Genomic DNA, 57,671 nt, shown 5'->3' on the forward strand with positions numbered 1-57,671 from the left:
AACCTGCGACCAATTGATTAAAAGTCAACTGCTCTACCAACTGAGCTAACGACCCACTATTTTCGCGGCTTTCAGGATGTTTGATATCCCTTGGCAACGGCGGCATATATTACTGGTTTCAGATTTGAGCGCAACTAAAATTTCGAACAACATTGCTTAACTGCTTATGATTCATGCGGCATGACCAGAAATACTTCAATTTCAGGTCATGCCATAGGCATCAGAGCCCACTCAGGCGTTTTTGCGCCTGTTTTGCGCCTTCTGTGCCCGGGTATTTAGTGACAACCTGCTGATAAACCGCTTTGGCTTTCGCAGTATCACCTTTGTCCTGCATGATAACGCCGACTTTAAACATCGCGTCAGCCGCTTTCGGTGATTTCGGGTAATTTTTCACCACTGAGGCGAAATAATACGCCGCATCATCTTTTTTACCCTTGTTGTAATTCAACTGTCCGAGCCAATAATTGGCATTCGGCTGATAGGTTGAATCTGGGTATTTTTTGACGAAGTTCTGAAACGCCGCAATCGCGTCATCCTGGCGAGATGCATCTTTCACCAGCGCAATTGCCGCATTGTAATCCGTATTGGCATCACCGCTCTGAACGGGCACACCGGACGCAGCTGCGCCTGTTGCCGGTGCTGGAGTGGCGGTTGCCGCTGCTGACCCGCTCTGGTCGCCCGCAGCAGGCTGTGCCTGTGCCGCATTCCCGCCGCTGCTTATACCATCAAGCTGCGTCTGGATTTGCTTCTGGCGTTCGACCGCCTGATTGAGCTGGTACTGGCTCTCCTGGATTTGACCACGCAGAGAATCAATATCGGCCTGGTTATCCTGGAGTTGCTGTTGGAGTTGGGTCAAAAGTTGACTGTGAGCGTTCGAAATACGCTCGAGTTGGGTGACACGGTCTTCGACCGAGCCTGAGCCGACACTACTGATTGGCGCCTGAGCATTAGCGGCCCAAGGGGCCGCTATGCCAACCAGTAACGACAGACTCAACAGGTGATGTCTGAAGTTACTGCTCATGCAATTCTCTTAGTAAACCAGTACGGCACGACGGTTTTTGGAGTAAGCCGCTTCGTCGTGACCCAGTACTGCAGGTTTTTCTTTACCGTAAGAAACGATGGAGATCTGGTCAGCAGAAACGCCTTTACCCTGCAGGTACATTTTAACAGCGTTTGCACGACGTTCGCCCAGCGCGATGTTGTACTCAGGAGTACCACGTTCGTCAGCATGACCTTCTACGGTGACTTTGTAAGACGGGTTGCTACGCAGGAAGTTAGCGTGCGCATCCAGCATTGCAGCGAAGTCAGAACGGATATCGTACTTGTCGAGATCGAAGTAAACGATGTTGTTCTGCTGCAGCTGCTGCATCTGCAGACGAGCCTGCTCTTCGGAAGACATGTTGCCTTGACCGTTAGCATCCATACCAGTGCCGGCACCCATCATGCCTTCACCGCTCTGATCGTTGCTGGCATTCTTGTTGGAAGAACACGCCGCGATAGCCATAACTGGCAGAGCGATCATCAGTCCTTTCAGCACTTTGTTCAGTTGCATTTCTTTGATTCCTATAATATTCAATTAATTATTATTACAGATACGGCGACCAAGCAGGGAATTTGACCTGTCCATCAGTCGCCGGAAGACGCGCTTTGAAACGCCCATCTGTAGAAACCAGATTCAGCACAGATCCCATCCCCTGAGAAGAGCTGTAGATAACCATTGTGCCGTTAGGTGCCAGACTTGGCGTTTCATCCAGGAACGTTGACGACAGAACCTGCACGCCACCCGCTACCAGATCTTGTTTGGCAATGTGCTGCTGGCCATTCGCCGAGCTCACCATTACCATGAACTTACCGTCAGTGCTCACATCAGCATCCTGGTTCTGAGCGCCTTCCCAGGAAATACGCTGCGGAGTCCCGCCGTTAACATTAACTTTATATACTTGTGGACGACCGGCCTGGTCAGAGGTAAAGGCCAAATTCTGGCTGTCCGGGAACCAGCTTGGTTCCGTGTTGTTGCTGCGACCGTTGGTCACCTGGCTGATTTGACCCGAGCCGATATCCATCACGTACAGGTTCAGGCTACCGGTTTTCGACAGGGCGAAGGCCAGTTTAGAACCATCCGGAGAGAAGGTTGGCGCACCGTTGTGCTGCGGGAACGAAGCAACCTGACGAATCGCACCGTTTGCCAGGGTCTGGATAACCAGCGCGGAACGACCGCTTTCGAAGGTAACGTAAGCCAGTTTAGAACCGTCAGGTGACCAGGCAGGCGACATCAGCGGCTGCGGTGAACGGTGAACCACAAACTGGTTGTAACCATCGTAGTCAGATACGCGCAGCTCATACGGGAACTGACCGCCGTTGGTCTGAACCACATACGCGATACGGGTACGGAACGCACCTTTAATACCGGTCAGCTTCTCGAACACTTCATCACTCGCAGTGTGTCCAGCATAACGCAGCCACTGCTTGTTCACTTTGTACGAGTTCTGTGCCAGAACGGTACCCGGCGCACCACCGGTATCAACCAGCTGATAAGCCACGGTGTAGGAACCGTCTGGGTTAGGCGTTACCTGACCGACAACCACGGCGTCAATACCGAGCGCAGACCATGCCGCCGGTTGAACTTCCTGTGCGCTACCCGGCTGCTGAGGCAGACGAGAACGATCCAGCGGGTTGAATTTACCGCTATTGCGCAGGTCAGCCGCGACAATGCCACCGACATCTTCAGGTGCCGCACCCGGACCCGCCCATTTGAACGGCGCAACGCCGATTGGGCGCGCCGAGTCGACCCCTTGGGTGATCTCGATACGTACTTCTGCGTGCAGCACAGCTGCCCACAGCATCAGAAAACCAAATGCTACTCGTAATGCCTGCTTCATCATATCTCCCTTATCCAGGCGAAAAGCCCACGATAATTTAGCAGAATGTTAACAAACTCAAATACACAAAACTACCAAAACCCTGTGACTTGCCTGGTTCATTTCCCCCTGTAGAGACAGGGGAAAATGCGTTACGGTTTGAAGTCCAGCGGCGCGTTCTTGAACACTTCATACACGGCTTCTGATGGCGGTTTCGGGAACCTCGCTTGTCTTGCTGCAGCCAGAGCCGCAGTACACAGCGCCGGATCCCCACCTTCAGAGGTGATATTTGCCAGCGTGCCATCCGTATTCAGTTTGATGCGCAGCGTACACACTTTACCCGTGTACGAAGAAGCATCATAAAAACGACTTTCAATTGCCGCTTTTATCTGTCCGGCATAGTTACTGATATCCGCGCCTGAAGCGCCATTGTTCTTAGTGTTACCGCTTCCGGCGGCGGTGGCATTATTTCCTTTCGCCCCACCCCCGGTTTTCGGTGCATTCTTACCTGAACTGAGGTCACCCAGCAGGTCATCAACACCGGAAGCATCTTTTGCTTCAGCCGCTTTCTTCGCGGCGGCCGCTTTTGCTGCTTTCGCCGCAGCGGCTTTCTCAGCGGCGGCCTTCTCGGCAGCGGCGGCTTTGGCGGCAGCGGCGGCTTTGGCGGCAGCGGCTTTTTCAGCGGCAGCGGCTTTCTTCGCGGCTTCCGCGGCGGCTTTCTTCTCTGCGTCCTGCTGAGCTTTCTTCGCTGCTTCGGCTTCGGCTTTCTTCTGTGCGTCAGCAGCGGCTTTTGCAGCTTCTGCTTCTGCTTTTTTCTGTGCATCCGCAGCTGCTTTCTTCGCCGCTTCAGCCGCGACTTTAGCCTGGCTATCCGCTTTGGCTTTCGCCAGCGCGGCAGCTTTTACTGCGGCTTCTTCTGCCTGTTTCTGCTGTTCCTGCGCTTGTTTGGCAGCCTGTTCCGCTTGTTTCTGCGCATCAGCCTGCTTGCTGGCTTCTTCCTGTGCCTTCAAACGTTCTTTTTCGAGCTGTTTCAAACGCTCCTGCTCGGCGGCCTGCTTTTCACGCATCTCCTCCGCCTGCTGCTGCGCCTGTTTCTCGCGCTGCGCTTCGGCACGACGTGCGCTGGCCTGCTGATTCTGTTGACGATTATAGTTCTGTACGACCGCACCTGGATCGACCATCACCGCGTCAATAGACGAGCCACCGCCACCGCCTGCCGAAGCATCTATGTGCTCATCGAACGAACTCCAAATCAGCAGTGCAATCAAAATGATATGCAGAATGACTGAGATGATAATCGCGCGTTTAAGCTTTTCGTTTTGTTGCTCGGTTGCCTTTGACACTCTCGGTTCCCAAAAACTGTTAGCCTGTTAGCCGGGTCAGATTGGCTGGGTCATTAAGCCCACTGATTTCACACCCGCGCTGTGCAACAGGTTCAGCGCTTTAATGATTTCATCGTACGGCACATCTTTCGCACCACCGATTAAGAAGACCGTCTTCGGATTCTGCTGCAAATGACGCTGGGCTTCAGCAACCACCTGCTCCGGCGGCAATTGTGGCAGTTTTTCCTGACCCACATTGACGCTGTACTGTCCGACACCGGAAACTTCCACAATCACTGGCGGATCGTCATTAGTACTGACGGCCTGCGATTCCGTCGCATCAGGAAGATCGACCTCGACGCTCTGGGTAATGATCGGCGCTGTCGCCATGAAGATCAGCAGCAGCACCAGCAACACATCCAGCAGCGGAACGATGTTGATTTCGGACTTCAGCTCGCGACGCGCGCGTCTACGTGCTCTGGCCATGGCTTACCCCTTGTTGCTTTCGCTGCTGGTAAACGCCTGACGGTGCAGAATCGCGGTGAACTCTTCCATAAAGTTGTCGTAGTTCTGCTCCAGTTTATTCACACGCTGGTTCAGGCGGTTATACGCCATGACCGCGGGAATGGCTGCGAACAGACCAATCGCAGTGGCGATCAGCGCTTCTGCGATACCCGGTGCAACCATTTGCAGCGTCGCCTGCTTAACCGCGCCCAGCGCGATAAAGGCGTGCATGATCCCCCACACCGTACCGAACAGACCGATGTATGGGCTGATAGAACCGACAGTGCCAAGGAAGGGAATGTGGTTTTCAAGATTTTCCAGTTCGCGGTTCATGGAAATGCGCATCGCACGCGAGGCACCTTCCACAATCGCTTCCGGCGCGTGGCTGTTCGCCCGATGCAACCGTGCGAACTCTTTAAAGCCGCTATAGAAAATCTGTTCGGAACCGGCCAGGTTGTCGCGACGACTCTGGCTTTCCTGGTACAGACGAGACAGTTCGATCCCAGACCAGAACTTGTCTTCGAAGGCTTCCGCTTCGCGGCCAGCCGTATTGAGGATGCGCGTTCTCTGGATGATGATAGCCCAGGAAGCGATTGAAAAACCAATTAAGATGAACATGATAAGTTTAACCAGAAGGCTAGCCTTCAGGAACAAATCAAGGATATTCATTTCAGTCACTGCTTAAACTCCGCGACAATAGACTTGGGAAGCGCACGAGGCTTCATTAAGAGTGGATCAACGCAGACAATCAGCACCTCAGCTTCGTTAAGTACCTTGTTTTCTGCATTGACTATCCGCTGCGTGAACACCAGAGAGGTACCCCGCATCGCTGTAATTTCCGTTTGGACTTCGAGCATGTCATCGAGTCTGGCGGCGGCGAAATACTCCAGCGTCATCTTGCGCACCACGAAGGCTACGCGTTCAGCTAACAGAACCTGCTGACTGAAGTGATGGTGGCGCAGCATCTCAGTGCGTGCTCTTTCATAGAAAGCGACGTAACTGGCGTGGTAGACCACACCCCCGGCGTCTGTGTCTTCATAATAGACACGAACCGGCCATCGAAATATATACTTACTCATTCAGGCTGCCTCTTTGTTGGCTACGACGCATCATGAACGGTTTTGTATACAGCGTTGTATTCACTTTACATCCCGGTAATGCAAAAGATATGTGGGGCTTTCAAACTTCGCTACTATACGCGCGGGAATGCTGGTTTGGAATGGGGGAAAGTAAACGGAGAGTAAATTTTTATGGGCTCGAACAAGCCCATAGCGATTAACGGATGTTTCTGAATCAGGCGTAAAAGAAAAACAGTCCGGCGAGGAGTACAAGGTCGGCAATCAGCGGGCAGAAAATCCCCTGCCAGTGAATCGCCTTCGGGCGGAAACCCACGCCATGAATGACGCCAGCACAAACGGCCCACATGATGAGAAAGCCGTGCCAGATTTCCAGCGAACTGGTTTTCGCCGCAAAGCGCGACGGGTCCCAGAAGATACAGCCTGCCAACACTAATGCCATCAGCAACGAAAGGGCCCTTAACGGGCCCTTATCCATTACCGCATATAACATCGCGATAATTTTAGTCATTAATGATCTTCTTGTTTTCCAGACTCAATGTGCTCGAGCGCCAGGGCGGTGATCACGCCAAATGCACAAGCCAGAAGCGTCCCCAGAATCCATGCGAAGTACCACATATGTTGCTCCTTACTTAGTACAGAGAATGGGTGTTGCGTTCAATGTCGTCTTTGGTGATACGACCGAACATTTTCCAGTAACACCATGCGGTGTAGAGCAGGATAATCGGTACGAACACCATCGCCGCGTAGGTCATCACGTTCAGCGTAAGCTGGCTGGACGTCGCATCCCACATGGTCAGACTGGCTTTCAACATCGTGCTGGACGGCATAATGAACGGGAACATCGCCACGCCAGCGGTCAGGATGATGCAGGCCAGCGTCAGCGAGGAGAAGATAAACGCCCACGCGCCTTTGTCCATACGAGACATCACGATAGTCAGCAGCGGCAATACCACGCCGAGTGCCGGAATCGCCCACAGGATTGGCATGTTGTTAAAGTTCACCAGCCAGGCCCCTGCTTCACGCGCGACTTCTTTGGTCAGCGGGTTAGACGCAGCGGTATGATCAAGGGTAGACGTCACCACATAACCATCAATACCGTACATCACCCAAACACCAGCCAACGCGAAGCATACCAGCGTCACCAGTGCCGCAATCTGCGAGGTGGTACGGGTGCGCAGATGCAGCTCGCCCACGGTACGCATTTGCAGGTAGGTCGCGCCCTGAGTCAGGATCATCGCCACGCTGACAATACCGGCCAGCAGACCAAACGGGTTCAGCAGCTGGAAGAAGTTACCGGTGTAGTACAGACGCATGTATTCATCGAGGTGGAACGGCACGCCCTGCAACAGGTTGCCGAAGGCCACGCCAATCACCAGCGGCGGCACGAAGCTACCGATGAAGATGCCCCAGTCCCACAGGTTACGCCAGCGGGTGTCTTCAATCTTGGAACGGTAATCAAAACCGACCGGACGGAAGAACAAGGATGCCAGCACGAGGATCATCGCCACATAGAAGCCGGAGAACGCAGCGGCGTAGACCATCGGCCAGGCCGCGAACAGCGCGCCGCCTGCGGTGATCAGCCACACCTGGTTACCGTCCCAGTGCGGGGCGATCGAGTTGATCATGATTCGACGCTCGGTGTCAGTACGACCGAGGATACGGGTGAGCATGCCCACCCCCATGTCGAAGCCATCGGCGACTGCAAAACCGATCAGCAGAATGCCAACCAGCAGCCACCAGATAAAACGCAATACTTCATAATCGAACATTTGACGACTCCTGTCTTAGCGTGCCGGCTGAGTAGACGCTGGGGTCTGCTCATAGTGGTAACGACCGGTTTTCAGGCTGCTGGGTCCCAGACGGGCAAACTTGAACATCAGGAACAGTTCAGCAATCAGGAACAGGGTGTACAGACCGCAGATCAGGAACATGGAGAACAGCAGATCACCTGTTGTCAGGGATGAGTTCGCCACTGCCGTCGGCAGCACCTCACCAATCGCCCATGGCTGACGACCGTACTCTGCAACAAACCAGCCGGACTCGATAGCAATCCACGGTAATGGGATCCCGTACAGCGCGGTACGCAGCAGCCATTTTTTCTCACCGATACGGTTACGAAGCACCGTCCAGAAGGACGCAGCGATAATCAGCAGCATGATGATGCCGCAGCCAACCATGATACGGAACGCGAAGTACAGCGGCGCGACGCGAGGAATCGAGTCTTTGGTCGCCTGCTGAATCTGTGCTTCCGTCGCATCGGACACGTTCGGGGTATAGCGTTTCAACAACAGACCGTAACCGAGGTCTTTTTTCACGTGGTTGAATTGATCGCGAACAGTCTGATCGGCAGAGCCAGAACGCAACTGCTCCAGCAGAGAGTAGGCTTTCATCCCGTTACGGATACGCTCTTCATGCTGCACCATCAGGTCTTTCAGGCCAGTGACCTGCTTATCGACCGAACGGGTGGCAATGATGCCGAGCGCGTAAGGAATTTGAATAGCGAAGTGGTTTTCTTGCTTATCCTGGTCAGGAATACCAAACAGGGTAAACGACGCCGGTGCCGGCTGGGTTTCCCACTCGGCTTCAATCGCCGCCAGTTTGGTTTTCTGCACGTCACCCATTTCGTAACCGGATTCATCACCCAGCACGATAACGGAGAGGATAGCCGCCATACCAAAGCTTGCTGCAATGGCGAAGGAGCGTTTCGCAAACGCGAAGTCACGGCCGCGCAGCATATAGTAAGAGCTGATACCCAGAATGAACATCGCGCCACACACGTAGCCAGACGCCACGGTATGCACGAATTTCACCTGAGCAACAGGGTTCAGGACGAGCTCAGAGAAGCTCACCATCTCCATGCGCATGGTTTCGAAGTTGAAGTCAGACGCGACCGGGTTTTGCATCCAGCCGTTCGCCACCAGGATCCACAGCGCGGACATGTTGGAACCCAACGCCACGAGCCAGGTTACGGCCATATGCTGGACTTTGCCCAAGCGGTCCCAACCGAAGAAGAACAGACCTACAAAGGTGGATTCGAGGAAGAAGGCCATCAGACCTTCAATGGCCAGTGGCGCACCGAAGATATCGCCCACGTAGTGGGAATAGTAAGACCAGTTAGTCCCGAACTGGAACTCCATGGTCAGGCCGGTTGCGACCCCCAGAGCGAAGTTGATACCAAACAACTTGCCCCAGAACTTGGTCATATCTTTATAAATCTGTTTGCCGGAAAGGACGTAAACCGTTTCCATGATGGCCAGCAGGAACGCCATACCGAGCGTCAGTGGCACAAAAAGGAAGTGGTACATCGCGGTCAAGGCAAACTGTAAGCGCGACAGTTCGACTATATCTAACATCATGACTCCTTGCTCATCGCATGAAGACTCCGAGAGTGGATCCCGTTAGAAAGGATTCACACGCATGCCCCAATACAAATTTATTTGCTTCCCGCTACGTTATCGTTGCCACTAAGTAGAAACGATGATGAGCAAAGGTTACAAATACGTTAATAAAAAACCCAAATTGATCCCTTGAATATATTACGCCGTAAAACCCTTACAATAAACAGGTTTTTCTTGAACCCGTTTTACGTTTTCCGACGCTGATCAATATATAGCTAAGATGCCACATTTCGACCACTTTGATCCGCGACAATTTACCGCTTTCTGGCGCTTTTTTCCAAGGATTACATATTGATTTAAATCAATTTTACAAAGACGTGTTAATTGTGTATGCATTTAATAACGCATAGTGAAATCAATGTTAAAAACATGTTTTCATCATGACATTGATAGTTATCAAATAAGGCGATATTAGAATGCTTCTGCATTCATTTTTAGCCCTTAAGCGGGCCGGAAGGAAAAAATGAGGCCACAGGTGCGCCACGGCGGGAGTTGCTCATCTTTTTGCACTGCAAGTATAGCCTCTTTTTATTACATTTCATTCACCCCAATGGATTTAAAAATTAACACCGCAGATTGATTACCTGTAGAAACAAAAAAGCCACGCATTGCATGGCCATGAATCGTTTGCTGCGTTGTTAATCAATCTGGACGACCCAGCTCCGCGATTGTCCCGCTCTGAAGCTGACCGCTTTATCAAGAATGTCACTCCCCTGCCCCGTCGGTTGCTCGTCCATCCCGACCTCGTGGCTGCGGGATGCAGGGCGACAGAACATCACCCTGGATTCACAAGGTTCACTGTCAGACGGGTTAAACAGGCGGATAACCAACGCCTCGCTGTCCTCGGCTTTCTTCAATACGCTCAGCTGGCATCCGGTGGCGGGCATCGTAAACAGGCTGTAGCGTTGCGGGACGTCGATCGCAGTGCGATTAAGCTTCATCGCATCCCATGGAATTTTGTTGTAGCACAGCACCGGTGTCAGCCAGCTGCGCGCCTGCTGAGCCACCCCCGCATCCAGTGCAGAACCCCTGAATGGCATCAGGCTAAAGCGGGCCCGCAGTTCGCCGCGAACCTGAGAATCCGGAACCGGCATTTTTATCCCTGAAGGACGGCCAGGGCGCAGCAGCAGATCCTCTTTCCCGAGCAGCCCCACCCCGCGCAGTAAAGTCAGCGCAAACACACTCTGTGTCTCACCGATGATCTCCACCTCGCGTAGACCTTCCGTAAACAGCGCCAGCCCGCGCTGCTCCTGCTGAAATGCGGCCCCCTCTTTTAACACGGCATAGTTGAGGAAATTCCAGACCGGCACCGGGGCCTCTTTCCAGCCTTCGGCCTGCCAGACCTGCATCGCCTCGTCCTGAACCGGGCGAGTGAGCGACCCAAACTGAGTGTCCGTTAGCACATTATCGGTTTTGAACGGCACCGGGATACGAATCCGGACGCGGTGATCGTCCGCCTGGTTAACCACGCAGACCTCAAACTCGACCCGACGACTGTCGTGATTCAGCGTCACCGTCGTTTCCATCGCCAGCGTTCCGCCGGTTATACGGGCTGAACGTTCCGCCAGATTGCGCGGCACGGCCAGGGTGGAACGTATCACCGCCCTGCTCTGCCACGCGTCGTGCGCCACCGTATGACAATGCTGGCCTTCCCGGCTGGTGAGTAACCACTCTTCTCGCGAGGGCGAATAGTCATACTCATCCCCATCGTCGGAGCCGTCTTCAAATTCCAGCACCCGGTCATAAACCAGACCGCTCTCTTTATCTTCCATCTTTAGCGTGCCATCCCGGTTCAGGCTGATACGCCAGCAGCTGTTTTCCAGCAGCGCATCGCTCTGCTTCGGCACGCTAACCTGCTGACCTTCCTCGCCCGGCAGCACGTGCAACGTGAGCCACCCCATCGCCGGGAGCACCTGGCGCAACTGAATGTCGTACTCCATAAACGGCTCGTAGTTGCCGTAATGGACAATCTGACGATCCACCAGGCCCGGATCAATTTCACGGCTGGCGCGAATGAAATACGCCACTTCCTGCCCGTCGCTATCGACCAGACGGAAACGGCTGGCACGCAGGCGGAGTGTGGTGTTGACCACTTCATCGCGCGGCCACGGCATCAGGTTAAACAGGGTCAGTTTGTCGCCTTCGCTCAGCGCCATGTTGTCGACGATTTTGCGCATGTAGAACGTAATGAGGCTGTCGGCCATGTCTTCCGCCAGCCAGAAGCGGCTCATGATTTCCCGATGCACCTTGTCGCTACAGCAGCAGCCGATGCTGTCATGGGCGTGATTTTTGAGGATCTCCTTCCACATTTTCTCCAGCAGGCCGTGGTGATACTCAAACCCGAGCGTCCACGCCAGGGTTGCCAGCGGCTCGAGCAAATTGACGATTTTGTTTTCGATACGTGCGTGGGCGATTTTGATGTCCATCCGCGTCGAACCAATGGTGCGATGCACACGCATATACTTCCCGTCGTTGAACTCGCCGGTCAGCGTGGCAAGCACGTCGCGCTGCTGCTCAATACGCTCAAAGACCTCTTCAAAGCGGCTCATCACAAATTCACGCTGTGGATAGATCTCCCGCAGCTTATCCATCACCGCAAAAATGTTCTGCTGGAGCGGCATCTGGTCGTGGCCGTTCGGCAATAAAATCTCTTTGGTCTGCGAGGCGTTTTCCAGCACCTCGAAATAGCTGTCGAGACGTTTTCGCAGGCCCGCTTCGTCCTCCGGTAAGTACTTACCAATCGCGTAGCCCAGCGGCAGCACCTGCGCCGCGACTTCGCTGCCGTCCTGACTCTGCCACAGGAATTCCGTTTTATCGGTGCCGTGACGCTCCGAACAGCCACGCCAGAACATTGCCCGCTTAATACCAAAGCCGTTATAGATGTGCGGCAGCTGGCCCGACATGCCAAACGAATCCGGCAAATAACCAATTTTCATCGGCTCGCCGAACGCCAGGCAATCGCGCATCCCGTACATCAAATTACGTACGATGGATTCCCCGGCGACGATGGTGGTGTCAGTCTGCGTGTACCACGGGCCGATAATCAGCTTTCCGGCCTGTACCAGAGCTTTCACCCGCTCACGGCTGTCGGGTTTCACCGCGAAGTAATCTTCCAGAATCGCGGTCTGCCCATCGAGCACGTAGTATTTGTATTCGGCGTCCTGCTCCAGACGGGTCAGGATCTCTTCCATATTATTGACCAGCAAAATGCGTGATGCTTCGGTGGTGAAATACCACTCGCGGTCCCAGTGCATATGCGGCGTGATGTGTACGCGAGATACAGCTTTCATCTTCATATCCTGTTCAGTTAAGGCAATACGCTGTCGGGAAGGTATTTACCGGCTTTCACCGCCTGGCGACGCCAGAGGACCAGCACGCTGGTCGAGATAGCCGCGCCGATCAGCGCAGACGCAAACCAGCCGCTGGCGGCGAGCACCCCGCCGAGCCCACCGTCATGCAGCAGGAATAGCGAGAAAATGCCTGCTCCCGGGGTAGAAAGACCGATATTCATCGAGCCCACCAGCGCCCCGGTGACCATCGAACCGATGACGAACGACCCAATAACCCGGAGCGGATCTTCAATCGCCATTGGGATAGCCCCTTCGGTGATCCCCGCCAGGCCCAAAAGCCAGGTGGATTTGCCGGTTTCGATTTCGAAGGTTTTAAACAGTCGCGGTGCAATCATCGTGGAGGCCGTCACCGTAAAGGCCGATACCATTTTGACCGAGGCGAAAATCGCATACGGACCGTACACGCCGTTGGCCATCGCCCCGAGGCAAAATGCATAGGAGGCTTTGTTCACCGGGCCGCCGAGATCGAACGAGCACATAAACCCGAGGATCGCCCCCAGCAGCAGTGCGTTGGTGCCTGACAGGCCGTTGAGCCACAGGGTCAGGCCGTTGTTGATCCACGCTACCGGTTCGCCGACCACAAACAGCATCAGGCTCCCCGCGCCGAGGGTGCCGATCACCGGGTAGAGGTAAAAGGTCAGAAAACCGTTATAGCGGCTGTTGAGCCGAAGATGATTTTTCACCCAGCGCATCAGATAGCCCGCGATAAGCCCCCCCGCTATCGCACCGAGGAAACCGGAGCCAATCATGTTAGCCGCCAGCCCTGCGGCAAAGCCCGGAGCCAGCGCAGGCTTATCGGCCAGCGAATAGGCGGTGTAGGCCGCCAAGACTGGCACCATTAACACGCCGAGCATTCCGCCACCCAGTTTGCGGTACATCCACAGCCATGAGTTTTCCTGATCGAATAAATGCTGTAAGCCGAGCATCTGTGCGAGCAAAACCGCCACCGCCAGCACGGTTCCGCCTGCCACAATCAGCGGCACGGCAAAAGAAATCCCGCTTAACAGCGCCTGTTTCAGTTCGGTTTTGACGCTTTTCTTCTCCATGCTGTCGCATTGCGGCTGGCGGTTCTCGCCTGACGTTTTAAGGGTCAGCGCCTGCTCAATCAGTTTTTCTGCATGCCGGATAGGCTCAGCCACCGGCACCGACAGGGACGGAATACCGGAAAAACGGTCCGCCTCTTTGATAGCCACTTCGGCGGCAAAAATGCAGGCCTGAGCAGAGTTAAGCTGTTCAGCCGTCAGGCGGTTTTCGATCCCGTTGGCACCCTGGCGTTCAACGTAAACATTGACCCCAAGTTTCTGCCCGGCCTTTTCCAGATATTCCGCCGCCATATAAGTGTGGGCGATGCCCGCCGGACACGCGGTGACGCAGACCACCACCGGCGCATCCTGCTTCTGCGCGGGCTGCGCATTGATAAGCGGTGTATCCAGGGCCTGCAACAATTGCTCCGCCGTGGTGGCTGAACACACTGCCGCCCGCACGTCGTCATCCACCAACCGGGAGGTTAACGCCGTGAGCAGCTGCATGTGGGTGGACCCCGCCTGCGCGGGTGGGATCGCCAGTAACACGATCAGATTGACCTCTTCTTCACCGTCAACGCCTTCCCACAAAATCGGCTGCGATAACGTGGCGACGGCGAAAGCGGCTTCTGTTACCGCCTCACTTTTCCCGTGCGGCACCGCCAGCCCTTCCCCGAGTGCGGTCGGCCCTTCGCTCTCGCGGGCAAACACATCGTGAAGAAAATCGTCAAGACAGGAAATTTTACCCAGCCGCGCCAGCCGTTCGGCCAGCGCCCGGATAGCCTCGTCACGGGCAGTGAACGTCGCCTGCAGGCAGAGCGCGTCCGGGTGCGTTAATGTCGTCAGGTTCATCACGATCCTCACTGTGAAGGTGAAAGTACGGTCAAAGTGCCGTGCAGTACTGAAGATCCTGCCAGATAAAACAATACATTTATGTGATCACTTTCTCCTTATGTGACAATTTGTATTTAACTTGTATTGTTTACAAGTGAGGTAAGACAGGCATAATCGTTGCATTCGTATTAAAGAGGTATGAGGAAAGTGACGAATAAACCCCGATATCGCCAGATTGCCGATACCCTGCGCGAGCGGGTGCAGCGCGGCGAGCTGAAACCCGGCGATGCCCTGCCCACGGAATCCGCGTTGCAGGAAGAGTTTGCCGTCAGCCGCGTCACGGTGCGACAAGCGCTGAAACAGCTGACCCAGGAAGCAATCATTGAGAGCATTCAGGGCAGCGGTTCATACGTGAAAGAAGAACGGGTCAATTACGACATTTATCAACTCACCAGTTTTTATGAAAAGCTGGCCGATCGAAACGTTGACACCCACAGCGACGTGCGGGTGTTTGAAGCGATTGATGCCAGCCTTGAACTGGCGGCAACGCTTGAGGTCGCAGAAGGCGCGAAAATCTGGCACGTCAAACGGGTGCGTTTTATCAAGCAGAAACCGGTGACGCTGGAAGAAACCTGGATGCCGTTGGCCCTATTTCCGGATCTCACCTGGGAAGTGATGGAAAACTCCAAATATCACTTTATCGAGCAGGTGAAGAAGCTGGTTATCGATCGCAGCGAACAAGAGATCGTACCGATTATGCCGAACGCTGAAATGGCGAGTTTGCTGAGCCTGGATGCCAGCCAGCCGATCCTCGAAAAAATTTCGCGCGGGTTCCTCAGCGATGGACGGGTGTTTGAATACAGCCGTAACGCATTCAAAAGCGACGACTATAAATTCACCCTCGTCGCCAAACGACGCCAATAAAAAAGGCCACCGCAAAGGTGGCCAACCATGTCGAAAACGGACATATAAAGCTCCCCACGCGGGGAGCAGAGAGGATTATCAGTTAATGATGGTCTTCAGCGCTTCGCCGATATCCGCCAGGCTGCGAACGGTTTTCACACCGGCCGCTTCCAGAGCTGCAAATTTCTCATCCGCAGTCCCTTTACCACCGGCGATGATCGCGCCCGCGTGACCCATACGTTTACCTTTCGGCGCAGTCACACCCGCGATGTAACCCACAACCGGTTTGGTCACGTGTTCTTTGATGTAGGCTGCCGCTTCTTCTTCAGCGCTGCCGCCGATCTCACCGATCATGACGATCGCTTCGGTCTGCGGGTCTTCCTGGAACATTTTCAGGATGTCGATGAAGTTAGAACCAGGGATCGGGTCACCACCGATGCCCACACAGGTGGACTGGCCGAAACCGTAGTCGGTAGTCTGCTTAACCGCTTCATAAGTCAGCGTACCGGAACGGGAAACGATGCCCACTTTGCCTGGCTTATGAATGTGACCAGGCATGATGCCGATTTTGCTCTGACCCGGGGTGATAACACCTGGGCAGTTCGGGCCAATCATGCGCACGCCTGCTTCATCCAGTTTCACCTTCACGGTCAGCATATCCAGCGTCGGGATGCCTTCGGTGATGGTGATGATCAGTTTGATGCCTGCATCGATCGCTTCCAAAATGGAGTCTTTGCAGAACGGAGCCGGTACATAGATTACGCTTGCAGTCGCGCCAGTGGCTTCAACGGCTTCACGCACGGTGTTGAACACCGGCAGATCCAGATGTGTGGTGCCGCCTTTGCCCGGCGTGACGCCGCCAACCATGTTGGTGCCGTAAGCAATCGCTTGTTCAGAGTGGAAAGTCCCCTGGCTACCGGTAAAGCCCTGGCAGATAACCTTGGTGTTTTTATCAATTAAAATGGACATTATTTCCCCTCCACTGCGGCAACGACCTGCTGAGCGGCATCCGTCAGACTTTTCGCTGCAATAATATTCAGACCGCTGTCAGCCAGTTTCTTGGCACCAAGTTCAGCGTTGTTACCTTCCAGACGTACAACCACCGGGACGTTAACGCCCACTTCAGCGACAGCACCGATAATGCCGTCGGCAATCAGGTCACAACGTACGATCCCGCCGAAGATGTTAACCAGAACCGCTTTCACATTGTCATCAGAGAGGATGATTTTGAACGCTTCGGTTACGCGCTCTTTGGTGGCACCGCCGCCCACGTCGAGGAAGTTAGCCGGTTCGCCGCCGTGCAGCTTAACGATGTCCATGGTGCCCATCGCCAGGCCTGCGCCGTTAACCATACAGCCGATGTTGCCATCCAGTGCAACGTAGTTCAGTTCCCACTGTGCAGCCTGAGCTTCACGCGGATCTTCCTGAGACTGGTCACGCATTTCGCGCAGGTCTGGTTGACGGAACAGGGCATTGCCATCGGCACCCAGTTTGCCATCAAGGCAGATAAGGTCGCCCTGCTTGGTGATAACCAGCGGGTTAATTTCGATCAGCGCCAGGTCGCGCTCAAGGAAGATGTTTGCCAGACCCATGAAGATCTTGGTGAACTGCTGAACCAGTTTACCTTCCAGACCCAGTTTGAACGCCAGTTCACGGCCCTGATAAGGCATTGGACCCGCCAGCGGATCGATAGCAACTTTGTGGATCAGGTGCGGGGTTTCTTCCGCCACTTTTTCGATTTCCACGCCGCCTTCGGTGGAAGCCATGAATACCACACGACGAGAGCTACGATCGACGACCGCACCCAGATACAGTTCTTTGGCGATGTCGGTCGCGGCTTCAACCAGAATCTGATTAACCGGCTGACCGTTGGCGTCTGTCTGATAGGTTACCAGGCGTTTGCCCAGCCAGTGCTCGGCAAAGGCGCGAATGTCTTCTTTGCTGTTAACGACTTTTACGCCGCCCGCTTTACCGCGGCCGCCAGCGTGTACCTGGCATTTCACGACCCAAGGACCCGCACCAATTTTAGACGCGGCTTCTTCAGCTTCACGCGGAGTTGAGCAGGCATAGCCTACTGGCGCAGGTAAACCGTAGCGGGCAAACAGCTGTTTGGCCTGGTATTCATGTAAGTTCATGCGTTCTATCCACTATTTTGAGTATTATCATGATCATTTACCTCCAGGCCGCATCCGGCCCGGAGGACAGGTGATACAGGGCTTACTACACGTCCAGCAGCAGACGAGTCGGATCTTCCAGCAGCTCTTTGATGGCTACGAGGAAGCCCACTGACTCACGACCATCGATCAGGCGATGATCGTAGGAAAGTGCCAGGTACATCATTGGCAAAATTTCGACTTTGCCATCAACGGCCATTGGACGGTCCTTAATGGCATGCATGCCGAGGATCGCACTCTGTGGCGGGTTGATGATCGGCGTAGACATCAGGGAACCGAACACACCGCCGTTGGTGATGGTGAAGTTACCGCCGGTCAGGTCCTCAACGGTCAGCTTGCCGTCACGGCCTTTCAGCGCCAGCTCTTTAATGCGTTTCTCGATGTCGGCCATACCCAGCGCGTCAACGTCACGCAGGACTGGCGTCACCAGACCACGTGGCGTAGAGACCGCCATGCTGACGTCGAAGTAGTTGTGGTACACCACGTCTTCGCCGTCGATTGAGGCATTCACTTCCGGGTAGCGTTTCAGCGCTTCAACCACAGCTTTCACGTAGAAGGACATGAAGCCCAGACGGATGCCGTGACGTTTTTCAAACGCATCACCGTACTGCTTACGCAAGTCCATGATTGGCTTCATGTTGACTTCGTTGAAGGTGGTCAGCATCGCGGTAGAGTTTTTCGCTTCCAGCAGACGCTCAGCCACGCGTTTGCGCAGGCGGGTCATCGGGACGCGTTTCTCAGAGCGACCTGCCAGCGGCGCAGGGGCTGCTGCCGGGGCGGCGGCTGGCGCTTTGGCTTCGGTTTTCGCCGGGGCTTTCGCCAGGTGCTTCTCAACATCTTCGCGGGTCAGACGCCCACCCACACCGGTGCCTTTGATGGCTGCGGCGTCAAGGTTGTGCTCAGCCAGCAGGCGACGGATAGCCGGGCTCAGCGCGTCGTTGCTCTGTTCTTCCAGAGACGCTTGCTGGCGCTGGGCTGGGGTGCTGTCTTTGGCTTCGGATTTCGCGCTGGACTCTTTGCCCGCGCTGTTGCCTTCACGCAGGCGGCCGAGGATCTGGCGAGAGGTCACAGTGGTGCCTTCGTCTTCCAGAACCGCATCCAGAATGCCGTCAGCCGACGCCGGTACTTCCAGTACCACTTTGTCAGTTTCGATTTCTACCAGCACTTCATCGCGGACTACCGCATCGCCTGGCTTCTTGTGCCAGGTCGCAACCGTTGCATCGGCTACGGATTCAGGCAGGTCGGGAACAAGAATATCTACGCTACTCATTTTGTATCCTTTAATTAATCGACGTTCAGCGCGTCATTGACCAGATCTTGTTGCTGCTTCTGGTGAACAGACATATACCCTACCGCCGGAGAGGCGGAGGCCGGGCGACCTGCGTAACGCAGGGCAGACCCAAATGGAATCACTTCACGTAAGTGATGCTGGCTGCAGTACCACGCGCCCTGGTTGAGCGGCTCTTCCTGGCACCAGACAAAATCATGCACGTGAGCGTATGGTTTCAGTGCGTCCTGCATCGCCTGATGCGGGAACGGATAAAGCTGTTCGATACGCACAATGGCGACATCTTTCTGATTGTTCTTGCGACGCTGTTCCAGCAGGTCGTAGTACACCTTACCGGAGCACATCACCACGCGTTTCACCGCTTTAGGATCCAGCTCGTCAATCTCGCCAATCGCAGGCATAAAGGTGCCGTTGGCCAGCTCTTCGAGGCTCGATACCGCCAGCGGGTGACGCAGCAGAGATTTCGGCGACATCACCACCAGCGGACGGCGCATCCCGCGCAGCGCCTGACGACGCAGCATGTGATAAACCTGAGCCGGGGTCGACGGGACGCACACCTGCATGTTCTGTTCAGCACACAGCTGCAGATAACGCTCCAGACGCGCGGAGGAGTGCTCCGGACCCTGGCCTTCGTAGCCGTGTGGCAGCAGCATGGTCAGGCCACACATACGGCCCCACTTCTGCTCGCCGGAACTGATGAACTGATCGATAACCACCTGCGCACCGTTGGCGAAGTCACCGAACTGCGCTTCCCAGATAGTCAGGATGCGCGGCTCTGCGGTGGCATAGCCGTATTCGAATGCCAGCACCGCCTCTTCAGACAGCACGGAGTCCCAGACCTTGAACTGGCCCTGACCGTTATGCACGTGCTGCAGTGGGGTGTAGGTAGAACCGTTGGTCTGGTTATGGATAACCGCATGGCGATGGAAGAAGGTGCCGCGCCCGGAGTCTTCACCGGACAGACGCACCGGAATGCCTTCATCAACCAGCGTGGCGTACGCCAGGTTTTCCGCACCGCCCCAGTCGAACATTTTCTCACCGGCAGCCATAGACTGGCGATCGGCGTAGATTTTAGCGACACGGGACTGCATTTCGACCGCTTCCGGCACGGTGCTGATACGCTTAGCCAGCTCCTGCAAGCGCTTCATGTCGACCTTGTTCGGGTAGCTCTCATCCCACTCGTGGTTGAGGTACGGCGACCAGGTAAAGGAGTGCATGTTCATCGGACGCCACTCTTTCACCACGCATTCGCCTTCATCCAGCGCGTCGCGGTACAGATTGACCAGTTCGGTCGCATCTTCGAGGGTCGCGACTTTCTCGCCTTCCAGCTTGTCGGCGTAGATTTTGCGCGGGGTCGGATGTTTTTTGATTTTCTGATACATCAGCGGCTGGGTTGCGCTTGGCTCGTCGGCTTCGTTATGGCCGTGACGGCGGTAGCACACCAGGTCGATGAACACATCACGTTTGAAGGTGTTACGGAAATCAAGCGCCAGGCGAGTCACGAAAGCAACCGCTTCAGGGTCATCCGCATTCACGTGGAAAATCGGGGCCATCACCATCTTACCGATATCGGTACAATATGGCGTGGAGCGCGCATCCAGCGGGTTAGACGTGGTGAAACCCACCTGATTGTTGATAACGATACGTACCGTACCGCCCACTTCGTAACCCCGCGCTTTGGACATGTTCAGGGTTTCCTGAACCACGCCCTGACCGGCCACCGCGGCATCACCGTGAATGGTGATAGGCAGAACCTTGTTGCTGCTCGGCTCTTCCAGTCTGTCCAGACGCGCACGCACTGAACCGATAACCACCGGGCTTACGATTTCGAGGTGTGACGGGTTGAACGCCAGCGCCAGGTGAACCAGGCCGCCTTCGGTTTCGATATCAGATGAGAAGCCCATGTGGTACTTCACATCCCCGGTGCCGAGGTGTTCTTTATGCTTCCCGGCAAATTCGTCGAACAGGTCCTGCGGTTTTTTACCGAGCACGTTGATCAACACGTTCAGACGACCGCGGTGCGCCATACCCAGCACCACTTCACGCGTGCCGCTCTTACCGGCATGGCGAATCAGCTCTTTCAGCATCGGCACCAGCGCATCACCGCCTTCCAGCGAGAAGCGTTTTGCGCCTGGGAATTTCGCACCCAGATAACGTTCCAGGCCTTCCGCAGCGGTCAGCTCAGTGAGGAAGCGTTTTTTCTCGTCAGCGCTAAAGCTCGCGTGACCGACCACCGATTCAATACGCTGTTGGATCCAGCGTTTCTCTTCCGTGGACGTAATATGCATATATTCCGCGCCGATGGAGCCGCCATAGGTTTGCTTCAGCGCAGCAATCAAATCGGCAAGTTTCATCGTTTCTTTGCCGATAGCAAAGGAACCCACGTTAAAACTTTCCTGGAGATCGGCCTCGGTCAAATCGTGGAACGCAGGTTCCAGATCGGTCACGGGCTCCTGCTTCCAAAGCCCAAGCGGATCGAGATTCGCCGCCTGATGACCACGGAAACGCCAGGCGTTGATCAACTGCAGGACTTTAACCTGCTTCACGTTGGCATCAGGATCGGAAATGGAGGTCGCGTAACGCGAGGCATCCTTCGCCAGACGACGGAAATAATCACGCGTAGTGGAGTGGAATTGATCCGGTTTGACTCCGGTACCAGGTAACTGCTGGAACATTGAACGCCAGTTGGCGTCGACAGAGTCAGGATCGGTTAAGAAGTCTTCATAGAGCTGTTCTATCCAGCTCTGGTTCGAGCCAGAGAGGTAAGAAGAGTCCAGCCAGGCTTTCATTGCGCCGTTCTGCATCGTGATCCCTTAAGCATTTTTATGCTTACTTTCGCCGTAGAAACTACCACGCACACCAGGTGTACGTGCCGGGGTTCACTTGCGAGCTCTTCTATGCGGGCCCGCGAAGGAACCTTTAAAAACCGCCCTCTAACCGTCGCTGTTCAGGCTGCAACTGCGTTGCGCCTTTCACTCACCCCAGTCACATAGTTATCTATGCTCCTGGGATTCATTCAGTCGCGCCTTGCTTCGCGCTGAACATCTCGGTTATAGATGCCAAATACGGCAGTTTTTAGAGGTTTCCTGCAATTCCGTTTTCCCGATGGCGCTGCGCTGACCAAGCCTACTGTCACGTAGGCCTGATTAGCGTAGCGCCATCAGGCGTTGTTACTTATGCGCTGCGCTGCAACAGCATCGACTTAATATGGCCGATGGCGCGCGTCGGGTTAAGCCCCTTCGGACACACACTGACGCAGTTCATGATGCTATGGCAGCGGAATACGCTGAAAGCGTCACTTAATCCTTCCAGGCGGCTGTCGGTTTCGGTATCACGGCTGTCGATCAGGAAGCGGTACGCCGCCAGCAGACCGGCCGGGCCGATGAACTTATCCGGATTCCACCAGAACGATGGGCAAGAAGTGGAACAGCATGCGCAGAGAATACACTCGTACAGGCCATCCAGTTTTTCACGCTGCTCGGGCGACTGCAAATGCTCGCGAGCGGGTGGATTTTGCCCATTATTCAACAAGTAAGGCTTAATCTTCTCATATTGGGCATAGAACTGCCCCATGTCTACCACCAAATCACGCACCACCGGTAAACCCGGCAGCGGACGAATCACAATCTTCTGCCCGGCACGCTGCAGGGCGGAAATTGGGGTGATACACGCCAGACCGTTTTTGCCGTTCATGTTCACGCCGTCGGAACCGCACACGCCTTCACGGCAGGAGCGACGGAACGATAGGGTCGGGTCTTGTTCTTTCAGCTGGACGAGCGCATCCAGCAGCATCATGTCGCGCCCTTCTTCCGCTTCGAGGGTGTAATCCTGCATGCGCGGAGCGTCATCGACATCCGGGTTATAACGATAAACTGAAAACTCGAGTCTCATTTTCCTGTCTCCGCAATTAGTAGGTACGCACTTTCGGCGGGAATGCCGGACGCAGCTTCGGTTCCATGTTCACTTCACGACGGGTCATGGATTCGGACTGCGGCTGGTACAGGGAGTGGCAGAGCCAGTTTTCATCATCGCGATCCGGGAAGTCGAAGCGGCTGTGTGCGCCACGGCTTTCGGTACGGAAGTTTGCCGACACTGCGGTAGCGAAGGCGGTTTCCATCAGGTTATCCAGCTCCAGACACTCGACGCGCTGGGTGTTGAATTCGCTGGAGGTGTCATCCAGACGGGCATTTTTCAGACGCTCACGGATCACTTTCAGCTGCTCAAGCCCTTTGGCCATCGCGTCCCCTTCACGGAACACCGAGAAGTTATGCTGCATACATTCCTGCAACGCTTTACGGATTTCCACCGGATCTTCACCGCTGCGGGTGTTGTTCCAACGGTTGAGGCGATCCAGAGAAGCGTCAATGTCAGACTCGCTGGCATCGCGCATCGCACCCTGCTCGGCGATAGACTCTTGCAGGTGCAGACCTGCCGCACGACCAAATACCACCAGGTCCAGCAGCGAGTTGCCGCCCAGACGGTTGGCACCGTGAACGGACACACAGGCGATTTCGCCGACGGCGAACAGGCCTGGGATCACCACGTCTTCGCCCTTCTCGTTGACGGTCAGCGCCTGGCCGGTCACTTTGGTCGGAATACCGCCCATCATGTAGTGGCAGGTTGGGATAACCGGAATAGGCTCTTTAACCGGATCAACGTGCGCAAAGGTGCGGGACAGTTCGAGGATGCCCGGCAGACGGGATTCGAGCACGTCTTTACCGAGGTGATCGAGTTTCAGTTTCGCATGCGGACCCCACGGGCCATCGCAGCCACGACCTTCACGGATTTCGATCATGATGGAACGCGCCACCACGTCACGACCCGCCAGGTCTTTCGCATTCGGGGCATAACGCTCCATGAAGCGCTCGCCGTGTTTGTTCAGCAGGTATCCACCTTCACCGCGACAGCCTTCGGTGACCAGTACCCCAGCCCCGGCAATACCGGTTGGGTGGAACTGCCACATTTCCATATCCTGTACCGGCACGCCAGCACGGATTGCCATCCCAACGCCGTCACCGGTGTTGATATGGGCGTTAGTCGTCGACTGATAAATACGGCCCGCGCCGCCGGTCGCCAGCACGGTGGCATTGGCCTTGAAGTACACCACTTCACCGGTTTCGATACACAGGGCGGTACAACCGACCACTGCGCCATCCTGGTTTTTCACCAGATCCAGCGCATACCATTCGGAGAAGATGGTGGTTTTGTTTTTCAGGTTCTGCTGATACAGCGTGTGCAGCAACGCATGTCCGGTACGGTCAGCTGCCGCTGCGGTACGTGCCGCCTGCTCGCCGCCGAAGTTTTTCGACTGGCCGCCAAACGGACGCTGATAAATAGAGCCATCGTCCAGACGCGAGAACGGCAGACCCATATGTTCCAGCTCAAGAATCGCTTCCGGGCCGGTCTTACACATATATTCGATAGCGTCCTGGTCACCGATGTAGTCAGACCCCTTCACGGTGTCATACATGTGCCATTCCCAGTTATCTTCATGGGTGTTACCGAGTGCGACGGTGATACCACCCTGCGCAGACACGGTATGGGAACGGGTAGGGAAGACTTTAGAGAGCAGCGCACAGGTCTGGCCGCTCTGGGAAATTTGCAGCGCGGCACGCATACCTGCGCCACCTGCGCCTATCACAACAGCATCAAATTCTCTGACTGGCAGTTTCATTACACACCCCACACCACAACAAATCCATAAATCACGTAAACCACCAGTGCAACGACGATAGCCAGTTGCAGAGGCAGGCGAATCGCCAGCGGTTTAACGTAGTCGGTCAACACCTGCCACATGCCAATCCAGGCATGGATCAAGATAGAAAACAGAGCCAGCAGGGTGAAGACTTTGGTGAAAGCGGAAGAGAAGAAACCCGTCCAGACTTCCCAGGTGAGCGAGCCATGAGTCGCGAAGAAGCCAACCATGTAGATAATGTACAGAGTCAGGACGATCGCGGTGGCACGTACGAGGATGAAGTCATGTACGCCGTTGCGTCCTAGTGCTGAGGCGTTGCTTACCATACGAGGACTCCTGCGAGAATTGAAAGCACGACAGTAATAACAAACGAAATATTGGCAGACCGTTTCCCGGCTTCGAAGGTTTCTTCCAGGTAGCCAAAGTCCATCATCAGGTGACGAATGCCCAACACGGCGTGATAGGCCAGTGCGGTCAGGATGCCCCAGAAAATGAATTTGACGAAGAAGCTGCTCATGATTGAGCTGGCGTGCTGGAAGCCTTCAGGAGAGGAGAGACTGGTGCCCAGTAACCACAACAGAATGCCAACCGCCACAAAGGTAATCACGCCAGAAACGCGGTGGAGGATGGACGCTATCGCCGTTACGGGGAATCGGATCGTTTTGAGATCCAGATTGACAGGTCTTTGTTTTTTCACATTTTTTATCATGAATAACGCCCACATGCTGTTCTTATTGTTTCCCTTCCTCCGGTCTGCGTGCGGGTCAGACAGCGTCCTTTCTATAACTGCGCGTCATGTAAAAACTCCCTATCAAGAGCTAAAACGGCACATTACAACGCTGGGTGGCTCGGGATTGCAGGGGGTTCCGGAGACCTGGCGGCAGTATAGGACGTTCACAAAATCATTACAATTAACCTACATATAGTTTGTCGGGTTTTATGCGGAACAGTGATCAGGGTCACGATAACAACATTATTTTAAATTTTACTCACCTGATTTGACAAATATTAAACATTATTGTTACAACCATCACTTAGAAAGGCATATAATGCGTAAAAGTTATGGGGTCACTCTTTCTCCTGAGAATAAGTTATGTAATGGTGAGAAAGTATTGACCTATGCATTGCCGACAGTTAATAGTGATAGACAGGTTTGAATAAACGGACTGCTAAGACCCTGATTTGCTTTAGTTTCACGGTGGAATGAACGTATGCCCCATGGCGCCCTTTGCTCTGTACCCTGGTTTACCCTCGCGAGCTGAGCGGTGAGCCGAATAACAAACTGGTAACGTCGAACTTCACCCTGAAAGCGAATCCGGCATCCGGCAGTCTTATGCAATAAGGCGCTAAGGAGACCGTAAATGGCTGATACAAAGGCAAAGCTCACTCTCAATGGTGACACTGCTATTGAACTGGACGTGCTAAAAGGTACGCTCGGCGAAGACGTTATTGATATCCGTACACTCGGCTCAAAAGGGATGTTCACTTTTGACCCCGGTTTTACCTCCACCGCATCCTGCGAATCGAAAATCACCTTCATTGACGGTGACGAAGGCATCCTGCTGCATCGCGGTTTTCCTATCGATCAGTTGGCAACCGAATCTAACTATCTCGAAGTCTGCTATATCCTGCTGAACGGCGAAAAGCCGACCCAGGAACAGTACGACGAATTCCGTACCATCGTGACCCGTCACACCATGATCCATGAGCAGATCACCCGTCTGTTCCACGGTTTCCGTCGTGACTCGCATCCGATGGCGGTGATGTGTGGCGTGACCGGCGCGCTGGCCGCGTTCTATCACGACGCTATGGACGTGAATAACCCACGTCACCGCGAAATCGCGGCCTTCCGTCTGCTGTCGAAAATGCCAACTATGGCCGCGATGAGCTACAAATATTCCATCGGTCAGCCGTTCGTGTATCCACGTAACGATCTGTCCTATGCTGGCAACTTCCTCAACATGATGTTCTCCACGCCGTGTGAAGAGTACGTGGTGAACCCGGTGCTGGAACGCGCCATGGACCGCATCCTGATCCTGCATGCGGATCACGAGCAAAACGCATCGACCTCGACCGTGCGTACCGCGGGCTCTTCTGGTGCTAACCCATTCGCCTGTATCGCGGCGGGCATCGCGTCCCTGTGGGGACCGGCGCACGGCGGTGCCAACGAAGCGGCGCTGAAGATGCTGGAAGAAATCAGCACCGTTGAGCACATTCCGGAATTTGTTCGTCGCGCGAAAGACAAGAACGATTCGTTCCGTCTGATGGGCTTCGGTCATCGTGTCTATAAAAACTATGACCCGCGCGCCACCGTGATGCGTGAAACCTGCCACGAAGTGCTGAAAGAATTGGGCACCAAAGACGATCTGTTGCAGGTCGCGATGGAGCTGGAACACATCGCCCTGAACGACCCGTACTTCATCGAGAAGAAACTGTACCCGAACGTCGACTTCTACTCCGGTATCATCCTGAAAGCGATGGGCATTCCGTCTTCGATGTTCACCGTTATTTTTGCGATGGCCCGTACCGTCGGCTGGATTGCACACTGGAGCGAAATGCACAACGAGGGCATGAAAATTGCCCGTCCGCGCCAGCTGTACACCGGTTACGAAAAACGCGACTTCAGCACAGACGTGAAAAAACGCTAACTACGTTGTTGTGATGTGAAAAACGCGCCTGATGGCGCGTTTTTTTATGTCTGGCATTGGGGGCACCAATAAAACGGTCGTGACGACATCATCGTTTTTTCGATAACGCCCCCGCACCGCTCGCAGGCTTTCCCCGCACGATGAAACACTTTAAAGCGAAACAGCGCCCCGTGATGCTTATTCTCATCCCCCTGCCCGCGTGTCTGCCAGGACAGCCGCGGGATAGCCAATAGCTCATGCGCCAGATTACCCAGCTGTTCATCCGTCAGCTGGCTGGCTTTATGCGTCGCTGCCAGTCCACACGCCCAGAGAATTTCCACCCGCAGGTAATTTCCCAACCCCGCCAGAAATGCCTGGTCGAGCAGCAGGCCAGAGAACTGGCGTTGCCGGAATCGTTTCGACAACAACCGCTCTCTGACATCGGCTTCGGTGAGCGTCGGGTCGAGCACGTCCGGCCCAACGCGCTGCAAAAACGGCTGGGTGGCTAACTGCTCGGGCGTCAGCATGTCGATGTCCGATGCACTGTACAGCAGAATCGCTTTGGTTGCGGTTTGCAGCCGTACCCGCAGCACACGCGTGGTTTGCGGTTCTTCTCCGGCATTCACCACCCGCCACACACCGTACAGCTGGTTATGGCTGTAGAGCGTCAATCCACCGGAAAAATGGGTCAGCATCGCTTTGCCGCGCGTTTCAATGTGAGTCACGCGCTGCCCGACTAACGCTGTTTCAAACGCTTTCAACCGCTCAAAGGCAAACCAGGCATCGGTCAGCGGCTGACCTTTTATCGCCGCTTCTAGGGTATCCGCTGCTCGGCGGATCTCTGGTCCTTCGGGCATGATGGTTCCTTACTTTTCGCCGTTGAGACGCCAGGCCAGTTGTTCAAAATATCGCTGCTGATCGGCACGTGCTTTCAATGCATCCTCCAGCGAACACGGCACAAAATGAATCGGCTGCCCGAGCGGAATTTGCGCCAGTTGGTACATATCGGCTTCGATAATGCAGGCAATGCGCGGATAACCTCCGGTGGTTTGGGCGTCATTCATCAGCACGATCGGTTGGCCGTTACGCGGCACCTGTACCACGCCCGGTAACAGGCCGTGTGACATCAGTTCGCGATCGGTGGTTCGTACCAGCGGCTGCCCTTGTAGCCGATACCCCATCCGGTTACTTTGCGGACTGAGCTGCCAGGGCGCGCGCCAGAAATTCTCCTGCGATGGGGCATCAAACTCGTGATACTCCGGCCCTGGCAAGGCCCGAATGCGGTTCCCATGCTGGAGCTGTTTAACCCCCTGCGCGCCGCCAAATTGGCGGTTGGAAGGAAACACGTTCAGCCTGTCACCGTCCTGTAAGCGCCGCCCTTCCAGACCGCCGACGCCGACTTTCAGATCAGTACTGTACGAGCCCATCACTTTCGGCACATCGATCCCACCCGCGACCGCCAGATAGCTGCGAATGCCGTATAAAGGCCGTTTCAACACCAGCGTTTGCCCTGCTTTGACCGGCAGCCGCCAGCCGCCCCAGACGGTTTGGTCATCGAGCGTCGCTTCGCAGCCTGCCCCGGTCAGGGCAAACCAGCCATCGCGTTCAAACTGGACGGTAAACTGCCCGAGGGTAATTTCGATCGCGGCGTCACCAGGGTCGTTCCCCACCAGCAAATTGGCGGTAAACAACGCCGGTTTATCCAGTGCCCCGCAGCGGCTGACGCCAGACTGACGCAGGCCATAGCGCCCACCGTCCTGCACGGAGGTATAAAGCCCGGAACGAATAATGTTCAGCATACGCCCTCCTTCTGCGGCACAAAGCGCACCGTGTCGCCAGGCCGGAGTAACACCGGCTCCGCTTTACGGGCATCGAACATGGCGAGGGACGTATGCCCAATCAGCTGCCAGCCGCCGGGCGTATCCAGCGGATAAATACCGGTATGCTGACCGCCAATGCCCACGCTGCCCGCCGGGACCTGCACCCGCGGTTCAGCATGGCGAGGCATCGCCAACGTCGGCGACAGGCCGCCGAGATACGCAAAACCCGGCTGAAAACCTAAAAACCACACCACGTAGTCCTGTGAAGCATGCAGTTCCACTACCTGCTTTGGCGTAAGACCGCTGTATTCTGCCACCAGCGGCAAGTCTGGCCCCAGCGCGCCGCCATAGACGACGGGAATATCAATCTGCCGTGAATCGGGTTCCAGCACTTCGCTCTCTTCCCACCAGCGCTGCAAACGCTCAATCGCGTCCAGCGCCCGCGACTGCGGATTACGCAGTACCACGGTAATGTTATTCATCCCCGGAATGGCTTCCAGCACTTCGGGGTAATCAGGCAAACGCTGGGTCAGTCGCCAGATACGCTTCTGACTCTCCAGCGTCACGGGCGGTTCAAGTTCCAGAACGACTGCCGTTTCTCCCAACAGGTAACAACGCGCTCGCTGCACTTTTGCTCTCTCTTATCAGGCCGGGTTAGGGATGTCGATAAAGGTGACATCCAAATCGGTATTTTCTGTCAGCCATTCGCTCAGCGCACGAATGCCGCCGCGCTCGGTGGCATGGTGACCCGCCGCATAAAAATGCAGGCCCTGTTCACGGGCGGAATGGATTGTCTGCTCCGACACTTCGCCCGTAATAAAGGCATCCACGCCAAAACGCGCGGCGCTATCGATAAAGCCCTGTCCACCCCCGGTACACCACGCCACGCGGGTCACTTTTTCCGGCCCGGTATCGCCGCACCACAGTGGTTTACGCCCTAGTCGCGCTTCAATCCACGAGGCCAGTTCCAGCCCGGAAACCGGCATCGATAGCTCGCCCCACGGCACCAGCGGCTCAATTTCACCCGCCACGTTGATACCGAGCAGCGCCGCCAGCTGAACGTTATTGCCCAGCTCCGGGTGCGCGTCCAGCGGCAGATGCCAGCCGTACAGATTGATATCGTTCGCCAGCAGGGTTTTCAGACGGTTACGCTTCATGCCGCGTATCACCGATGATTCCCCTTTCCAGAAATAACCGTGATGCACGATGACGGCATCGGCTTCCAGACGCACCGCTTCATCGAGCAGCGCCTGACTGGCCGTCACGCCAGTGACGATTTTGCGGATCTCTTCTCGCCCCTCAACCTGTAGCCCGTTCGGCCCGTAATCGCTGAACGATCCGCTGTTGAGTTTCTCGTTAATCAGTTGTTCCAGTTCACAGTTTTTCATCGTCACTCCAGACTTTCCTTCGGTACTGCTGGATACCATAGCCGTCCCGTGACCTTACGTCGATAGGCACCCCACTTTAGCGCTCGCGCTTAGGCGCAAAAATCGCTTAACGCACGCCAGCACAATCATGTATATTTATGCATTAGGACAGCATATAAATTGAACTTTCATGCTTAATACCCATGGATAGCATATAAGAAACGAATAATGCGGAATGATTATCTTCTGCACTTTTGGCAAGAACTGAGAGCGCCATGAAAACACTGACATCGTCACAACCCCGCGCGATTTATTACGTCGTCGCCCTGCAAATTTGGGAATACTTCAGTTTCTACGGGATGCGCGCCCTGCTGATCCTGTACCTCACCAATCAGCTGAAATATAACGACAATCATGCTTATGCGCTGTTCAGCGCCTACTGCTCGCTGGTCTATGTCACGCCCATTCTTGGCGGCTGGCTGGCGGATAAGGTCCTCGGGAACCGCATGGCGGTGATGATCGGTGCCTTCTTAATGGCCGTCGGCCACCTGGTGCTGGGCGCAAGCGAAATGTCCTCGATGTTCCTTTATCTGTCGCTCGCTATCATTGTTTGCGGTTATGGGTTGTTTAAATCGAACGTGAGTTGCCTGCTCGGCGAACTGTATGAACCGACCGATCCGCGTCGCGACGGCGGTTTCTCCCTGCTGTATGCCGCCGGTAACGTCGGTTCGATTATTGCGCCGATCGCCTGCGGCTATGTGCAGGAAGAGTACAGTTGGGCGATGGGCTTCGCGCTTGCCGCCATCGGTATGCTGGCAGGCCTGGTGATTTTCCTCTGCGGCAATCGCCACTTCAGCCACACGGTGGGCGTCAATAAAGCCGTTCTGCACAGTAAGAAACTGGCGGTGCCGGTCTGGGGCTGGCTGCTGGCGCTGATGGTCGTTTCCCCGCTGGTGATTGCCGTTCTGTTCTGGAAAGAGTGGTCACTGTATGCCCTGATCGTCGCCACCGTCATTGGCCTGGCGATGCTCGGCAACATCTACAAAAAGGCCGAGAATCAGAAACAGCGCAAAGAGCTGGGGCTTATCGTAGTGCTGACCCTATTCAGCCTGCTGTTCTGGGCCTTCGCCCAGCAGGGCGGCAGCTCGATTAGCCTGTATATCGACCGCTTTGTGAATCGCGATATTCTCGGGTATGACGTGCCAACGGCAATGTTCCAGTCGGTGAACGGTTTCGCGGTGATGCTGTGCGGGGTTTTCCTCGCCTGGGTAGTGAAAGAGTCGGTCACCGGCAACCGCGCGGTGCGAATCTGGGGAAAATACGCCCTCGGTCTTGGGCTGATGAGCGCCGGGTTCTGCATTCTGACCCTGAGCGCCCGCTGGTCTGCAACCTACGGCCATTCGTCTATGCCATTGATGATTCTGGGCATGGCGGTAATGGGTTTTGCCGAGCTGTTTATCGACCCGGTGGCAATGGCGCAAATCACCCGCATCGAAATTCCGGGCGTCACCGGCGTGCTGACCGGCATCTACATGCTGCTGTCCGGGGCGATTGCCAACTATGCGGCCGGCGTTATCGCCGATCAGACCTCGCAGAGCGCGTTTGATGCGGCGGGAGCGGTCAACTATTCTATCAACGCCTACATCGACGTGTTCAGCCAGATTACCTGGGGTTCACTGGCCTGTGTCGCGGTGGTGCTGGTTATCTGGCTGGGTCACGCGATGAAAGTCAGATCCCGCCGTCTGGCGCTGGAGTCCTAAGCTTTTCTGGCGGCTTCATAGGCCGCCAGCGTTTCCAGCCTCGCCTGTTTGTGGTCAACCACCGGGCGCGGATACGCCAGTTCGATGCCTTCTTTATCGGCCCACGACCACGGGCTATGAATCGCTTTCCCCGGCACCGCCTTCAACTCCGGTAACCAGTGGCGAATAAATGCCCCCTCTTTATCGAACTTCTCCCCCTGGGTCGTCGGGTTAAAAATCCGAAAGTAAGGTGCCGCGTCGGTGCCGGTCGAGGCCGCCCACTGCCAGCCGCCATTGTTCGCCGCTAAATCACCGTCGATCAGCTGAGACATGAAATAACGCTCGCCCTCACGCCAGTCGATAAGCAAATCCTTCACTAAAAAACTGGCGACGATCATCCGCAGGCGGTTGTGCATCCAGCCAGTTTCATTGAGCTGGCGCATCGCCGCATCCACAATCGGATAGCCCGTTTTGCCCTGCTGCCACGCCGATAACGCCCCGTTATCGCTGCGCCACGCCACGTTATCCGTCCAGGTAATGAACGGTTTATAGCGGCAAAGCTCCGGGTGGTAGGTCATTAAATGGCGATAAAACTCACGCCAGATAAGCTCGTTGAGCCATACCGAGCCCGGGCCGCCGTCGAGCGCCTGCGGGCATTCGGTGAGTAAACGGTGTAGACACTGGCGCGGAGAAAGTACGCCCAGCGCCAGGCACGCGGAAAGGCGGCTGGTGCCCTCGATAGCCGGAAAGTCTCGTTTCTCTTCATATTGTGCAGCCTGCTGCTGACAGAAATGGCGTAATCGGGCGATGGCGCTTTTTTCATCCGCCGGGAAAAGGCCTTCATCGAAAGAATCCTGCGGATAATTCAGCGTGATATCAGGCAGTTTATTCAGTTCATCCTCACGCGCAGCAGGGGCCGACACGCACTCAGGTAGCCCCTCTTTCAGACGACGAAGGTACGCATTCTTGAACGGCGTAAACACCTTATACATTTGATGATTACCGGTCATCACGCTGCCGGGTGCTAGCATTACACTGTCGTCAAACCCCTGACAGGTGATGTGATCCAGCGTTTTTTCAACGCGCGCATCACGCTGACGCTCGTTGATTTCATACTGATAGTTATAGAAAAGCTGGCTAACCTGATGCGCATCACAAACTTTTTTAACTTCATCGACCGACGCACTGAAATCAGCTACCTCGCGATAGATAAGAGGAATGCCTTTTAACGCCAATTGACTCTGCAACGCGTTTAAATGCGTCTGTATAAATGCTGCCTGACGCGGGGCCATATGATGCTGCTGCCACTGTTGCGGCGTGGCGATAAACAGGGCGATGACCTTTGCCTGGCGATCGCGGCAGGCGGCGGCCAGCGCCAAATTGTCATGCAGGCGTAAATCGGTGCGGAACCAAACCAGATGGGTGGCCATAACTCTCCGGTGAATGTCTGTATCGTAGGGCTCACGGCCAGGGGCCAGATAAGCATCAGGAAGTTTAGCGCTTATAGTGTTTTAACTGAGGGATGGGCGCAAGTGACGGTTGCATGCCGCCTCGACGAACCGGTCAAAGGAGCAGAAATTCGCGACTGCTGTTAGGAACTGACGTTTCCCAACGGAACGCGGGTCCTGAGGGCATAAAAAAACCGCCATGTTTTACGATGGCGGTTTTTTATATCTGTTTTTTATGCCCGGTAGCGGCTGTCTGGCTTAGTAGAAATCGCAGGTCGCTTTTTCGGCCTGATCCATCCATACCGGTTTTTCGCTGGTTTTAGACCATACACGGTGCAGATAGCTGTAAAAACGTCCGCGATCTTTCCAGAACAGCATCACCGGCAGCGCCACAACCCCCGCCACAACGGCGAAAGTACGACGCATAAATACAACATATGCAGGAAACTCTTTATACATGATATCTCTCCCCTTTCATGGCCGGCAAAGCGCGCCGGTAAACGTTATCTGTGCAAAATAGTAACGCTTTGCGTGTAATTTTACTACTCATCCGACCACTTTTTTTGGGTTATTTTGTGCTTTTAACCCATCCTGGCGTAATTAAGTTACACAAAAGTTAAATTAATACTAACCATTAGTTAATTAATGGCTTTTGCCATTTTTATACTTTTTTTACACCCCGCCCTGCGTTTTTTGCGAAATCTTTGCACCGAAAAACCTACCTTTGCTGCAGACAATCAAACACCTGGAGGTGGACTGTGAGTGCAGGCGTGCTAACCGGCATCGTGCTGGTTTTCCTGTTATTGGGCTATCTGGTTTACGCCCTGATTAATGCGGAGGCCTTCTGATGGCAGCGCAAGGGTTTTTACTGATCGCCATTTTTTTACTGGTCCTGCTGGTGCTGGCCCGGCCTTTGGGCTCCGTGCTGGCACGGCTTATCGCCAATACCCCACTTCCGGGAACCGTCAGGCTGGAGAAAGGACTCTGGCGCGTCCTGGGCGTTTCTACCCAGGAGATGAACTGGCGGCAATATCTGCTGGCTATCCTGTCGCTCAATTTTTTCGGCGGCGTACTGCTGTTTGCGATGCTGATGATGCAGGGCTTCCTGCCGCTCAACCCGCAGCAGCTTCCAGGGCTGTCCTGGGATCTGGCCATGAATACCGCGGTGAGTTTCGTCACTAACACCAACTGGCAGGCCTACAGCGGTGAAAGCACGCTGAGCTATTTCAACCAGATGGCCGGACTGGCGGTGCAAAACTTCCTCTCAGCGGCAACCGGTATTGCCGTGGTATTCGCGTTGATCCGCGGTTTCAGCCGCCGCAGCTCGGATACTCTGGGCAACGCGTGGATGGATATCGTGCGCGTTACCTTATGGGTTCTGCTGCCGCTGTCGCTGCTGATTGCCCTGTTTCTCATCCAGCAAGGCACGCTACAAAACTTTCTGCCTTACCAGCACTTCACCTCGCTTGAAGGCGCGAAGGGCCTGCTACCGATGGGACCAGTGGCGTCACAGGAAGCCATCAAAATGCTCGGCACTAATGGCGGCGGCTTCTTTAATGCCAACTCCAGCCATCCGTTTGAAAACCCGACCGCACTGACCAACGCAGTGCAAATGCTGGCGATTTTCCTGATCCCTGCCGCACTGTGTTTTGCCTTCGGTGAGGCAGTCAACGATCGTCGTCAGGGCCGCGCCATTCTTTGGGCGATGTCGGTGATTTTCGTGGTTTGCGTCGCAGTAGTGATGTGGGCCGAACTTAACGGCAACCCGCACTTCCTGAAACTTGGGGCTGACAGCGCCATCAACATGGAAGGTAAAGAGAGCCGTTTTGGCATTCTGCAAAGCAGCCTGTTCGCGGTGATAACCACGGCCGCTTCCTGCGGAGCGGTGAACGCCATGCACGACTCCTTTACCGCGCTCGGCGGCATGGTGCCAATGTGGCTGATGCAGATTGGCGAGGTAGTGTTCGGTGGCGTGGGTTCCGGCCTGTACGGGATGCTGCTGTTTGTGCTGCTGGCGGTGTTTATCGCCGGGCTGATGATTGGCCGTACCCCGGAATACCTCGGTAAAAAAATCGACGTGCGTGAAATGAAATTGACCGCGCTGGCGATTCTGGTCACTCCGGCACTGGTGCTGCTCGGCACTGCGCTGGCGATGATGACCGAAGCCGGTCGCGCCGGGATGTCTAACCCGGGCATCCACGGCTTCAGCGAAGTGTTGTACGCCGTGTCGTCTGCCGCCAACAACAACGGTAGTGCCTTTGCGGGCCTCAGTGCCAATAGTCCGTTCTGGAACTGTCTGCTGGCGTTCTGCATGTTCGTCGGTCGCTTCGGGGTGATCGTTCCGGTGCTGGCGATTGCGGGCTCACTGGTCAGCAAAAAAATCCAGCCCGCCAGCCCCGGGACGCTGCCTACCTTCGGCCCGCTGTTTGTTGGTTTGTTGATTGGCACCGTGATTTTAGTTGGCGCACTGACCTTTATCCCCGCCCTGGCGTTAGGCCCGGTGGCTGAACATCTCTCTTCGTTATAAGACCGCTGGAGACACGTTTTATGAGTCGTAAGCAAACGGCAATTTTCGAACCCGCTCTGGTTCGACAAGCTCTCATCGATGCCGTCAAAAAACTGAGTCCAGCCGTGCAATGGCATAACCCGGTGATGTTTATCGTCTGGCTGGGGAGCGTGCTCACCACCCTGCTCGCCGTGGCGATGGCGACCGGACATCTGTCGGGCAGTGCCGGTTTCACCGCCGCCATCAGCGTATGGCTGTGGTTTACCGTGCTGTTCGCGAACGTCGCCGAAGCACTGGCCGAGGGCCGCAGCAAGGCCCAGGCCAACAGCCTGAAAGGGATCCAGAAAACCTCTTTTGCCCGCAAACTTCGTGCGCCGCAGCATGAGGCACAACTCGATCACGTTCCGGCGGATGAACTCCGCAAGGGCGATTTCGTGCTGGTGGAAGCCGGAGATATTATCCCGTGCGACGGAGAGGTTATCGAAGGCGGTGCATCGGTTGATGAAAGCGCCATCACCGGCGAATCCGCGCCGGTCATCCGCGAGTCCGGCGGCGATTTCGCGTCAGTCACCGGCGGGACGCGTATTCTCTCTGACTGGCTGGTTATTCGTTGCAGCGTCAACCCAGGGGAAACGTTCCTCGACCGAATGATCGCCATGGTGGAAGGTGCGCAGCGTCGTAAAACACCGAACGAAATCGCCCTGACCATTCTGCTGGTGGCGCTGACTATCGTCTTCCTGTTGGCGACTGCCACCCTGTGGCCTTTCTCAGTCTATGGCGGCACGGCGGTCAGCGTCACGGTGCTGGTGGCACTGCTGGTGTGCCTGATCCCGACTACCATCGGCGGTCTGCTGTCTGCCATTGGCGTGGCCGGGATGAGCCGGATGTTGAGTGCTAACGTGATTGCCACCAGCGGCCGGGCGGTTGAAGCGGCGGGTGACGTAGACGTTCTGCTGCTGGATAAAACCGGCACCATCACTCTCGGTAACCGTCAGGCCTCTGAGTTCCTGCCCGCCCCGGGCGTTGATGAAAAAACGCTGGCCGACGCCGCGCAGCTGGCCTCGCTGGCAGATGAAACACCGGAAGGCCGCAGTATCGTGATTCTGGCGAAACAGCGCTTCAACCTGCGGGTGCGCGACGTGCAAGAGCTGCACGCCACCTTCGTGCCGTTTACCGCGCAGACGCGCATGAGTGGGATCAATATTCAGGACCGATTGATTCGCAAAGGTTCGGTGGATGCGATTCGCCGTCACGTGGAAGCCAACAACGGTCACTTCCCGCCACAGGTCGATACGCTGGTCGAAGGCGTAGCCCGTCAGGGTGGTACCCCGCTGGTGGTGGTTGAAGGTGCAACGGTGCTGGGGGTAATCGCGCTAAAAGATATCGTCAAAGGCGGGATCAAAGAGCGCTTCGCCCAGCTGCGTAAAATGGGGATCAAAACGGTGATGATCACCGGCGATAACCGCCTGACGGCTGCGGCGATTGCCGCCGAAGCGGGCGTCGATGATTTCCTTGCCGAAGCCACGCCGGAAGCCAAACTGGCACTGATTCGTCAGTACCAGGCGGAAGGCCGACTGGTGGCGATGACCGGTGACGGCACCAACGATGCGCCCGCCCTGGCGCAGGCTGACGTTGCGGTGGCGATGAACTCCGGGACCCAGGCGGCGAAGGAAGCGGGCAACATGGTTGACCTCGATTCCAACCCGACCAAGCTGATTGAAGTGGTCCACATCGGCAAACAAATGCTGATGACCCGAGGTTCGCTGACCACCTTCAGTATTGCCAACGATGTGGCGAAGTACTTCGCCATTATTCCGGCCGCATTTGCCGCCACTTACCCACAGCTCAACGCGCTGAACGTGATGCACCTGCACTCCCCCGCCTCCGCCATTTTGAGCGCGGTCATCTTTAACGCGCTGATCATCGTGTTCCTGATCCCGCTGGCGCTGCGAGGCGTGAGCTACAAGCCGCTGTCGGCGGCGGCAATGCTGCGCCGTAATCTGTGGGTGTACGGCCTGGGTGGCCTGCTGGTGCCGTTCGTCGGCATTAAAATTATCGACCTGTTGTTGACCCTGTTTGGTCTGGTGTAAGAGGAAATCAAAATGGCGACGTTACGCCCTGCTTTTGTGGTGCTTATTTTTTTAACGCTGGTGACCGGGGGCGCGTATCCGCTGCTGACCACCGCCCTGGGGCAATGGTGGTTTACCGACCAGGCCAACGGCTCGTTGATAACCGTCGATAACCAACTGCGTGGTTCCCAGCTGATTGGTCAGCAGTTTTCGACGCCGGGATATTTTCATGGCCGCCCTTCCGCCACCGCCAATAGCCCCTATAATCCAGAGGCATCGGGCGGCAGCAATCTGGCAGGCAGTAATCCTGAGCTGGATAAAGAAGTGGCCGCCCGGGTGGCGCAACTGCGTGCGGATAATCCGCAGGCTGACGCAACAGTACCTGTGGAACTGGTCACCACCTCTGCCAGCGGCCTCGATTACAGCCTGACGCCGCCGTCCGTGGCATGGCAAATTCCCCGGGTGGCGAACGCCCGACAGCTGCCGGTTGAAGCGGTGGCTAAACTGGTCGCCGCGCACACGCAGCTTCCGCTGGTCAGCTTTATCGGCCAGCCAGTGGTCAATATTGTTGAACTGAACATGGCGCTGGATGCCCTGAAAAAACCGTAAGGATTAAGCATGACCGACGAGCCCTTTCGTCCTGACCCCGACCGTCTGCTGGAGCAAACCTCCGGCTGGCATCGCGGTAAACTGAAAGTCTTTTTTGGTGCCTGTGCGGGGGTGGGGAAAACCTACGCCATGCTCAGCGAGGCACAGCGTTTACGGGCGCAGGGGCTCGATATTCTGGTCGGGGTGGTGGAAACCCATGGTCGCCAGGAAACCGCCGCCCAGCTTATCGGGCTGGCAACCCAGCCGCGCAAGCGCATGCATTATCGCGGTCGTCAGGTAGAAGAATTTGACCTTGATGCCGCCCTCGCCCGCCGTCCGGCGCTGATCCTGATGGACGAACTGGCGCACACCAACGCCCCAGGATCACGTCATCCCAAACGCTGGCAGGATGTCGACGAGCTGCTCGAAGCCGGGATCGACGTCTTTACCACCGTCAACGTTCAGCATCTGGAAAGCCTGAACGATGTGGTTAGCGGCGTCACCGGGATCAAAGTGCGTGAAACCGTGCCGGATCCGTTCTTTGATTCGGCGGATGAAGTGGTGCTGGTCGACCTGCCACCGGACGATCTGCGCCAGCGCCTGCATGAAGGCAAAGTGTATATCGGCCCACAGGCCGAACGCGCCATCGAGCACTTTTTCCGCAAAGGTAATTTAATCGCCCTGCGTGAACTGGCCCTGCGCCGCACCGCCGACCGGGTTGATGATCAGATGCGCGCCTGGCGTGACAGACAGGGCGAAGAAAAGGTCTGGCATACGCGCGATGCCATTTTGCTCTGCGTGGGTCACAGCGGCGGCAACGAAAAAATGGTACGCACCGCCGCCCGTCTGGCCGCCAAGTTCGGTACGGCCTGGCATGCGGTCTATGTCGAAACCCCCGGGCTGCACCGGTTACCGGAGTCGCAGCGCCGCAACATCCTCAGCGCCCTGCGTCTGGCCCAGGAGCTGGGGGCGGAAACCGCCACCCTGTCCGATCCGGCTGAAGATAAAGCCATTCTGCGCTACGCCCGTGAGCACAACCTCGGCAAAATTATGATCGGTCGTCGCAGCCAGCGCCGCTGGTGGAGCCGCGAATCCTTCGCCGATCGGCTCGCCCGTCGCGCACCCGACCTCGATTTACTGATTGTCGCTCTGGAAGAGACCCCCGTCAGCAGCACCGCGCGTAATGCCGATGCCCGCCCGTGGTTAGATCGCTGGCGGGTGCAGCTGCGCGGCTGCATTGTGGCGGTGGCGCTGTGCGCCTTTATTACGATGTTTGCCAGCCATTTTCTAATGGCCTTTGATGCCGCCAACCTGGTGATGCTCTATCTGCTGGGCGTGGTGATTGTAGCCCTGTTTTACGGGCGCTGGCCGTCGGTGCTGGCGACCGTCATCAACGTCATCAGTTTTGATTTATTCTTTATTGCCCCGCGCGGCACGCTCGCGGTATCGGATGTGCAGTACGTCCTGACGTTCGGGGTGATGTTAACCGTCGGACTGGTTATCGGTAATCTCACCGCCGGGGTACGCTATCAGGCCCGCGTGGCCCGCTATCGGGAACAGCGCACCCGTCATTTGTATGAGATGTCCAAAGCGCTGGCCACCGGCCGGACACAGCAGGAAATCGCCCGCACCAGTGAGCAGTTCATTCACTCCACCTTCCATGCACGTAGCCAGGTGCTGCTGCCGGATGCCGAAGGGTATCTCCACGGCCTGACCGACGGGAATGACATTACGCCGTGGGATGATGCCATTGCCCGCTGGAGCTATGACAAAGGCCAACCTGCGGGCGCAGGCACAGATACCCTGCCCGGCGTGCCGTATCTGATTTTGCCGCTGAAAACAGCAGAAAAAACCCACGGGGTGGTGGTGGTTGAGCCGGGTAATTTGCGCCAACTGATGATTCCGGAACAGCAGCGGCTGCTGGAAACCTGCACCCTGTTGGTCTCCAGCGCCCTTGAACGTCTGGCCCTGACCACCAGCGAAGAACTATCAAGGCTGGCAAGCGAGCGAGAAAGTATTCGCAACTCCCTGTTGGCCGCCCTTTCCCACGATTTACGCACCCCGCTGACGGTGCTGTTTGGTCAAGCAGAAATTCTGACGCTCGATCTGGCGAGCGAAGGATCAAAGCACGCCCCGCAGGCCAATGAAATTCGCCAGCACGTGCTGAACACCACCCGGCTGGTGAACAACCTGCTGGATATGGCGCGGATCCAGTCCGGCGGCTTTAACCTGCGCAAAGAGTGGCTGACCCTGGAAGAAGTGGTCGGCAGCGCCATTCGCACGCTGGAAATGGGGCTCGGCGGGCGGCATATTCAGCTGGCGCTGGGGGATCCGCTGACGCTCATCCACGTTGATGGCCCGCTGTTTGAACGGGTGCTGATCAACCTGCTGGAAAACGCCGTCAAATACGCAGGCTCCAGCGCCACCATCGGTATTACTGCCGAACATCAGCCGGACCAGCTCCAGCTTGAGGTGTGGGATTCCGGCCCCGGTATCCCTGCTGGTCAGGAGCAGGCAATCTTTGCTAAATTCTCCAGAGGGCATAAAGAGTCGGCCATTCCTGGCGTCGGACTGGGGTTAGCCATTTGCCAGGCGATTGTAGAGGTTCACGGCGGGGAACTGCGGGCGCATAATCGTCCCCAGGGCGGGGCCTGTTTTGTCGTGACTCTGCCGCTGGAAGCCCCCCCACAACTGGATGAACTTCCTGAGGAACTGTGATTAACGTATTGATCGTTGAAGATGAACAAGCTATTCGTCGCTTTCTGCGTAGCGCGCTGGAAGGCGACGGTTTCCGCGTGTATGAAGCCGAAACGCTACAGCGTGGGTTGTTGGAAGCGGCTACCCGCAAACCGGATTTGGTTATTCTCGACCTCGGCCTGCCGGACGGCGATGGCATTGAGTTCATCCGTGACTTCCGACAGTGGAGCCAGGTGCCGGTGATTGTGCTCTCAGCCCGCGCAGAGGAAACGGACAAAATCACCGCCCTGGATGCCGGTGCCGATGACTATCTCAGCAAGCCGTTTGGCATTGGTGAGCTCCAGGCGCGTTTACGCGTCGCCCTGCGCCGTCATGGAAATGGCGAACAACATCAGCCAGTGTTTACGTTCTCCGATATTCAGGTCGATCTTGCCAGCCACCGCATTCAGCGCGGTGCGGAGGTCATTCATCTGACGCCAATTGAATTTCGTCTGCTGGCGGTGCTGCTCAATAACCACGGCAAAGTGTTGACCCAGCGTCAGCTATTAAGCCAGGTCTGGGGACCGAACGCCGTCGAACACAGCCACTATCTGCGCATTTATATGGGCCACTTACGGCAGAAGCTGGAAACCGATCCGGCCCGTCCTCAGCATCTGTTAACCGAAACCGGGATCGGCTATCGGTTTATGCTTTAATCCCTCAGGGTGGCGTATGCCATAATATTTTGGCATACACGTTTCACTTAAATAATAAAGAAACACAATTCATTCACATTAAAACAACAATTCAGCATTAAATCTCGTGAAATACTCTCATGCCGATGCGATATTTCTCAATCAATCGTTTATTGTTGATCGCCTTCACAGAACAGTTGCTATTTCCAGATAAAATACCTGCGCTTTCACACATTCATGAAGGTTTATATTATGGAAAACAATAACCGAATAATGCCCCATATCAGGCGAACAACACATATCATGATGTTTGCCCACCGCAATAGCTTCGATTTTCACTTCTTTAACGCCCGATAGTCTTCTGACGTCGGGCGCTCAGCATACAGGTCTTTCCTGCTTCTGAACGTACAGGCTGCTGCCTGTAGCGTCCTGCGCTCGTCCTGAAAACCCACTGAAAAAAGCAATGTCCTGATTTTATTATCAGCGACTAACGATTGCCTTTTTCCCGAAACGATCAATTTCCCTGAATGGAAATTGAGGGCCTGCTATTACCTGAATTTAAAGAGATGAAAAATGTCAGAATTAAAAATTGCCGTTAGCCCTTCCTGCCCTGATTGTTTTACCAGCGCACGCACGATTATTAATACACAGTACACACAATTTATTGATGTCGCCGCCGCAGTATTATCGGTTGCGGATGTCGAGGCCGGAAAACTCGATGAAATAGATGCTACCGGTTATAACCTGCCGGTGTTTATCGCCATTAATAAAGATGAAATCGTGCCAGCAGATTATCTGTCGCGTATTCATGGCGTGTTTGAACATGACGAAACACGTAATGAATTCTATGGCCGTCAGCTGGAAGCCGCTGCATATAAATACGAAACGCAGCTGCGTCCACCGTTCTTCCGCGCATTGGTGGATTACGTCCAGCAGGGCAATAGCGCATTCGACTGCCCGGGCCATCAGGGCGGTGAGTTCTTCCGCCGTCATCCAGCCGGTAACCAGTTTGTTGAATACTTCGGCGAAACGCTGTTCCGCTCAGATTTATGCAATGCCGATGTGGCAATGGGCGACCTGCTGATCCACGAAGGTGCGCCCTGCATCGCCCAGCAACACGCGGCTAAAGTCTTTAATGCCGATAAAACGTATTTCGTACTCAACGGTACCTCGTCATCGAATAAAGTGGTGCTGAATGCCCTGCTGACCCCGGGCGACCTGGTGTTGTTTGACCGTAACAATCACAAATCTAACCACCACGGGGCGCTGCTTCAGGCCGGAGCCACCCCGGTGTATCTGGAAACGGCACGCAACCCGTACGGCTTTATCGGCGGGATTGATGCGCACTGCTTTGAAGAGCGTTATCTGCGGGAGCTGATCAGCGAAGTGGCCCCCCAGCGTGCCCGCGATGCGCGCCCGTTTCGTCTGGCGGTGATCCAGTTAGGCACCTACGACGGCACCATTTATAACGCCCGTCAGGTGGTGGATAAGATAGGTCATCTGTGCGATTACATTCTGTTTGATTCTGCGTGGGTCGGCTACGAGCAGTTCATTCCGATGATGGCCGATTGCTCGCCGTTGCTGCTGGAACTGAATGAAAATGACCCCGGTATTTTGGTCACCCAGTCGGTGCATAAACAGCAGGCAGGCTTCTCACAAACCTCACAAATCCACAAGAAAGACAGTCACATCAAGGGGCAGTCGCGCTATGTGCCGCATAAACGCCTGAACAATGCGTTTATGATGCACGCCTCCACCAGCCCGTTTTATCCACTGTTTGCCGCCCTGGACGTCAATGCCAAAATGCATGAGGGCGTGAGTGGGCGCAATATGTGGATGGACTGCGTGGCGAACGGTATCGACGCGCGCAAGCTCATCCTCGAGAACTGTCAGCATATCCGCCCGTTTGTGCCGCCGGTTATCAACGGCAAGCCGTGGCACTCATGGCCTACCGAGCAGATTGCCCGTGATTTGCGTTTCTTCCATTTCGTGCCGGGCGAACGCTGGCATGCGTTTGAAGGCTATGCTGAGCATCAGTATTTTGTCGATCCGTGCAAGCTGCTGCTGACCACGCCGGGGATTAACGCCGCCAGCGGTGAATACGATGATTTTGGTGTACCGGCGACCATTCTCGCCAACTTCCTGCGTGAAAATGGCGTCATCCCTGAGAAGTGCGATCTCAACTCAATTCTGTTCCTGCTGACCCCGGCAGAAGACATGGCGAAGCTGCAACAGTTGGTCGCCCTGCTGGTGCGTTTCGAAAAACTGCTGGAGGCGGATGCCCCGTTGCAGGAGGTCTTACCGGCGCTGTATCGCCAGTATGAGCATCGCTATGCCGGGTACACCCTGCGCCAGCTGTGCCTTGAAATGCACCAGCTTTATGCCCGTCATGATGTGAAGCAGCTGCAAAAAGAGATGTTCCGTAAGGCACATTTCCCGCAGGTCAGCCTGAATCCGCAGGAGGCTAACTACGCCTATCTGCGCGGCGAGGTTGAACTGGTGGCGCTCCCGCAGGCCGAAGGTCGGATTGCTGCGGAAGGCGCTCTGCCCTATCCACCGGGAGTATTGTGCGTGGTGCCGGGGGAAATCTGGAGCGGTGCCGTGCTGCGCTATTTCACCGCCCTCGAAGAAGGCATCAATCTGCTGCCTGGTTTTGCGCCGGAGCTACAGGGCGTATACATCCAGGAAGTCGAGGGTCGCAAGCAGGTGTGGTGTTACGTGATAGCCTCCCGTGACGCCCAGCAGCCACAGCTGAAAGGGAGTGCATTATGAGTAAATCGAACAAGATGGGCGTGGTCCAGCTCACCATTCTGACGATGGTCAATATGATGGGCTCCGGGATAATCATGCTGCCGACCAAGCTCGCGGAAGTGGGCACCATTTCGATTATCTCGTGGCTGGTGACCGCCGTCGGATCCACCGCCCTGGCATGGGCCTTCGCCAAATGCGGGATGTTCAGCCGTAAATCTGGCGGGATGGGCGGTTACGCCGAGTATGCCTTTGGGAAGTCGGGCAACTTCATGGCCAACTATACCTACGGCGTGTCGCTGCTGATTGCCAACGTGGCGATCGCCATTTCGGCGGTGGGTTATGGCACTGAGTTGTTCGGCGTCACGCTTAGCCCGATAGAAATTGGGCTGGCGACCATCGGCGTGCTGTGGCTCTGTACCATTGCCAACTTTGGCGGGGCGCGTATCACCGGCCAGATCAGCAGCGTCACCGTCTGGGGGGTAATCATCCCGGTCGTCGGCTTGTGCATCATCGGCTGGTTCTGGTTCAGCCCGACGATGTACGTTGAATCCTGGAACCCGCACCACGTGCCGTTCTTTAGCGCGGTGGGGTCGTCTATCGCTATGACGCTGTGGGCATTCCTCGGTCTGGAATCCGCCTGCGCCAATACCGACGTGGTGGAAAATCCGGAACGCAACGTACCGATTGCGGTACTCGGCGGCACCTTAGGCGCGGCGGTGATTTACATTGTCTCGACTAACGTCATCGCCGGGATTGTGCCAAACATCGACCTGGCCAGTTCCACCGCACCGTTTGGTCTGGCCTTTGCGCAGATGTTCACCCCGGAAGTTGGGAAAGTGATCATGGGCCTGATGGTGATGTCGTGCTGCGGGTCGCTGCTGGGCTGGCAGTTTACTATCGCGCAGGTGTTTAAATCTTCGGCGGACGAAGGGTACTTCCCGAAAGTGTTTTCCCGTTTATCCCGGGCAGATGCGCCGGTTCAGGGCATGTTGACCATTGTTGTCATCCAGTCCGGGCTGTCGCTGATGACCATTAGCCCCTCGCTGAATAATCAGTTTAACGTGCTGGTCAATTTGGCGGTGGTCACCAACATCATTCCGTATATTCTGTCGATGGCGGCGCTGGTGATCATTCAGAAAGTGGCGAACGTGGCACCGGGTAAAGCGAAGGCGGCCAATGTGGTAGCCTTTATCGGGGCGATGTACAGCTTCTATGCGCTATATTCGTCAGGTGAAGAAGCGATGCTCTGGGGGGCGATTGTCACCTTTATGGGCTGGACGCTTTACGGACTTGTCTCTCCGCGATTTGAGCTGAAGAATAAACACAGTTAAGTCAACGCAAAACGGTAACCCGAAGGTTACCGTTTTTTGTGTTTGCTGCCTCGCCCTGTGCGAGAGCGCTTTTTCCCGGCGGCGCTTTGCTTGCCGGGCCTACCAAACACTACGCGTTTTTCAGCACTTCACTCACAATTTCTACCGCTTCTTTCTCAATCAACTGACGGTGCTCGGCACCGAGGAAGCTTTCACAGTAGATTTTGTACGCATCTTCCGTACCGGATGGACGCGCGGCAAACCAGCCATTTTTGGTCATCACTTTCAGACCGCCGATGGAGGCACCGTTGCCCGGTGCGGCAGTCAGACGCGCGGTGATCGGGTCCCCCGCCAGGGTATCTGCACTAACCATCTCCGGAGAGAGTTTGGACAGCGCTGCTTTCTGCGCCGAGGTGGCCGCAGCCTGCAGACGGTTGTAGCTCGGCGCACCAAAACGCTCGGCCAGTTCGTCATAGTGCTGCTGCGGATTTTTTCCGGTTACCGCAGTAATTTCTGCCGCCAGCAGACACATGATGATCCCGTCTTTGTCGGTAGACCACGGCGTGCCGTCAAAACGCAGGAACGATGCCCCGGCGCTCTCTTCCCCGCCAAAGCCGAAGCTGCCGTCGAACAGACCGTCAACGAACCATTTGAAGCCAACCGGCACTTCAACCAGTTTGCGGCCCAGGGCCTCAACCACACGGTCAATCATCGCCGAAGAGACCAGGGTTTTACCCACGGCCACGTCTTTGCCCCACTGCGGACGATGCTGGAACAGGTAATTGATGGCAACTGCCAGGTAATGATTTGGGTTCATGAGTCCTGCCGGAGTGACGATCCCGTGACGGTCGTAATCCGGATCATTGGCAAACGCCAGGTCGAACTTATCACGCAGTGCCAGCAGGCCCGCCATCGCACATTCGGAAGAGCAATCCATGCGGATCGCACCGTCTTTATCGAGGTGCATAAAGCGGAAGGTCTGATCGACGTGATCGTTCACGATAGTCAGATCAAGTTTGTAGAACTCGGCAATGCGTTTCCAGTATTCAATCCCGGAGCCGCCCAACGGATCAACGCCCAGCTTCAGACCCGCTTTCTGGATGGCTTTGATATCAACGATATCCGCCAGGCCTTCAATGAACGGCTGCACCAGATCCTGTTCTTTAATATGACCCGACGCCCAGGCTTCATCCACAGACAGACGCTTGACGCCTTTCAGGCCATCGGCCAGCAGCGCGTTAGCACGGTCTTCGACCACTTTGGTCACGTTGGTATCCGCCGGGCCACCGTTTGGCGGATTGTACTTGATACCGCCATCATCCGGCGGGTTGTGCGAAGGGGTGATGACGATGCCGTCAGCCTGCGCTCCCCCTTTTTGGTTGTGAACCAGGATAGCGTTGGAAATGGCAGGCGTTGGCGTATAGCCGTTGTCTTCCTGAACAATGACGTCCACGCCATTAGCGGCCAGCACTTCCAGTACCGAAATGATCGCCGGTTCTGACAGCGCGTGGGTATCCTTCCCGACGTAGCACGGCCCGGTGATACCATTTTTGGCACGATTTTCCGCAATGGCCTGGGCGATAGCCAGGATATGCGGTTCGTTAAAGCTATGACGGGCGGCGCTTCCACGGTGACCGGAAGTGCCGAATTTCACCGCGTGTTCTGCGTTACCCACTTCTGGTTTCAGCACGTAGTACTGAGACGTCAGCTGGGCGACGTTGATCAAATCACTCTGTTGTGCAGGCTGACCCGCACGGTTATGAGTTGCCATTGCCTGGTCCTTCTTATGCTTAGATAGTGCCGCAAACCTTTTCAATTAATTCCGCGGGGAACTGCATTGACTGCATGATGTGTTCGACCATGCTGCATTTACGACCGGTATTGGTATTCGTTATCACCCAGTACGGGGTATCAGGCACTTGCTTAGGCTTGGTCTGATTGCCGTTTTTCAGCAACGTCGCTTCATCAACCGCGAAATAGACGCGCGTGCGGCCATGCAGTGACTCAGTAGCCTCAGCAAATGCTTTATTGTTTAAGCCGTAAAGTGTAGTCAGCACCAGCAGGAAACGGTTGACCGCTTTCTTCTGCTCAGCGTATTCGTCAGAAAGCAACAGCTCACGCACCGCGCGAACGTTATCTTTCGGCGAAGCGACTTTTTTGACCGCAGCGACGACCGGTGCAGAAGCAGGTGCCGGGGTCTCTTTGGCTACGGTTGCTGCAGCTTGTGGTACGGCAGAAATTTTCAGCATACGCCGTAAAATGTCGGATGCGCTCTCGCCAATGTGCTTAGTGTGGCTGGCAATAAAGCCGTAGAGTTCGTCATCAACTTCGATCGTTTTCATCTTAATCCAGTGAGATATCTTTTCTGAATACAAGTCGTTGGGATTATAAGGACAAAACCCAACAGCGGATAGCGTGTCGGCAAAAACTCAGACGACTACTGAGTGTTGCAGCCGGGCGGCAGAATGCTCAACATGATACCCTAACCCGACGTAGCGAAAAAAAGAACTTTGCCATGAAATTAAACAGCCGAGCGCAAACTGCACAAAACCTGCACACTAATTCTCCCATCGTCCTGGTTCACGGCCTTTTCGGTAGCCTGGATAACCTCGGGATCCTCGCGAGAGATCTGGTTGCCGACCACGATATTCTGCAAGTCGATATGCGTAACCACGGTCTTTCCCCGCGATCCGCGGAAATGACCTATCCGGCGATGGCGCAGGATCTTCTCGACACGCTTGATGCCAATGGTATTGAGAAAGCCACGTTGATCGGTCATTCCATGGGCGGGAAAGCGGTGATGGCGTTTACCGCCCTGGCACCAGAACGCGTCGGAAAACTGGTGGCAATCGATATTGCCCCGGTGAATTATCAGGTGCGTCGTCACGATGAAATCTTTGCGGCCATCAACGCGGTGACCGAAGCCGCTGTCTCAAACCGTCAGCAAGCGGCAGAGGTTATGCGCCAGCATATTAATGAAGAAGGCGTGATTCAGTTCCTGCTGAAATCTTTTGTCGACGGTGAATGGCGCTTCAACGTGCCCACGTTATGGGATCAGTACCCGCACATCGTCGGTTGGGAAACGATTCCCGCATGGGACCACCCTGCCCTGTTTATTGCTGGCGGCAACTCGCCTTATGTCACCAACGCGTACCGCGACGCCCTGTTATCGCAGTTCCCACAGGCGCGAGCGCACGTGATTGCCGGAGCCGGACACTGGGTTCATGCTGAAAAACCGGAAGCAGTACTCCGCGCTATCCGTCGCTATCTGGCGGAATGATTAAAATCCGAGCAAGCAAGCGCCATTGTGGCTCCCGGCGTTGGCGTGTGGGTTTCGCTCATGTATGATTGCGCGCTATCTGCGCCGGGCCTGTCGTCTGGCGGCTTGTTTCCCCGAAGTCACTCTGAATCATGGCAAAAGAACAAACGGACCGAACGACATTAGATTTGTTCGCAAACGAGCGTCGCCCGGGAAGGCCGAAAACCAATCCGCTCTCACGCGACGAACAGTTACGCATTAATAAGCGTAATCAGCTGAAACGCGACAAAAGCAACGGTCTCAAACGCGTTGAGCTTAAGCTCAATAACGATGCCGTCGACGCGCTCAATGAGCTGGCGGATGCCAGAAACATGAGCCGCAGCGAGCTTATCGAAGAGATACTGATGCAACAGCTGGCTGTGTTACACGGCCAGGAACGTGACTGAAAACACGAAATCTTTCACTTTCATTTAGCAGTGAGTGCAGTCCGGCGCAATTGCAGTTCCCGCGCACTTCTCCTCCTGCTATCATTGCCTTTATCTGTGGGCAACATTCCACCATCATTTCATTACGTTTCAAGAGGTTATTTTACTCATGGCAATCACAGGTATTTTTTTCGGCAGCGACACCGGTAACACCGAAAATATTGCGAAGATGATCCAGAAGCAGCTGGGCAAAGACGTTGCCGAGGTGCATGACATTGCCAAGAGCAGTAAAGAAGACCTCGAAGGTTTCGACATTCTGCTGCTGGGTATCCCAACCTGGTACTACGGTGAAGCACAGTGTGACTGGGACGACTTCTTCCCAACGCTGGAAGAGGTAGACTTCAACGGCAAACTGGTGGCCCTGTTCGGCTGTGGCGATCAGGAAGACTACGCAGAGTATTTCTGTGATGCGCTGGGCACCATCCGCGACATCATCGAACCACGCGGCGCGACCATCGTCGGTCACTGGCCAACCGAAGGCTACCATTTCGAAGCCTCTAAAGGTCTGGCCGATGACAACCATTTTGTTGGTCTGGCCATTGATGAAGATCGCCAGCCTGAACTGACCGCTGAACGCGTTCAGAAGTGGGTAAAACAAATCTCTGAAGAGCTGCACCTGGAAGAGATCAAGAACGCCTGATGATGTAACGGCGCAGCGCTCGCGTTGCGCCGTGTGATTGATGAACAGATCGATAGGTTGCGTAAAATTAATAGATATAAGCAATCAAATTAATCGCTACAAATTTTTAACTTTTGAGCACATATCTGTACAATGTCTTCTGTTTTGACGAGGTCGGATGTTTCGCTTTGCAGATGATGCCTCGTTTCTGAAAAGCATACTTTGCTCAGGGTTTGCAGTTTTCATTTAGGCACCGCAGTCCTATAATGAGACGCATTATCCTGAATTCATTCTTAGTAATACTTCCAATAAGGAAGTGTATCGCCTAGCAACAGGACTGATTCCGCATGACTGACAACAATACCGCATTAAAGAAGGCAGGCCTGAAAGTCACGCTTCCTCGATTGAAAATTCTGGAAGTGCTTCAGGAGCCTGACAATCACCATGTCAGTGCGGAAGACCTTTATAAACGCCTCATCGACATGGGCGAAGAAATTGGTCTGGCAACGGTGTATCGCGTTCTGAACCAGTTCGACGATGCCGGGATTGTCACCCGCCACAATTTCGAAGGCGGTAAATCTGTTTTCGAATTGACCCAACAGCATCACCACGATCACCTGATCTGCCTCGACTGTGGCAAGGTTATCGAATTCAGTGATGACTCTATCGAAGCGCGTCAGCGCGAAATTGCCACCAGACACGGCATTCGTCTGACCAACCACAGTCTGTATCTTTATGGCCATTGCGCAGAAGGTGACTGCCGTGAAGATGAGCACGCACATGATGGTGCCGAGAAATAATCGGACATCCAGAAAAGTAAAAGCCAACCTGACGGTTGGCTTTTTTATTGGCATTTTTGGCATAACGTTGGGGCAATAGCGCCAACCGTCGAGGGTTACGGCTTAGGCGTATTGTTACTGCGAATCTCTTTCCACACCTGATCACAACGGGCTTTGACTGCCTGATCGTTGCCGGTACGCGTCGCCAGAATACAATTCTGGTAATCCAGAACGCGTACACTTTCCTGAGTCGCAAACTGCTGATGAGTCTTGTCAGTTTTCAGTACGTTGAGCACGCTCTGGCAGGCTTCAATTTTATCCGGATTTCCTTCAGCGGTATTGATACAGGCGCTGTAGGCATCTTTCAGCTTGCTGTCTTCTTGTGGTGCAGGAGATGGCTGCGCACAGGCCACCAGCCCGGAAGCCATAACGGCGATAAGAATCAATTTTTTCATGATACGGCCTTATCAATGCGCGGCAGGTTTACCCTGCCGCACGCGTGTCAGAAGATAGTGAACGGGGCAATAACGATGAACTTCACGTCACGCTCATCCTGGAAGATGTTGCCATAACCGCCGCCCCAGCTTGGGATGTCGGAGTGGTTGTCGTATTGAGTGAAGTGCAGTTTGAACAGCGTGCCTTTCGCACGGCCTTCCTGCACGGTGTACATCGCATCAAAGCTGTAAGAAGACTCTTTGATTTTGTTCGAGGCGTTGTCTTCACGCTGACCTGCGCTGTTGATATACCAGTCCGCCGGTTTGGCATCCCAGGCATACACGTAAGATGCGCCGACGGCCCAGCCTGGCATATCCCAATTTTTCAGGTCATACATCGCACCGAAGAACACCGCTTTTTCGCCGTTGGCGTTGAAGTCTGAGCGGTTATCCCACCAGATATCCAGACGACCGTTGGAAGAAGCATAGGTCGGGGTCATACGCTGGAGGAAGTAACCCTGCTGGCCTTCTGCTTTTACCCACGTCCCTTCCAGGCGCAGGTCAACTACGTCAGCCACTTTATAGCCGAAGGTCAGTGCCTGTAACCACGCGGTGCCGTCGTAAATATCGTTAATGGTGTTGCTCTCAACGGTGTCACGCGCCCCATAGAATTGGTAGCTGGTTGAGAGTGGCGCGCCGGCAACATCAAATTTGTAGCTGGCTTTGGCGAAGTACTGATCCATAAAGCCTTCTGCCTGACCAAATGCGGCTTCGAGCACCAGGTCATTTTTGAAATCATACTTGGCACCAATGGAGTGCAGATACTCAACTTTGGTTTTCTTATCGTTCTGATAGAAATGGTCTGTTTCGAGGTGCCATGGAGCCTTATATTCGTTGGTCCACATATAGGAGAAGCTCAACGCACCAGCATCACCGTAATCAAAGTTTGCCCCGGCTTCTGCCCCTTGATAGGTACCTGGCATAAAGCTCCAGTGCGGCGCTAAAAGCGTTTGCCCGGTTGGCTGAATATAACCTGCACGCGCCCAGGTCGGACCCAGTTTGAATTTCGCGGCGGCTTTATAAAGGCTGATACCACTCTTATCGCCAGAGTAATCTTCGTCGTAGCCTTTATTAATGGATGAGAACGCAATTTCGTTTGGGTGTCCGCTTTCTGATGATTCCGCCATTTCGATAGCGGTGAAAGCAGCAATATCAAGGCCGATAAAATCGGCGGCATAGCCAGACTGGAAGTCGAGGTTGGCGTTCCAGGTGGAATGGGAAAGGTTAGTTTTGTATTTGTCGCCGTCGGTGACGTCTTTACGGTCACGTTCACGCTGCCAGTAATAAACACCGCCGGTTAAGGTTGAATCGTCTACGAATCCTGCTGCACTGGCTTGCGGAACTGCAATCCAGCCCGACATTGCGGTGACCCCGGCAATAGCCAGCGCCAGCGTACTACGTTTGCCACTGAACGTACGCATGTGTATATCCTCTTTGACTTTTAAAAACGCGCTCACAAAGGTGAACAGCGATAAAAAATAAGTACTGCAAAAAAGTAGCGAGGCAGAAATGTCCTAACGCTATGTCGGTAGACTATTTTTCGCGACGCGAATTATCAATCCTTTTTCCGCACGAAAGCACAAGATTATGACAGGGCGCACATATTTGATTGCGTTTTGTTACAAAGTTGCTTTTTGAAAGGAAATACCAGAAGGTGCATTAGGCTGGGGTTTTACAACGAATTAGAGAATAACGTCAGTTGAAAATGTAACAAGACAGAGGCGGTGTTTCATAGATCGAAATGATATTATTTCGCATCACGAAAATGACTTAAAAAAAGCGCCGCTCAGGGCGACGCTTTTTCATTAGGCGATAACGGAAAGATTACTCGCCCGCTTTGGCCCAGGTATCACGCAGACCGACGGTGCGGTTAAACACCAGCTTCTCAGCGGTGGTGTAACGGCTGTCTAGGCAGAAGTAACCCTCACGTTCGAACTGATGCGCTTTGCCCGCTTCAGCGGCTTTCAGCGAAGGCTCAGCATAGCCCTGCTTGATAACCAATGATTCCGGGTTGATGACCGCCAGGAAGTCCTCTGCGGCACCCGGGTTCGGTACGCTAAACAGACGATCGTACAGGCGAATCTCAACCGGCAGCGCATGCTGAGCGCTAACCCAGTGGATCACGCCTTTCACTTTACGGCCATCCGCCGGATCTTTACTCAGCGTATCGGCATCATAAGTACAGAAGATAGTCGTAATGTTGCCTTCTGCATCTTTCTCTACGCGCTCGGCCTTAATCACGTAAGCGTTGCGCAGGCGCACTTCTTTGCCCATCACCAGACGTTTGTACTGCTTGTTGGCTTCTTCACGGAAGTCAGCGCGATCGATCCAGATTTCACCACTGAACGGCACTTCACGGCTGCCCATTTCAGGTTTGCTCGGATGGTTCGGCATGGTGACGATTTCGCTTTCGCCCTGCGGGTAGTTTTCGATAACCAGTTTAACCGGATCGATAACCGCCATCGCACGCGGTGCATTGTCGTTGAGATCTTCACGAATGCAGGATTCCAGCGATGCAATCTCGATGGTGTTGTCCTGCTTGGTGACGCCGATGCGCTTACAGAACTCACGAATGGACGCGGAGGTATAGCCGCGACGACGCAGACCGGAGATGGTCGGCATACGCGGGTCATCCCAGCCTTCAACGTGCTTGTCGGTAACCAGCAGGTTCAGCTTACGCTTGGACATCACGGTGTATTCCAGATTCAGACGAGAGAACTCGTACTGACGTGGATGGACCGGAATGGAAATGTTGTCCAGCACCCAGTCGTACAGGCGACGGTTGTCCTGGAATTCGAGCGTACACAGCGAATGGGTAATGCCTTCCTGCGCATCACTAATGCAGTGGGTGAAGTCATACATCGGGTAGATGCACCACTTACTGCCGGTCTGATGGTGATCGGCGAATTTGATGCGATACAGCACCGGATCGCGCATCACGATGAACGGTGATGCCATGTCGATTTTGGCACGCAGACACGCTTTCCCTTCTTCGAAGCCACCGGCACGCATTTTTTCAAACAGCGCCAGGTTCTCTTCCACGCTGCGATCGCGGTACGGGCTGTTTTTACCCGGCTGCGTCAGGGTGCCGCGATATTCACGGATTTCGTCTGCGGAGAGTTCGTCCACATACGCCAGACCTTTGTTGATAAGCTCAATCGCATACTCGTGCAGCTTATCGAAGTAGTCAGAGGAGTAGCAGATGTCACCTGACCAGTGGAAGCCTAACCACTCGACGTCATGTTTGATCGACTCCACGTATTCGATGTCTTCTTTCACCGGGTTGGTGTCATCGAAACGCAGGTTGCACTGACCCTGATAATCCTGGGCGATGCCGAAGTTCAGGCAGATCGATTTCGCATGACCGATATGCAGATAACCGTTCGGCTCAGGCGGAAAACGGGTGTGCACGGTCGTATGCTTACCAGTGGCCAGATCTTCATCGATAATCTGGCGAATAAAGTTAGTCGGGCGGGCTTCTGCCTCACTCATCGCGGGTTCCTCAAGGCGTAAACAACATATAACGGAATATGATCTTATAAGCTGAGGGCGGAGACAACCCTTAGTTACAGAAAAATGGGGGTTAACAGAGAATATCGGGGCGGCGGGAGCGATAAAAAAGCGGCGGAGGATATTCCCCCGCCGCTAAGGCACATTCTATTACCCGTCATTCTTCAAGAGGCCTGTGCGTTGGCTGCATCCGCTCACCCCAGTCACTTACCTGAGTAAGCTCCTGGGGATTCTCAGACTTGCCGCCTTCCTGCCACTCGAATTATTTTGGGTATCCTCAGGAACGATTACTTGCCTTTAATCTCATACAGCGGCGTCACGCCTGCTACAACCTGACCCTGCGCCTTAATAACCAGGCCGCTGAAATCGTCGATGTTGCTACACACCACTGGGCTAATCATTGAGCGTGCGTTAGCGTTCAGGAAGTCCAGATCCATTTCCAGGACCGGCTGACCTGCAACCACTTCGGCACCCTCTTCTACCAGACGCGTGAAGCCCTGGCCGTTCAGTGCAACGGTATCGATCCCCATGTGGACAACGATTTCCGCGCCTTTTTCGGTTTCGAGGCAGAACGCGTGGTTGGTATTGAAGATTTTAACAATGGTACCTGCCGCCGGAGAGACAACCGTTTTTTCGGTGGGTTTCACCGCCACACCGTCGCCTACTGCTTTGCTGGCGAAGGCTTCATCAGGAACCTGATCGAGCGCAACCACATCCCCGGTCACTGGGGAAACCAGTGCCGCGATGGTGACCGCGTTTGGCACAGCCTGCGGTTTGACCGCGGCCTGGGCTGGCGCTGCTGCCGGAGCGGCTTCAGCGGCGGCAACGTGACCGGTGGTTTTCATCGCGTTAGCGATTTTTTCTGCCACGAAGCCCACGATAATCTGCACGCTGGTTTTGTTCAGACGAATCACACCAGAGGCACCCAGACGCTTAGCCAGCGCTTCGTTAACCAGCGCGGAATCTTTCACGTTCAGACGCAGACGAGTAATACAGGCATCAATCCCGGTCAGGTTGTCTGAACCGCCGACTGCGGCGATGTACTGGCGTGCCAGCTCGGACGCATCCTGCTCTTTATCACTGCTCACATTCACGTCCTGACCATCGGCTTCGCTACCGGCAACAGCCAGTTCGCGACCCGGAGTCATCAGGTTGAATTTGGTGATAGTGAAGCGGAACACTACGTAGTAGATAACGAAGAACACCAGACCCTGAGGGATCAGCATCCACCAGTGTGTCGCCAGCGGGTTACGCGAGGACAGCACCATATCCACCAGACCGGCGCTGAAGCCGAAGCCCGCAATCCAGTGCATGCTGGCAGCGATGAACACGGAGATACCGGTCAGCACAGCGTGGATGAAGTACAGAACAGGTGCCACGAACATGAAGGAGAATTCCAGCGGTTCGGTGATACCGGTGAAGAAGGCCGCGAATGCGCCCGCCATCATGATACCCAGTACCTTGGCTTTATTTTCTGGACGAGCACAGTGGTAAATCGCCAGTGCCGCACCCGGCAGACCGAACATCATGATCGGGAAGAAGCCCGCCTGATAACGACCGGTGATACCCACCACTGCTTTACCCGCTTCGATAGACTGCGCGCCGCCGAGGAAGTTAGGGATATCGTTAATACCGGCAACGTCAAACCAGAATACGGAGTTCAGCGCGTGGTGCAGACCCACCGGGATCAGCAGACGGTTGAAGAACGCATAGACGCCCGCGCCGACGGAACCCAGTTTCTGGATGTGCTCACCAAAGGCCACCAGACCGTCGAAGATAACCGGCCAGACATACATCAGTACGAAAGCGACGGCGATCATGACGAAGGAGGTCAGGATTGGAACCAGACGGCGACCGCTGAAGAACGACAGCGCTTTTGGCAGCTCAACGCCGCTGAAGCGGTTGTACAGTTCCGCAGAGATAATACCGACAAGGATGCCGACGAACTGGTTGCTGATCTTACCGAATGCCGCCGGAACCTGGTCCGCCGGAATTTGTTGGATCATGGATACCGCTGCCGGAGAGCAGAGGGTTGTTAATACGAGGAAACCAACAAAGCCGGTCAGCGCTGCTGCACCGTCTTTATCTTTAGACATACCGTAAGCCACACCGATTGCGAACAACACGGACATGTTGTCGATAATCGCGGAGCCTGACTTAATGAAGAACGCAGCCAGTGCGTTAGATCCGCCCCAGCCCACCGGGTCAATCCAGTAGCCGACACCCATCAGGATGGCTGCGGCTGGCAGCGTGGCCACTGGCACCATTAGTGCGCGGCCAACTTTTTGTAAATAACCTAGAACACTCACTTTTATTCCCCCTTGAGACCCCGACCGACTGAGTTACAGCCGTTTTTTTATAGTGTGACTATCTTGAAAGCACAGCAATGTATCACTTGCCTTCAGAGTGTGTGAAAAATTAATTCGTCTCGCAAATTAAAAGCGCTTTTTTTGTGATTTTTATCACCAAATATCGTCTTCACCCCCTCATCCGACTGGCTAA

At 55.0% G+C, this 57,671-nt stretch carries 50 protein-coding genes; 17 read left to right on the forward strand and 33 right to left on the reverse strand.

Annotation, left to right across the window (positions count from 1 at the left end; translation table 11 throughout):
- Positions 1–220: 220 nt before the first annotated feature.
- The 13 genes from cpoB to mngA all read right to left on the reverse strand — a co-directional run bounded on the left by cpoB (position 221) and on the right by mngA (position 14,385).
- Positions 221–1,021 (reverse strand): cell division protein CpoB, encoded by an 801-nt coding sequence (gene cpoB / locus SIK69_RS15205; protein ID WP_319629137.1) that lies wholly within the window; start codon positions 1,019–1,021, stop codon positions 221–223.
- 9 nt (positions 1,022–1,030) lie between these two features.
- The gene (gene pal / locus SIK69_RS15210; RefSeq protein ID WP_319629136.1) at positions 1,031–1,552 is read right to left on the reverse strand and encodes a peptidoglycan-associated lipoprotein Pal; all 522 of its coding nucleotides are present in this window, start codon (positions 1,550–1,552) and stop codon (positions 1,031–1,033) included.
- A 34-nt stretch (positions 1,553–1,586) separates the two neighbouring features.
- Complete coding sequence (gene tolB, locus SIK69_RS15215; protein ID WP_319629135.1) at positions 1,587–2,879, reverse strand: Tol-Pal system beta propeller repeat protein TolB; 1,293 nt, start codon at positions 2,877–2,879, stop codon at positions 1,587–1,589.
- A 131-nt stretch (positions 2,880–3,010) separates the two neighbouring features.
- The gene (tolA, locus tag SIK69_RS15220) at positions 3,011–4,201 is read right to left on the reverse strand and encodes a cell envelope integrity protein TolA (protein WP_319786461.1); all 1,191 of its coding nucleotides are present in this window, start codon (positions 4,199–4,201) and stop codon (positions 3,011–3,013) included.
- A gap of 36 nt (positions 4,202–4,237) precedes the next feature.
- On the reverse strand, positions 4,238–4,666 hold the full coding sequence (gene tolR, locus SIK69_RS15225; protein WP_319629133.1) for a colicin uptake protein TolR: 429 nt from the start codon (positions 4,664–4,666) through the stop codon (positions 4,238–4,240).
- 3 nt (positions 4,667–4,669) lie between these two features.
- Positions 4,670–5,362 carry a Tol-Pal system protein TolQ gene (tolQ, locus tag SIK69_RS15230; protein ID WP_319629132.1) on the reverse strand — a complete coding sequence of 231 codons (693 nt, stop codon included), beginning with the start codon at positions 5,360–5,362 and terminating at the stop codon, positions 4,670–4,672.
- The gene (gene ybgC / locus SIK69_RS15235; RefSeq protein ID WP_319629131.1) at positions 5,359–5,763 is read right to left on the reverse strand and encodes a tol-pal system-associated acyl-CoA thioesterase; all 405 of its coding nucleotides are present in this window, start codon (positions 5,761–5,763) and stop codon (positions 5,359–5,361) included. Before ybgC ends, tolQ begins: the two co-directional genes overlap by 4 nt.
- Positions 5,764–5,977: 214 nt before the next feature.
- On the reverse strand, positions 5,978–6,271 hold the full coding sequence (ybgE, locus tag SIK69_RS15240; RefSeq protein WP_319629130.1) for a cyd operon protein YbgE: 294 nt from the start codon (positions 6,269–6,271) through the stop codon (positions 5,978–5,980).
- The gene (gene cydX / locus SIK69_RS15245) at positions 6,271–6,378 is read right to left on the reverse strand and encodes a cytochrome bd-I oxidase subunit CydX (protein WP_319629129.1); all 108 of its coding nucleotides are present in this window, start codon (positions 6,376–6,378) and stop codon (positions 6,271–6,273) included. Before cydX ends, ybgE begins: the two co-directional genes overlap by 1 nt.
- 14 nt (positions 6,379–6,392) lie before the next feature.
- The gene (gene cydB / locus SIK69_RS15250; RefSeq protein ID WP_319629128.1) at positions 6,393–7,532 is read right to left on the reverse strand and encodes a cytochrome d ubiquinol oxidase subunit II; all 1,140 of its coding nucleotides are present in this window, start codon (positions 7,530–7,532) and stop codon (positions 6,393–6,395) included.
- Positions 7,533–7,547: 15 nt separating this feature from the next.
- Entirely contained in the window at positions 7,548–9,116 is a 1,569-nt protein-coding gene (cydA, locus tag SIK69_RS15255) for a cytochrome ubiquinol oxidase subunit I (RefSeq protein WP_319629138.1), read from the reverse strand.
- A gap of 683 nt (positions 9,117–9,799) precedes the next feature.
- Positions 9,800–12,451 carry a mannosylglycerate hydrolase gene (mngB, locus tag SIK69_RS15260; protein WP_319786462.1) on the reverse strand — a complete coding sequence of 884 codons (2,652 nt, stop codon included), beginning with the start codon at positions 12,449–12,451 and terminating at the stop codon, positions 9,800–9,802.
- Between the two features lie 17 nt (positions 12,452–12,468).
- Positions 12,469–14,385, reverse strand: coding sequence for a PTS 2-O-a-mannosyl-D-glycerate transporter subunit IIABC (gene mngA, locus SIK69_RS15265; protein ID WP_319629126.1), 1,917 nt, complete (start codon positions 14,383–14,385; stop codon positions 12,469–12,471).
- Positions 14,386–14,574: 189 nt separating this feature from the next.
- Here mngA and SIK69_RS15270 point away from each other — a divergent pair, with 189 nt between their 5' ends.
- On the forward strand, positions 14,575–15,291 hold the full coding sequence (locus SIK69_RS15270) for a GntR family transcriptional regulator (protein ID WP_319786463.1): 717 nt from the start codon (positions 14,575–14,577) through the stop codon (positions 15,289–15,291).
- A 78-nt stretch (positions 15,292–15,369) separates the two neighbouring features.
- On the opposite strand, the gene sucD is transcribed toward SIK69_RS15270, so the two are convergent.
- From sucD to sdhC, 8 genes are all read right to left on the reverse strand, one after another.
- On the reverse strand, positions 15,370–16,239 hold the full coding sequence (gene sucD, locus SIK69_RS15275) for a succinate--CoA ligase subunit alpha (RefSeq protein WP_319629124.1): 870 nt from the start codon (positions 16,237–16,239) through the stop codon (positions 15,370–15,372).
- Complete coding sequence (sucC, locus tag SIK69_RS15280; protein WP_319629123.1) at positions 16,239–17,405, reverse strand: ADP-forming succinate--CoA ligase subunit beta; 1,167 nt, start codon at positions 17,403–17,405, stop codon at positions 16,239–16,241. Before sucC ends, sucD begins: the two co-directional genes overlap by 1 nt.
- Before the next feature lie 85 nt (positions 17,406–17,490).
- On the reverse strand, positions 17,491–18,714 hold the full coding sequence (gene odhB / locus SIK69_RS15285) for a 2-oxoglutarate dehydrogenase complex dihydrolipoyllysine-residue succinyltransferase (RefSeq protein WP_319629122.1): 1,224 nt from the start codon (positions 18,712–18,714) through the stop codon (positions 17,491–17,493).
- 14 nt (positions 18,715–18,728) lie between these two features.
- Positions 18,729–21,536 carry a 2-oxoglutarate dehydrogenase E1 component gene (gene sucA / locus SIK69_RS15290; RefSeq protein WP_319629121.1) on the reverse strand — a complete coding sequence of 936 codons (2,808 nt, stop codon included), beginning with the start codon at positions 21,534–21,536 and terminating at the stop codon, positions 18,729–18,731.
- A 370-nt stretch (positions 21,537–21,906) separates the two neighbouring features.
- The gene (gene sdhB, locus SIK69_RS15295) at positions 21,907–22,623 is read right to left on the reverse strand and encodes a succinate dehydrogenase iron-sulfur subunit SdhB (protein WP_319786464.1); all 717 of its coding nucleotides are present in this window, start codon (positions 22,621–22,623) and stop codon (positions 21,907–21,909) included.
- Positions 22,624–22,639: 16 nt separating this feature from the next.
- Positions 22,640–24,406, reverse strand: a complete 1,767-nt coding sequence (sdhA, locus tag SIK69_RS15300) for a succinate dehydrogenase flavoprotein subunit (protein WP_319629119.1) — start codon at positions 24,404–24,406, stop codon at positions 22,640–22,642.
- Entirely contained in the window at positions 24,406–24,753 is a 348-nt protein-coding gene (gene sdhD / locus SIK69_RS15305; protein WP_110510095.1) for a succinate dehydrogenase membrane anchor subunit, read from the reverse strand. Before sdhD ends, sdhA begins: the two co-directional genes overlap by 1 nt.
- On the reverse strand, positions 24,747–25,151 hold the full coding sequence (sdhC, locus tag SIK69_RS15310; RefSeq protein ID WP_319629118.1) for a succinate dehydrogenase cytochrome b556 subunit: 405 nt from the start codon (positions 25,149–25,151) through the stop codon (positions 24,747–24,749). The genes sdhD and sdhC overlap by 7 nt, the downstream gene beginning before the upstream one ends.
- A 325-nt stretch (positions 25,152–25,476) precedes the next feature.
- Between sdhC and SIK69_RS22990 the strand changes: the two genes are divergently transcribed.
- Positions 25,477–25,584, forward strand: coding sequence for a hypothetical protein (locus tag SIK69_RS22990; protein ID WP_445582679.1), 108 nt, complete (start codon positions 25,477–25,479; stop codon positions 25,582–25,584).
- A 204-nt stretch (positions 25,585–25,788) separates the two neighbouring features.
- The gene (gene gltA / locus SIK69_RS15315; RefSeq protein WP_319786465.1) at positions 25,789–27,075 is read left to right on the forward strand and encodes a citrate synthase; all 1,287 of its coding nucleotides are present in this window, start codon (positions 25,789–25,791) and stop codon (positions 27,073–27,075) included.
- 44 nt (positions 27,076–27,119) lie between these two features.
- Here gltA and nei read toward each other — a convergent pair whose 3' ends face one another.
- From nei to SIK69_RS15335, 4 genes are read right to left on the reverse strand one after another with little or no spacing between them, the layout of a single operon-like run.
- Positions 27,120–27,911 (reverse strand): endonuclease VIII, encoded by a 792-nt coding sequence (gene nei, locus SIK69_RS15320; protein ID WP_319629116.1) that lies wholly within the window; start codon positions 27,909–27,911, stop codon positions 27,120–27,122.
- A gap of 9 nt (positions 27,912–27,920) precedes the next feature.
- Positions 27,921–28,853, reverse strand: a complete 933-nt coding sequence (gene pxpC, locus SIK69_RS15325) for a 5-oxoprolinase subunit PxpC (RefSeq protein ID WP_319629115.1) — start codon at positions 28,851–28,853, stop codon at positions 27,921–27,923.
- Positions 28,847–29,503 (reverse strand): 5-oxoprolinase subunit PxpB, encoded by a 657-nt coding sequence (gene pxpB, locus SIK69_RS15330; protein ID WP_319786466.1) that lies wholly within the window; start codon positions 29,501–29,503, stop codon positions 28,847–28,849. Before pxpB ends, pxpC begins: the two co-directional genes overlap by 7 nt.
- A 15-nt stretch (positions 29,504–29,518) precedes the next feature.
- Positions 29,519–30,262, reverse strand: a complete 744-nt coding sequence (locus SIK69_RS15335; protein WP_319786467.1) for a type 2 GTP cyclohydrolase I — start codon at positions 30,260–30,262, stop codon at positions 29,519–29,521.
- A 254-nt stretch (positions 30,263–30,516) separates the two neighbouring features.
- Here SIK69_RS15335 and dtpD point away from each other — a divergent pair, with 254 nt between their 5' ends.
- Entirely contained in the window at positions 30,517–32,001 is a 1,485-nt protein-coding gene (dtpD, locus tag SIK69_RS15340; protein ID WP_319786468.1) for a dipeptide permease DtpD, read from the forward strand.
- Here dtpD and phrB read toward each other — a convergent pair.
- Together phrB and SIK69_RS15350 are read right to left on the reverse strand one after the other, a co-directional pair.
- Positions 31,998–33,410 carry a deoxyribodipyrimidine photo-lyase gene (gene phrB, locus SIK69_RS15345; RefSeq protein WP_319786469.1) on the reverse strand — a complete coding sequence of 471 codons (1,413 nt, stop codon included), beginning with the start codon at positions 33,408–33,410 and terminating at the stop codon, positions 31,998–32,000. The two genes, dtpD and phrB, sit on opposite strands and share 4 nt — an antisense overlap.
- Before the next feature lie 276 nt (positions 33,411–33,686).
- Positions 33,687–33,887, reverse strand: coding sequence for a YbfA family protein (locus SIK69_RS15350; protein WP_319629110.1), 201 nt, complete (start codon positions 33,885–33,887; stop codon positions 33,687–33,689).
- Between the two features lie 299 nt (positions 33,888–34,186).
- Here SIK69_RS15350 and kdpF point away from each other — a divergent pair, with 299 nt between their 5' ends.
- The 9 genes from kdpF (at position 34,187) to potE (ending at position 46,044) form a co-directional block, all read left to right on the forward strand.
- Complete coding sequence (gene kdpF / locus SIK69_RS15355) at positions 34,187–34,276, forward strand: K(+)-transporting ATPase subunit F (RefSeq protein WP_110510103.1); 90 nt, start codon at positions 34,187–34,189, stop codon at positions 34,274–34,276.
- Positions 34,276–35,955, forward strand: a complete 1,680-nt coding sequence (gene kdpA / locus SIK69_RS15360; RefSeq protein WP_319786470.1) for a potassium-transporting ATPase subunit KdpA — start codon at positions 34,276–34,278, stop codon at positions 35,953–35,955. The genes kdpF and kdpA overlap by 1 nt, the downstream gene beginning before the upstream one ends.
- A gap of 20 nt (positions 35,956–35,975) precedes the next feature.
- On the forward strand, positions 35,976–38,024 hold the full coding sequence (kdpB, locus tag SIK69_RS15365) for a potassium-transporting ATPase subunit KdpB (protein ID WP_319786471.1): 2,049 nt from the start codon (positions 35,976–35,978) through the stop codon (positions 38,022–38,024).
- 12 nt (positions 38,025–38,036) lie between these two features.
- Positions 38,037–38,612: a potassium-transporting ATPase subunit KdpC gene (kdpC, locus tag SIK69_RS15370; RefSeq protein ID WP_319786472.1), complete on the forward strand. Its 576-nt coding sequence runs from the start codon at positions 38,037–38,039 to the stop codon at positions 38,610–38,612.
- 9 nt (positions 38,613–38,621) lie between these two features.
- Entirely contained in the window at positions 38,622–41,309 is a 2,688-nt protein-coding gene (gene kdpD, locus SIK69_RS15375) for a two-component system sensor histidine kinase KdpD (RefSeq protein WP_319786473.1), read from the forward strand.
- The gene (kdpE, locus tag SIK69_RS15380) at positions 41,306–41,983 is read left to right on the forward strand and encodes a two-component system response regulator KdpE (protein ID WP_319786474.1); all 678 of its coding nucleotides are present in this window, start codon (positions 41,306–41,308) and stop codon (positions 41,981–41,983) included. The genes kdpD and kdpE overlap by 4 nt, the downstream gene beginning before the upstream one ends.
- 231 nt (positions 41,984–42,214) lie before the next feature.
- Entirely contained in the window at positions 42,215–42,319 is a 105-nt protein-coding gene (gene speFL, locus SIK69_RS15385) for a leader peptide SpeFL (RefSeq protein ID WP_116480921.1), read from the forward strand.
- A 216-nt stretch (positions 42,320–42,535) separates the two neighbouring features.
- Entirely contained in the window at positions 42,536–44,734 is a 2,199-nt protein-coding gene (gene speF / locus SIK69_RS15390; RefSeq protein ID WP_319629104.1) for an ornithine decarboxylase SpeF, read from the forward strand.
- Positions 44,731–46,044 carry a putrescine-ornithine antiporter gene (gene potE / locus SIK69_RS15395; RefSeq protein WP_319629103.1) on the forward strand — a complete coding sequence of 438 codons (1,314 nt, stop codon included), beginning with the start codon at positions 44,731–44,733 and terminating at the stop codon, positions 46,042–46,044. Before speF ends, potE begins: the two co-directional genes overlap by 4 nt.
- A 109-nt stretch (positions 46,045–46,153) precedes the next feature.
- Here potE and pgm read toward each other — a convergent pair whose 3' ends face one another.
- Entirely contained in the window at positions 46,154–47,794 is a 1,641-nt protein-coding gene (gene pgm / locus SIK69_RS15400) for a phosphoglucomutase (alpha-D-glucose-1,6-bisphosphate-dependent) (RefSeq protein ID WP_319629102.1), read from the reverse strand.
- 19 nt (positions 47,795–47,813) lie between these two features.
- Positions 47,814–48,365, reverse strand: a complete 552-nt coding sequence (gene seqA, locus SIK69_RS15405; protein WP_319786475.1) for a replication initiation negative regulator SeqA — start codon at positions 48,363–48,365, stop codon at positions 47,814–47,816.
- A gap of 173 nt (positions 48,366–48,538) precedes the next feature.
- Here seqA and ybfF point away from each other — a divergent pair, with 173 nt between their 5' ends.
- The 4 genes from ybfF to fur all read left to right on the forward strand — a co-directional run bounded on the left by ybfF (position 48,539) and on the right by fur (position 51,186).
- Complete coding sequence (ybfF, locus tag SIK69_RS15410) at positions 48,539–49,303, forward strand: esterase (RefSeq protein WP_319786476.1); 765 nt, start codon at positions 48,539–48,541, stop codon at positions 49,301–49,303.
- Between the two features lie 131 nt (positions 49,304–49,434).
- Positions 49,435–49,728: a LexA regulated protein gene (ybfE, locus tag SIK69_RS15415; RefSeq protein ID WP_319629099.1), complete on the forward strand. Its 294-nt coding sequence runs from the start codon at positions 49,435–49,437 to the stop codon at positions 49,726–49,728.
- 148 nt (positions 49,729–49,876) lie between these two features.
- Positions 49,877–50,407 (forward strand): flavodoxin FldA, encoded by a 531-nt coding sequence (gene fldA, locus SIK69_RS15420; protein WP_319629098.1) that lies wholly within the window; start codon positions 49,877–49,879, stop codon positions 50,405–50,407.
- A gap of 326 nt (positions 50,408–50,733) precedes the next feature.
- Positions 50,734–51,186, forward strand: coding sequence for a ferric iron uptake transcriptional regulator (fur, locus tag SIK69_RS15425; RefSeq protein WP_319629097.1), 453 nt, complete (start codon positions 50,734–50,736; stop codon positions 51,184–51,186).
- Positions 51,187–51,281: 95 nt separating this feature from the next.
- On the opposite strand, the gene SIK69_RS15430 is transcribed toward fur, so the two are convergent.
- From SIK69_RS15430 to nagE, 4 genes are all read right to left on the reverse strand, one after another.
- Positions 51,282–51,620, reverse strand: coding sequence for a ChiQ/YbfN family lipoprotein (locus SIK69_RS15430; protein ID WP_319629096.1), 339 nt, complete (start codon positions 51,618–51,620; stop codon positions 51,282–51,284).
- Positions 51,621–51,667: 47 nt separating this feature from the next.
- Entirely contained in the window at positions 51,668–53,080 is a 1,413-nt protein-coding gene (chiP, locus tag SIK69_RS15435; RefSeq protein ID WP_319629095.1) for a chitoporin ChiP, read from the reverse strand.
- Positions 53,081–53,483: 403 nt separating this feature from the next.
- Positions 53,484–55,151: a glutamine--tRNA ligase gene (gene glnS / locus SIK69_RS15440; RefSeq protein ID WP_319786477.1), complete on the reverse strand. Its 1,668-nt coding sequence runs from the start codon at positions 55,149–55,151 to the stop codon at positions 53,484–53,486.
- 305 nt (positions 55,152–55,456) lie between these two features.
- Positions 55,457–57,478, reverse strand: coding sequence for an N-acetylglucosamine-specific PTS transporter subunit IIBC (nagE, locus tag SIK69_RS15445; protein WP_319786478.1), 2,022 nt, complete (start codon positions 57,476–57,478; stop codon positions 55,457–55,459).
- Between the last annotated feature and the right edge of the window lie 193 nt (positions 57,479–57,671).

The organism is Scandinavium lactucae (assembly GCF_033843265.1).
Classification (GTDB): domain Bacteria; phylum Pseudomonadota; class Gammaproteobacteria; order Enterobacterales; family Enterobacteriaceae; genus Scandinavium; species Scandinavium lactucae.

Bases quoted from the DNA above. Each gene is read 5' to 3' on its own strand.
- cpoB (WP_319629137.1), bottom strand. From the start codon at position 1,021: ATGAGCAGTAACTTCAGACATCACCTGTTGAGTCTGTCGTTACTGGTT.
- pal (WP_319629136.1), bottom strand. From the start codon at position 1,552: ATGCAACTGAACAAAGTGCTGAAAGGACTGATGATCGCTCTGCCAGTT.
- tolB (WP_319629135.1), bottom strand. From the start codon at position 2,879: ATGAAGCAGGCATTACGAGTAGCATTTGGTTTTCTGATGCTGTGGGCA.
- tolR (WP_319629133.1), bottom strand. From the start codon at position 4,666: ATGGCCAGAGCACGTAGACGCGCGCGTCGCGAGCTGAAGTCCGAAATC.
- ybgC (WP_319629131.1), bottom strand. From the start codon at position 5,763: ATGAGTAAGTATATATTTCGATGGCCGGTTCGTGTCTATTATGAAGAC.
- ybgE (WP_319629130.1), bottom strand. From the start codon at position 6,271: ATGACTAAAATTATCGCGATGTTATATGCGGTAATGGATAAGGGCCCG.
- cydX (WP_319629129.1), bottom strand. From the start codon at position 6,378: ATGTGGTACTTCGCATGGATTCTGGGGACGCTTCTGGCTTGTGCATTT.
- cydB (WP_319629128.1), bottom strand. From the start codon at position 7,532: ATGTTCGATTATGAAGTATTGCGTTTTATCTGGTGGCTGCTGGTTGGC.
- cydA (WP_319629138.1), bottom strand. From the start codon at position 9,116: ATGTTAGATATAGTCGAACTGTCGCGCTTACAGTTTGCCTTGACCGCG.
- mngB (WP_319786462.1), bottom strand. From the start codon at position 12,451: ATGAAAGCTGTATCTCGCGTACACATCACGCCGCATATGCACTGGGAC.
- mngA (WP_319629126.1), bottom strand. From the start codon at position 14,385: ATGAACCTGACGACATTAACGCACCCGGACGCGCTCTGCCTGCAGGCG.
- sucD (WP_319629124.1), bottom strand. From the start codon at position 16,239: ATGTCCATTTTAATTGATAAAAACACCAAGGTTATCTGCCAGGGCTTT.
- sucC (WP_319629123.1), bottom strand. From the start codon at position 17,405: ATGAACTTACATGAATACCAGGCCAAACAGCTGTTTGCCCGCTACGGT.
- odhB (WP_319629122.1), bottom strand. From the start codon at position 18,714: ATGAGTAGCGTAGATATTCTTGTTCCCGACCTGCCTGAATCCGTAGCC.
- sucA (WP_319629121.1), bottom strand. From the start codon at position 21,536: ATGCAGAACGGCGCAATGAAAGCCTGGCTGGACTCTTCTTACCTCTCT.
- sdhB (WP_319786464.1), bottom strand. From the start codon at position 22,623: ATGAGACTCGAGTTTTCAGTTTATCGTTATAACCCGGATGTCGATGAC.
- sdhA (WP_319629119.1), bottom strand. From the start codon at position 24,406: ATGAAACTGCCAGTCAGAGAATTTGATGCTGTTGTGATAGGCGCAGGT.
- sdhD (WP_110510095.1), bottom strand. From the start codon at position 24,753: ATGGTAAGCAACGCCTCAGCACTAGGACGCAACGGCGTACATGACTTC.
- sdhC (WP_319629118.1), bottom strand. From the start codon at position 25,151: ATGTGGGCGTTATTCATGATAAAAAATGTGAAAAAACAAAGACCTGTC.
- SIK69_RS22990 (WP_445582679.1), top strand. From the start codon at position 25,477: ATGCGTAAAAGTTATGGGGTCACTCTTTCTCCTGAGAATAAGTTATGT.
- gltA (WP_319786465.1), top strand. From the start codon at position 25,789: ATGGCTGATACAAAGGCAAAGCTCACTCTCAATGGTGACACTGCTATT.
- nei (WP_319629116.1), bottom strand. From the start codon at position 27,911: ATGCCCGAAGGACCAGAGATCCGCCGAGCAGCGGATACCCTAGAAGCG.
- pxpC (WP_319629115.1), bottom strand. From the start codon at position 28,853: ATGCTGAACATTATTCGTTCCGGGCTTTATACCTCCGTGCAGGACGGT.
- SIK69_RS15335 (WP_319786467.1), bottom strand. From the start codon at position 30,262: ATGAAAAACTGTGAACTGGAACAACTGATTAACGAGAAACTCAACAGC.
- dtpD (WP_319786468.1), top strand. From the start codon at position 30,517: ATGAAAACACTGACATCGTCACAACCCCGCGCGATTTATTACGTCGTC.
- phrB (WP_319786469.1), bottom strand. From the start codon at position 33,410: ATGGCCACCCATCTGGTTTGGTTCCGCACCGATTTACGCCTGCATGAC.
- SIK69_RS15350 (WP_319629110.1), bottom strand. From the start codon at position 33,887: ATGTATAAAGAGTTTCCTGCATATGTTGTATTTATGCGTCGTACTTTC.
- kdpA (WP_319786470.1), top strand. From the start codon at position 34,276: ATGGCAGCGCAAGGGTTTTTACTGATCGCCATTTTTTTACTGGTCCTG.
- kdpB (WP_319786471.1), top strand. From the start codon at position 35,976: ATGAGTCGTAAGCAAACGGCAATTTTCGAACCCGCTCTGGTTCGACAA.
- kdpC (WP_319786472.1), top strand. From the start codon at position 38,037: ATGGCGACGTTACGCCCTGCTTTTGTGGTGCTTATTTTTTTAACGCTG.
- kdpD (WP_319786473.1), top strand. From the start codon at position 38,622: ATGACCGACGAGCCCTTTCGTCCTGACCCCGACCGTCTGCTGGAGCAA.
- speFL (WP_116480921.1), top strand. From the start codon at position 42,215: ATGGAAAACAATAACCGAATAATGCCCCATATCAGGCGAACAACACAT.
- speF (WP_319629104.1), top strand. From the start codon at position 42,536: ATGTCAGAATTAAAAATTGCCGTTAGCCCTTCCTGCCCTGATTGTTTT.
- potE (WP_319629103.1), top strand. From the start codon at position 44,731: ATGAGTAAATCGAACAAGATGGGCGTGGTCCAGCTCACCATTCTGACG.
- pgm (WP_319629102.1), bottom strand. From the start codon at position 47,794: ATGGCAACTCATAACCGTGCGGGTCAGCCTGCACAACAGAGTGATTTG.
- seqA (WP_319786475.1), bottom strand. From the start codon at position 48,365: ATGAAAACGATCGAAGTTGATGACGAACTCTACGGCTTTATTGCCAGC.
- ybfF (WP_319786476.1), top strand. From the start codon at position 48,539: ATGAAATTAAACAGCCGAGCGCAAACTGCACAAAACCTGCACACTAAT.
- ybfE (WP_319629099.1), top strand. From the start codon at position 49,435: ATGGCAAAAGAACAAACGGACCGAACGACATTAGATTTGTTCGCAAAC.
- fldA (WP_319629098.1), top strand. From the start codon at position 49,877: ATGGCAATCACAGGTATTTTTTTCGGCAGCGACACCGGTAACACCGAA.
- fur (WP_319629097.1), top strand. From the start codon at position 50,734: ATGACTGACAACAATACCGCATTAAAGAAGGCAGGCCTGAAAGTCACG.
- SIK69_RS15430 (WP_319629096.1), bottom strand. From the start codon at position 51,620: ATGAAAAAATTGATTCTTATCGCCGTTATGGCTTCCGGGCTGGTGGCC.
- chiP (WP_319629095.1), bottom strand. From the start codon at position 53,080: ATGCGTACGTTCAGTGGCAAACGTAGTACGCTGGCGCTGGCTATTGCC.
- glnS (WP_319786477.1), bottom strand. From the start codon at position 55,151: ATGAGTGAGGCAGAAGCCCGCCCGACTAACTTTATTCGCCAGATTATC.